55 protein-coding genes (2 of these 55 running past the window's edge) are annotated in these 55316 nt (G+C 72.4%); 28 read left to right on the top strand and 27 right to left on the bottom strand.

The window, feature by feature from the left end:
* Positions 1-1322, bottom strand: the 5' portion of a protein-coding gene (locus tag ACZ3X1_RS09075; protein ID WP_467278099.1) for a protein kinase domain-containing protein. It extends 340 nt beyond the left edge of the window; only the first 1322 of its 1662 coding nucleotides appear in the window; the start codon lies at positions 1320-1322; the stop codon falls past the left edge of the window.
* Positions 1323-1552: 230 nt separating this feature from the next.
* Here ACZ3X1_RS09075 and ACZ3X1_RS09070 point away from each other — a divergent pair, with 230 nt between their 5' ends.
* Positions 1553-3142: a protein kinase domain-containing protein gene (locus ACZ3X1_RS09070; RefSeq protein WP_467278096.1), complete on the top strand. Its 1590-nt coding sequence runs from the start codon at positions 1553-1555 to the stop codon at positions 3140-3142.
* 379 nt (positions 3143-3521) lie between these two features.
* Here ACZ3X1_RS09070 and ACZ3X1_RS09065 read toward each other — a convergent pair whose 3' ends face one another.
* Positions 3522-4181: a response regulator gene (locus ACZ3X1_RS09065; protein WP_467278093.1), complete on the bottom strand. Its 660-nt coding sequence runs from the start codon at positions 4179-4181 to the stop codon at positions 3522-3524.
* A 325-nt stretch (positions 4182-4506) separates the two neighbouring features.
* Here ACZ3X1_RS09065 and pdhA point away from each other — a divergent pair, with 325 nt between their 5' ends.
* The 9 genes from pdhA to ACZ3X1_RS09020 all read left to right on the top strand — a co-directional run bounded on the left by pdhA (position 4507) and on the right by ACZ3X1_RS09020 (position 11938).
* Positions 4507-5715, top strand: coding sequence for a pyruvate dehydrogenase (acetyl-transferring) E1 component subunit alpha (gene pdhA / locus ACZ3X1_RS09060; protein WP_356813603.1), 1209 nt, complete (start codon positions 4507-4509; stop codon positions 5713-5715).
* Complete coding sequence (locus ACZ3X1_RS09055) at positions 5715-6695, top strand: alpha-ketoacid dehydrogenase subunit beta (protein ID WP_356813602.1); 981 nt, start codon at positions 5715-5717, stop codon at positions 6693-6695. Before pdhA ends, ACZ3X1_RS09055 begins: the two co-directional genes overlap by 1 nt.
* A gap of 13 nt (positions 6696-6708) precedes the next feature.
* The gene (locus ACZ3X1_RS09050; RefSeq protein WP_467278088.1) at positions 6709-8142 is read left to right on the top strand and encodes a dihydrolipoamide acetyltransferase family protein; all 1434 of its coding nucleotides are present in this window, start codon (positions 6709-6711) and stop codon (positions 8140-8142) included.
* A 109-nt stretch (positions 8143-8251) separates the two neighbouring features.
* Positions 8252-8881 carry a hypothetical protein gene (locus ACZ3X1_RS09045; protein ID WP_467278086.1) on the top strand — a complete coding sequence of 210 codons (630 nt, stop codon included), beginning with the start codon at positions 8252-8254 and terminating at the stop codon, positions 8879-8881.
* 57 nt (positions 8882-8938) lie between these two features.
* The gene (locus tag ACZ3X1_RS09040; protein WP_467278083.1) at positions 8939-9877 is read left to right on the top strand and encodes a GNAT family N-acetyltransferase; all 939 of its coding nucleotides are present in this window, start codon (positions 8939-8941) and stop codon (positions 9875-9877) included.
* A 45-nt stretch (positions 9878-9922) separates the two neighbouring features.
* Positions 9923-10069 (top strand): RHS repeat domain-containing protein, encoded by a 147-nt coding sequence (locus tag ACZ3X1_RS09035; RefSeq protein ID WP_436840808.1) that lies wholly within the window; start codon positions 9923-9925, stop codon positions 10067-10069.
* Between the two features lie 156 nt (positions 10070-10225).
* Complete coding sequence (locus ACZ3X1_RS09030) at positions 10226-11005, top strand: hypothetical protein (protein WP_467278079.1); 780 nt, start codon at positions 10226-10228, stop codon at positions 11003-11005.
* Positions 11002-11148 (top strand): hypothetical protein, encoded by a 147-nt coding sequence (locus tag ACZ3X1_RS09025; protein WP_467278077.1) that lies wholly within the window; start codon positions 11002-11004, stop codon positions 11146-11148. Before ACZ3X1_RS09030 ends, ACZ3X1_RS09025 begins: the two co-directional genes overlap by 4 nt.
* A gap of 25 nt (positions 11149-11173) precedes the next feature.
* On the top strand, positions 11174-11938 hold the full coding sequence (locus ACZ3X1_RS09020; protein WP_467278075.1) for a hypothetical protein: 765 nt from the start codon (positions 11174-11176) through the stop codon (positions 11936-11938).
* Between the two features lie 214 nt (positions 11939-12152).
* On the opposite strand, the gene ACZ3X1_RS09015 is transcribed toward ACZ3X1_RS09020, so the two are convergent.
* A complete protein-coding gene (locus tag ACZ3X1_RS09015; protein ID WP_467278072.1) occupies positions 12153-12569 on the bottom strand; it encodes a PPOX class F420-dependent oxidoreductase in 417 nt (138 codons plus the stop codon).
* A 75-nt stretch (positions 12570-12644) separates the two neighbouring features.
* Entirely contained in the window at positions 12645-13850 is a 1206-nt protein-coding gene (locus tag ACZ3X1_RS09010) for a DUF1266 domain-containing protein (RefSeq protein ID WP_467278070.1), read from the bottom strand.
* A gap of 104 nt (positions 13851-13954) precedes the next feature.
* Here ACZ3X1_RS09010 and ACZ3X1_RS09005 point away from each other — a divergent pair, with 104 nt between their 5' ends.
* From ACZ3X1_RS09005 to ACZ3X1_RS08995, 3 genes are all read left to right on the top strand, one after another.
* Entirely contained in the window at positions 13955-14230 is a 276-nt protein-coding gene (locus ACZ3X1_RS09005) for a glutaredoxin domain-containing protein (protein WP_467278068.1), read from the top strand.
* Between the two features lie 182 nt (positions 14231-14412).
* Complete coding sequence (locus tag ACZ3X1_RS09000) at positions 14413-16284, top strand: C1 family peptidase (RefSeq protein ID WP_467278066.1); 1872 nt, start codon at positions 14413-14415, stop codon at positions 16282-16284.
* A gap of 13 nt (positions 16285-16297) precedes the next feature.
* The gene (locus ACZ3X1_RS08995; protein WP_356813593.1) at positions 16298-16630 is read left to right on the top strand and encodes a hypothetical protein; all 333 of its coding nucleotides are present in this window, start codon (positions 16298-16300) and stop codon (positions 16628-16630) included.
* Here ACZ3X1_RS08995 and ACZ3X1_RS08990 read toward each other — a convergent pair.
* Positions 16593-17792: a DUF418 domain-containing protein gene (locus ACZ3X1_RS08990; protein WP_467278063.1), complete on the bottom strand. Its 1200-nt coding sequence runs from the start codon at positions 17790-17792 to the stop codon at positions 16593-16595. The genes ACZ3X1_RS08995 and ACZ3X1_RS08990 overlap by 38 nt on opposite strands.
* 192 nt (positions 17793-17984) lie before the next feature.
* Here ACZ3X1_RS08990 and ACZ3X1_RS08985 point away from each other — a divergent pair, with 192 nt between their 5' ends.
* Positions 17985-18635, top strand: a complete 651-nt coding sequence (locus tag ACZ3X1_RS08985; RefSeq protein WP_467278060.1) for a GntR family transcriptional regulator — start codon at positions 17985-17987, stop codon at positions 18633-18635.
* Between the two features lie 71 nt (positions 18636-18706).
* Positions 18707-20122, top strand: a complete 1416-nt coding sequence (locus tag ACZ3X1_RS08980) for an MFS transporter (RefSeq protein WP_467278561.1) — start codon at positions 18707-18709, stop codon at positions 20120-20122.
* 144 nt (positions 20123-20266) lie between these two features.
* On the opposite strand, the gene ACZ3X1_RS08975 is transcribed toward ACZ3X1_RS08980, so the two are convergent.
* Positions 20267-21097 carry a maleylpyruvate isomerase family mycothiol-dependent enzyme gene (locus ACZ3X1_RS08975; RefSeq protein WP_356813589.1) on the bottom strand — a complete coding sequence of 277 codons (831 nt, stop codon included), beginning with the start codon at positions 21095-21097 and terminating at the stop codon, positions 20267-20269.
* Between the two features lie 163 nt (positions 21098-21260).
* On the opposite strand from ACZ3X1_RS08975, the gene ACZ3X1_RS08970 reads away from it, so the two are divergent.
* Positions 21261-22040, top strand: coding sequence for a carbon-nitrogen family hydrolase (locus ACZ3X1_RS08970; RefSeq protein ID WP_356813588.1), 780 nt, complete (start codon positions 21261-21263; stop codon positions 22038-22040).
* A 3-nt stretch (positions 22041-22043) separates the two neighbouring features.
* On the opposite strand, the gene ACZ3X1_RS08965 is transcribed toward ACZ3X1_RS08970, so the two are convergent.
* Positions 22044-22409 (bottom strand): hypothetical protein, encoded by a 366-nt coding sequence (locus ACZ3X1_RS08965; RefSeq protein ID WP_356813587.1) that lies wholly within the window; start codon positions 22407-22409, stop codon positions 22044-22046.
* A gap of 117 nt (positions 22410-22526) precedes the next feature.
* On the bottom strand, positions 22527-23030 hold the full coding sequence (locus ACZ3X1_RS08960; RefSeq protein WP_356813586.1) for an LURP-one-related/scramblase family protein: 504 nt from the start codon (positions 23028-23030) through the stop codon (positions 22527-22529).
* A 32-nt stretch (positions 23031-23062) separates the two neighbouring features.
* Here ACZ3X1_RS08960 and ACZ3X1_RS08955 point away from each other — a divergent pair, with 32 nt between their 5' ends.
* A complete protein-coding gene (locus tag ACZ3X1_RS08955; RefSeq protein ID WP_467278056.1) occupies positions 23063-23863 on the top strand; it encodes an ATP-grasp domain-containing protein in 801 nt (266 codons plus the stop codon).
* Positions 23864-23891: 28 nt separating this feature from the next.
* Entirely contained in the window at positions 23892-24431 is a 540-nt protein-coding gene (locus ACZ3X1_RS08950; RefSeq protein ID WP_356813584.1) for a DUF4240 domain-containing protein, read from the top strand.
* On the opposite strand, the gene ACZ3X1_RS08945 is transcribed toward ACZ3X1_RS08950, so the two are convergent.
* Complete coding sequence (locus tag ACZ3X1_RS08945) at positions 24422-25075, bottom strand: MSMEG_1061 family FMN-dependent PPOX-type flavoprotein (protein ID WP_467278559.1); 654 nt, start codon at positions 25073-25075, stop codon at positions 24422-24424. The genes ACZ3X1_RS08950 and ACZ3X1_RS08945 overlap by 10 nt on opposite strands.
* 33 nt (positions 25076-25108) lie before the next feature.
* Complete coding sequence (locus ACZ3X1_RS08940) at positions 25109-25663, bottom strand: Uma2 family endonuclease (RefSeq protein ID WP_467278053.1); 555 nt, start codon at positions 25661-25663, stop codon at positions 25109-25111.
* Between the two features lie 140 nt (positions 25664-25803).
* On the opposite strand from ACZ3X1_RS08940, the gene ACZ3X1_RS08935 reads away from it, so the two are divergent.
* Positions 25804-27648, top strand: a complete 1845-nt coding sequence (locus ACZ3X1_RS08935) for an NHL domain-containing thioredoxin family protein (protein ID WP_467278051.1) — start codon at positions 25804-25806, stop codon at positions 27646-27648.
* 40 nt (positions 27649-27688) lie between these two features.
* Here ACZ3X1_RS08935 and ACZ3X1_RS08930 read toward each other — a convergent pair whose 3' ends face one another.
* The 3 genes from ACZ3X1_RS08930 to ACZ3X1_RS08920 all read right to left on the bottom strand — a co-directional run bounded on the left by ACZ3X1_RS08930 (position 27689) and on the right by ACZ3X1_RS08920 (position 32275).
* Positions 27689-28981, bottom strand: coding sequence for a M18 family aminopeptidase (locus ACZ3X1_RS08930; protein WP_030647744.1), 1293 nt, complete (start codon positions 28979-28981; stop codon positions 27689-27691).
* 564 nt (positions 28982-29545) lie between these two features.
* A complete protein-coding gene (locus tag ACZ3X1_RS08925) occupies positions 29546-30274 on the bottom strand; it encodes a hypothetical protein (protein WP_356813581.1) in 729 nt (242 codons plus the stop codon).
* Between the two features lie 174 nt (positions 30275-30448).
* On the bottom strand, positions 30449-32275 hold the full coding sequence (locus ACZ3X1_RS08920; RefSeq protein ID WP_356813617.1) for an acyl-CoA dehydrogenase: 1827 nt from the start codon (positions 32273-32275) through the stop codon (positions 30449-30451).
* A gap of 230 nt (positions 32276-32505) precedes the next feature.
* Here ACZ3X1_RS08920 and ACZ3X1_RS08915 point away from each other — a divergent pair, with 230 nt between their 5' ends.
* The 3 genes from ACZ3X1_RS08915 (at position 32506) to ACZ3X1_RS08905 (ending at position 35220) form a co-directional block, all read left to right on the top strand.
* Positions 32506-32964 (top strand): SseB family protein, encoded by a 459-nt coding sequence (locus tag ACZ3X1_RS08915; RefSeq protein WP_467278045.1) that lies wholly within the window; start codon positions 32506-32508, stop codon positions 32962-32964.
* 73 nt (positions 32965-33037) lie between these two features.
* A complete protein-coding gene (locus ACZ3X1_RS08910; RefSeq protein WP_467278043.1) occupies positions 33038-33988 on the top strand; it encodes an ArsR/SmtB family transcription factor in 951 nt (316 codons plus the stop codon).
* Positions 33989-34224: 236 nt separating this feature from the next.
* Complete coding sequence (locus tag ACZ3X1_RS08905) at positions 34225-35220, top strand: pirin family protein (protein ID WP_467278040.1); 996 nt, start codon at positions 34225-34227, stop codon at positions 35218-35220.
* A gap of 133 nt (positions 35221-35353) precedes the next feature.
* On the opposite strand, the gene ACZ3X1_RS08900 is transcribed toward ACZ3X1_RS08905, so the two are convergent.
* Positions 35354-37525, bottom strand: a complete 2172-nt coding sequence (locus ACZ3X1_RS08900; RefSeq protein ID WP_467278037.1) for an ATP-binding SpoIIE family protein phosphatase — start codon at positions 37523-37525, stop codon at positions 35354-35356.
* Positions 37526-37682: 157 nt separating this feature from the next.
* Between ACZ3X1_RS08900 and aspS the strand changes: the two genes are divergently transcribed.
* Positions 37683-39500: an aspartate--tRNA ligase gene (gene aspS / locus ACZ3X1_RS08895; protein WP_356815527.1), complete on the top strand. Its 1818-nt coding sequence runs from the start codon at positions 37683-37685 to the stop codon at positions 39498-39500.
* Between the two features lie 70 nt (positions 39501-39570).
* Here aspS and ACZ3X1_RS08890 read toward each other — a convergent pair whose 3' ends face one another.
* Complete coding sequence (locus tag ACZ3X1_RS08890) at positions 39571-41223, bottom strand: VWA domain-containing protein (RefSeq protein WP_467278034.1); 1653 nt, start codon at positions 41221-41223, stop codon at positions 39571-39573.
* Between the two features lie 378 nt (positions 41224-41601).
* On the opposite strand from ACZ3X1_RS08890, the gene ACZ3X1_RS08885 reads away from it, so the two are divergent.
* Positions 41602-43683 (top strand): PhoX family protein, encoded by a 2082-nt coding sequence (locus ACZ3X1_RS08885; RefSeq protein WP_467278032.1) that lies wholly within the window; start codon positions 41602-41604, stop codon positions 43681-43683.
* A gap of 61 nt (positions 43684-43744) precedes the next feature.
* On the opposite strand, the gene ACZ3X1_RS08880 is transcribed toward ACZ3X1_RS08885, so the two are convergent.
* The 4 genes from ACZ3X1_RS08880 to ACZ3X1_RS08865 form a co-directional block, all read right to left on the bottom strand.
* Positions 43745-45028 (bottom strand): sensor histidine kinase, encoded by a 1284-nt coding sequence (locus tag ACZ3X1_RS08880; RefSeq protein ID WP_467278030.1) that lies wholly within the window; start codon positions 45026-45028, stop codon positions 43745-43747.
* Positions 45016-45717 carry a hypothetical protein gene (locus ACZ3X1_RS08875; RefSeq protein WP_467278028.1) on the bottom strand — a complete coding sequence of 234 codons (702 nt, stop codon included), beginning with the start codon at positions 45715-45717 and terminating at the stop codon, positions 45016-45018. Before ACZ3X1_RS08875 ends, ACZ3X1_RS08880 begins: the two co-directional genes overlap by 13 nt.
* Positions 45718-45754: 37 nt before the next feature.
* Positions 45755-47749 carry an FUSC family protein gene (locus ACZ3X1_RS08870; protein WP_467278026.1) on the bottom strand — a complete coding sequence of 665 codons (1995 nt, stop codon included), beginning with the start codon at positions 47747-47749 and terminating at the stop codon, positions 45755-45757.
* An 80-nt stretch (positions 47750-47829) separates the two neighbouring features.
* A complete protein-coding gene (locus ACZ3X1_RS08865; RefSeq protein ID WP_467278024.1) occupies positions 47830-48657 on the bottom strand; it encodes a hypothetical protein in 828 nt (275 codons plus the stop codon).
* Positions 48658-48782: 125 nt separating this feature from the next.
* Here ACZ3X1_RS08865 and ACZ3X1_RS08860 point away from each other — a divergent pair, with 125 nt between their 5' ends.
* The 3 genes from ACZ3X1_RS08860 (at position 48783) to ACZ3X1_RS08850 (ending at position 50252) form a co-directional block, all read left to right on the top strand.
* On the top strand, positions 48783-49265 hold the full coding sequence (locus tag ACZ3X1_RS08860; protein ID WP_390075581.1) for an RrF2 family transcriptional regulator: 483 nt from the start codon (positions 48783-48785) through the stop codon (positions 49263-49265).
* A gap of 117 nt (positions 49266-49382) precedes the next feature.
* The gene (locus ACZ3X1_RS08855) at positions 49383-49781 is read left to right on the top strand and encodes a RidA family protein (protein ID WP_356815519.1); all 399 of its coding nucleotides are present in this window, start codon (positions 49383-49385) and stop codon (positions 49779-49781) included.
* A 66-nt stretch (positions 49782-49847) separates the two neighbouring features.
* Positions 49848-50252, top strand: coding sequence for a hypothetical protein (locus ACZ3X1_RS08850; RefSeq protein WP_356815517.1), 405 nt, complete (start codon positions 49848-49850; stop codon positions 50250-50252).
* A 94-nt stretch (positions 50253-50346) separates the two neighbouring features.
* Here the strand turns inward: ACZ3X1_RS08850 and ACZ3X1_RS08845 are convergent, their stop codons facing one another.
* From ACZ3X1_RS08845 to ACZ3X1_RS08820, 6 genes are all read right to left on the bottom strand, one after another.
* A complete protein-coding gene (locus ACZ3X1_RS08845; RefSeq protein ID WP_362633298.1) occupies positions 50347-50553 on the bottom strand; it encodes a hypothetical protein in 207 nt (68 codons plus the stop codon).
* Between the two features lie 57 nt (positions 50554-50610).
* Positions 50611-50991, bottom strand: coding sequence for a hypothetical protein (locus ACZ3X1_RS08840; RefSeq protein WP_390075450.1), 381 nt, complete (start codon positions 50989-50991; stop codon positions 50611-50613).
* A gap of 103 nt (positions 50992-51094) precedes the next feature.
* Complete coding sequence (locus ACZ3X1_RS08835) at positions 51095-51691, bottom strand: class F sortase (RefSeq protein ID WP_467278019.1); 597 nt, start codon at positions 51689-51691, stop codon at positions 51095-51097.
* A gap of 234 nt (positions 51692-51925) precedes the next feature.
* Positions 51926-52168, bottom strand: coding sequence for a hypothetical protein (locus ACZ3X1_RS08830; protein ID WP_030030486.1), 243 nt, complete (start codon positions 52166-52168; stop codon positions 51926-51928).
* A 21-nt stretch (positions 52169-52189) separates the two neighbouring features.
* A complete protein-coding gene (locus tag ACZ3X1_RS08825; protein ID WP_467278016.1) occupies positions 52190-52939 on the bottom strand; it encodes a CbtA family protein in 750 nt (249 codons plus the stop codon).
* 48 nt (positions 52940-52987) lie between these two features.
* The gene (locus ACZ3X1_RS08820) at positions 52988-53203 is read right to left on the bottom strand and encodes a CbtB domain-containing protein (RefSeq protein ID WP_356815891.1); all 216 of its coding nucleotides are present in this window, start codon (positions 53201-53203) and stop codon (positions 52988-52990) included.
* 185 nt (positions 53204-53388) lie between these two features.
* On the opposite strand from ACZ3X1_RS08820, the gene ACZ3X1_RS08815 reads away from it, so the two are divergent.
* Positions 53389-53853: a histidine phosphatase family protein gene (locus tag ACZ3X1_RS08815; RefSeq protein WP_356815890.1), complete on the top strand. Its 465-nt coding sequence runs from the start codon at positions 53389-53391 to the stop codon at positions 53851-53853.
* Between the two features lie 78 nt (positions 53854-53931).
* Here the strand turns inward: ACZ3X1_RS08815 and pucL are convergent, their stop codons facing one another.
* Positions 53932-54849, bottom strand: coding sequence for a factor-independent urate hydroxylase (gene pucL, locus ACZ3X1_RS08810; protein ID WP_362633278.1), 918 nt, complete (start codon positions 54847-54849; stop codon positions 53932-53934).
* Positions 54850-55113: 264 nt separating this feature from the next.
* Positions 55114-55316: the end of an aspartate aminotransferase family protein gene (locus tag ACZ3X1_RS08805; protein WP_356815889.1), read on the bottom strand. Its footprint extends 1147 nt past the window's final position; only the last 203 of its 1350 coding nucleotides appear in the window; the start codon falls outside the window, past its right edge — the gene reads right to left on this strand; it ends in the stop codon at positions 55114-55116.

The raw sequence follows: 55316 nt of genomic DNA, 5'->3' as shown, positions 1-55316 counted from the left end.
CCCTTGTCCTTGTCGTCGCCGTTCATCGAGATCGCCGCGATCAGACCGCCGACGGCCAGCAGCGCCACCGCGATCGCGCCCACGACCACCGGCATGTTCCGCTTGCCGTCACCGCCGGAGCCCGACGGGCTCGCCGTGCCCGTCGGGGAGATCGTGTACGGGGGCGGGGTCTGCGGCGCGTACTGCGCCTGCGGCGGGGGCGTGTGCGGGTAGGCGTAGCCGCCCTGCGCGTGCGGCTGCGGGGCGGGCGTCGGCGCGTACGGGGCCGGCGTCGGGGTGTGCGGCGCCTGGTAGGGCTGCTGCACCGACTGCGGCGGTGCCTGGAAGCCGGAGTCCACCGGCGGGAACACGGCCGAGGACACGCCCGCGCCGCTGCTCAGGGGCCCGTTGCCCTGCACGATGACCGGCGCCCCGGTCTGCCCGGAGCCCAGCACCCGCGCGACCTCGTCGCCCATGGCCGCGGCCGTCGGGAAACGCTCGTTCGGGTTCTTCTTCAGCGCACGGGCCACCAGCGCGTCCATCGCCGGGGTCACCGACCGGTTGATGGAGGACGGGGCGACCGGCTCCTCCTGCACGTGGGCGTACGCGATGGCCAGCGGCGAGTCCGCGTCGAAGGGGATCCGCCCCGTCAGCAGCTGGAACAGCATGATGCCGACCGAGTACAGGTCGGACCGGGCGTCGACGCCGCGCCCCAGGGCCTGTTCGGGCGAGAGGTACTGCGGGGTGCCGACGACCATGCCGGTCTGCGTCATCGAGGTGACCCCCGACTGCATGGCGCGGGCGATGCCGAAGTCCATCACCTTGACCACGCCGCGCTTGTTGACCATCACGTTGCCGGGCTTGATGTCGCGGTGGACGAGCCCCATCTCGTGGCTGGTCTCCAGGGCGGCCAGCACGTCGGCCGTCACCTTCAGCGCCTTGTCCGCCGGCATGGCCCCGTACTGCCGGATGTCCGCTTCGAGCACCGAGCCGAGCGGCTTGCCCTCCACGTACTCCATGACGATGTACGGCATCACCGCGCCGTCGCCGGAGCGGCCGCCGCCGAACGTCACTTCGCCTTCACCGGTGTCGAAGACCGAGACGATGTTCGTGTGCGACAGTTTCGCTACAGCCTGGGCCTCGCGGCGGAACCGCTCGCGGAAGGACTGCTCCCGGCCGAGGTCGCTGTGCAGGGTCTTGATGGCGACCTGCCGGTCGAGCGCCGAGTCGTACGCCAGGTACACGGAGGCCATGCCGCCGGCCCCCAGCAAGTCCCTTAGCTGGTAACGGCCACCGGCCAGAGAGCCGCCCGCGTACTGGCCCTGAGTGCCGTCCTGGCTCATGACTGTTGCTTCCCCTCGGCGTGTGTCCCCGCGCCCCTGGCATGGCGCACGTGGCGCCCAGTCTGCCCCAGGGCAAGCACACGTCAAGCCAGGTGCCCGTTCCGTGACCACACCTGCACAGGGTGGCCTTGTCCGAACGGTGACCGGTTCGGAGGCTGTAGCGTTCACCGGAGCACCAATAAAGAGGACTACCGCTGAGCGGCGGCCGAGAGATACGACGGCGAGGACTGATGGCACCCGAACCCGAGGGAAACGGCGCCGGGATGACCGATGGTCCTGAGCACTGGGGCGACGGTGGCGTGGTGGGCGACGGCCGTTACCGGCTGACGCACCGGCTGGGCCGCGGCGGCATGGCGGAGGTGTTCGCGGCCGAGGACGTACGCCTGGGCCGCACCGTCGCCGTGAAGCTGCTGCGCGCCGACCTGGCCGAGGACCCGGTGTCCAAGGCCCGCTTCACCCGCGAGGCCCAGTCCGTCGCCGGGCTCAACCACCACGCCGTCGTCGCCGTGTACGACTCGGGCGAGGACCGGGTCGGCCCGAACACCGTCCCGTACATCGTGATGGAGCTGGTCGAGGGCCGCACCATCCGCGACCTGCTCCTCAGCGCCGAGGCGCCGGGCCCGGAGCAGGCGCTCATCATCGTCTCGGGCGTGCTCGAAGCCCTCGCGTACTCGCACCAGCACGGCATCGTCCACCGCGACATCAAGCCGGCGAACGTCATCATCACCGACGCCGGCGCGGTCAAGGTGATGGACTTCGGCATCGCCCGCGCCCTGCACGGCGGGCAGGCGACGATGACCCAGACCGGCATGGTCATGGGCACCCCGCAGTACCTGTCGCCCGAACAGGCCCTCGGCAAGGCCGTGGACCACCGCTCCGACCTGTACGCGACCGGCTGCCTGCTGTACGAACTCCTCGCGCTGCGACCCCCGTTCACCGGCGAAACCCCGCTCTCCGTGGTCTACCAGCACGTCCAGGACGCGCCCGTACCCCCTTCGCAGCTGCCGGAGGGCCACCACATCCCGCAGGAGCTCGACGGCCTCGTCATGCGCTCCCTCGCCAAGGACCCGGACGACCGGTTCCAGAGCGCCGAGGAGATGCGCGGCCTGGTCCAGTACGCGCTCCAGATGCTGCACGACCAGGGGCCGAACACCGGTACCTGGAACACCGGTCCGGTCACCATGGCGCTGCCGCACGGACGCGGCGGCGCCGCCGCCACCACGGCCATGCCCGTGGGCGGAGGCGGCGGCGGGCACGGGTACGCCTCGAACGCCTCGACCTCGCAGTTCCAGCAGCCGATGGTGCCGCCGCTGAACCCGGACGACGGCACGGCCTTCCCCGGCCGTCCCGGCGGCGGCCAGGGCGGTCACAGCGGCGGATACGAGGTCTACGACGGCGGCGGCAACGGCAGCCGCTGGAAGATGTGGCTGTTCGCGGTGCTCGCGATCGTGGCGATCGCGGGCGGCGTGGCCTACGCCGTCAACAACTTCGGCGGCGGCAAGGGCGGCCAGAAGCAGGACCCGGGGACCAGCCAGACCACGCCCAGCGCGAAGCCGAGCGCTTCCGACTCGCCGGACCCCACGCAGTCGCGTCAGACGACGGACAACACGCCGTCGAACAACGACACCCCGCCTCCGGCGACCCGCACCCGGACGCAGACCGCCAGCCAGTCGCCCACGGCGTCGGTGTCGCAGTCGCCGACCGCGACGGCGACGAAGAGCGCCACGGCGACGGCGACCGCCACGGCGACCAAGACCGCCCCGGTCACCACGCCGCCGACCAAATCCCAGCCGCCGCCGGGACCCGAGAGCGCGGAGTGAGCACGGGACGGGCCCGGCGGAATCAATTCCGCCGGGCCCGCTCCCGTACGACGCCCGGTCAGCCGGCGGCTTGGTACAGCCGGTCGGGATTGCCGTTCCCGGCGGGCGAGTGCACGGTGATGAACCGCAGTTCGAACCGTATGCGGACCGGGTCGAACACATCGCCGTCCACGAAATGCGGACCCGGACCGAAGAGTTCCAGTCTTCCGCGGTCGGCTCGACGACCTGCGCCGTTCCGGTGAACCGCACCGACCGGAGCCGAGGGTCCGGGGAATAGGAATTGTGGGCCCCGTACGAACCACGCCTGGGTTGCACACCTGGCGCCCCTCCCGTTACCAACACCCCCGCCCGTGGAGCCGGATCGCGGCCGGACCGGGTGCTACCGCCTCTCCGCCTGCAGCCGGGCCACGTAGGCGGCGGCCTGGGAGCGGCGCTCCATGCCCAGCTTGGACAGCAGGCTGGAGACGTAGTTCTTGATCGTCTTCTCGGCCAGGTGCAGGCGCTCGCCGATGACGCGGTTGGTCAGGCCCTCGCCGATCAGGTCGAGGATCTTCCGCTCCTGCTCGGTGAGGTTGGCGAGGCGGTCGTCGCCCTTGCCGCCCTTGCCGTCGCGCAGCCGCTCCAGTACGCGTGCGGTGGCGACCGGGTCCAGCAGCGACTTGCCGGCGGCGACGTCACGCACGGCGCTGAGCAGCTCGTTCCCGCGGATCGCCTTGAGCACGTAGCCCGAGGCGCCGGCCATGATCGCGTCGAAGAGGGCCTCGTCGTCGGCGAACGAGGTCAGCATCAGGCACTTGACGTCCTCGCTCCGGGAGCGCACCTCGCGGCACACCTCCACACCGCTGCCGTCCGGCAGGCGGACGTCGAGGACGGCCACGTCGGGGCGGGTGGCGGGGATGCGGACCATGGCGTCGGCGGCCGTACCGGCCTCGCCGACGATCTCGATGTCCGCTTCGACCGACAGCAGCTCGTGGACGCCGCGACGGACCACTTCGTGGTCGTCCAGGAGGAATACCTTGATTTTTCCGTCTTCGCGCACGAAGTCAGTTTCACACACTCACCCCTTCCCTGCCGGAGTTACCCGGGATAACGTGCCGTTGTTCCCGGCCCCTGCAAGGCTGTGACCAGTGGTTGTTCCCGTCGCTGCGCATTTACTTGGAAATCCAAGCAAAAACGCAGGTCAGCGGGGTTTCGCAGTTATGCGGCGCACTGGGTAACGTGCATTGCGCAGGGCACTCGCCGGGACGCCTGTCACGCCTGAATCCCGTACGCGACGCGCACCCACCCCGTGCGCTCGTTACGGATGCAGGTGAGCCGCACTGGACCCCGGAGAACCCGGGTGCCGGACCGACGGAGGAGCACAAGTGACCGTGGAGAGCACTGCCGCGCGCAAGCCGCGACGCAGCAGCGGCACCAAGCGGGCGGCAGGTGCGGCAAGCGCCGCCAAGCCCGCCGCTGCCACCGCGCAGACGCAGGACGCTGAACCTCAGCTCGTACAGCTGCTGACGCCCCAAGGGGACCGGGTCGACCACGCTGAGAACGCGGAGTTCGCATCCTTCGTCGCAGACATCACCACCGAGGACCTGCGCGGCCTGTACCGCGACATGGTCATGACCCGCCGCTTCGACGGTGAGGCGACCGCCCTGCAGCGCCAGGGCGAGCTGGGCCTGTGGGCCTCGCTGCTGGGCCAGGAGGCCGCGCAGATCGGCTCCGGCCGGGCGCTGAACGACGCGGACTACGTCTTCCCGACCTACCGCGAGCACGGTGTGGCCTGGTGCCGCGGGGTCGACCCGACCAACCTGCTCGGGATGTTCCGCGGCGTGAACCACGGCGGCTGGGACCCGAACCTCAACAACTTCCACCTCTACACGATCGTCATCGGCTCGCAGACGCTCCACGCGACCGGTTACGCGATGGGCGTGGCCAAGGACGGCGCCGACGCGGCCGTGATCGCCTACTTCGGCGACGGCGCGTCCAGCCAGGGCGACGTGATGGAGGCCTTCAACTTCTCCGCGGTCTACAACTCCCCCGTGGTGTTCTTCTGCCAGAACAACCAGTGGGCGATCTCCGAGCCGACCGAGCGCCAGATGCGCGTGCCGCTCTACCAGCGCGCGCAGGGCTTCGGCTTCCCCGGCGTCCGCGTCGACGGCAACGACGTCCTGGCCTGCCTGGCCGTGACCCGCTGGGCCCTGGACCGGGCGCGCCGCGGCGAGGGCCCGACCCTGGTCGAGGCGTTCACGTACCGCATGGGCGCCCACACCACCTCCGACGATCCGACGAAGTACCGGCGGGACGAGGAGACGGCGGCCTGGGAGTCCAAGGACCCCATCCAGCGCCTGAAGGCCCACCTGCTGGCCACCGGAGGCGCCGACGAGGCGTTCTTCGCCGAGCTGGAGGCCGAGAGCGAGGCGATGGGCAAGCGCGTGCGCGAGGCCGTGCGCGCCATGCCCGACCCGGACACCATGGCGATCTTCGAGAACGTCTACGCGGACGGGCACGCGCTCGTCGACGAGGAGCGCGCCCAGTTCGCCGCCTACCTCGCGTCCTTCGAGTCGGCCGAGGAGGGTCACTGATGGCTGCCCAGAAGATGTCGATCGCGAAGGCGCTCAACGAGTCGCTGCGCAAGGCCCTGGAGCAGGACCCGAAGGTCCTGATCATGGGCGAGGACGTCGGCAAGCTGGGCGGTGTCTTCCGGATCACCGACGGCCTGCAGAAGGACTTCGGCGAGGAGCGGGTCATCGACACCCCGCTCGCCGAGTCGGGCATCGTCGGCACCGCCATCGGCCTGGCCCTGCGCGGCTACCGGCCGGTCGTGGAGATCCAGTTCGACGGCTTCGTCTTCCCGGCGTACGACCAGATCGTCACGCAGCTCGCGAAGATGCACGCGCGGGCCCTGGGCAAGATCAAGCTGCCGGTCGTCGTGCGCATCCCGTACGGCGGCGCGATCGGCGCGGTCGAGCACCACTCGGAGTCCCCCGAGACGCTGTTCGCGCACGTCGCGGGCCTGAAGGTGGTCTCCCCGTCGAACCCGAGCGACGCCTACTGGATGCTCCAGCAGGCGATCCTCAGCGACGACCCGGTGATCTTCTTCGAGCCGAAGCGCCGCTACTGGGACAAGGGCGAGGTCGACACCGAGGCCATCCCGGGCGAGCTGCACAAGTCGCGCGTGGTGCGCGAGGGCTCCGACCTCACCCTGGCCGCCTACGGCCCGATGGTGAAGGTCTGCCTGGAGGCCGCGGCCGCGGCCGCCGAGGAGGGCAAGTCGGTGGAGGTCCTGGACCTGCGCTCGATGTCCCCGGTCGACTTCGACGGGATCCAGGCGTCGGTGGAGCGGACCCGCCGGCTCGTGGTCGTCCACGAGGCGCCGGTCTTCCTCGGCGTGGGCTCGGAGATCGCCGCCCGCATCACGGAGCGGTGCTTCTACCACCTGGAGGCCCCGGTGCTGCGCGTGGGCGGTTTCCACGCCCCCTACCCGCCGGCCCGCCTGGAGGACGAGTACCTGCCGGGCCTGGACCGGGTGCTCGACGCCGTCGACCGCTCGCTGGCGTACTGAGGAGCCACGTTCCATGACCATCCGCGAATTCAAGATGCCCGATGTGGGCGAGGGCCTCACCGAGGCCGAGATCCTCAAGTGGTACGTCCAGCCGGGTGACACGGTCACCGACGGCCAGGTCGTCTGCGAGGTCGAGACGGCCAAGGCCGCCGTCGAGCTGCCGATCCCGTTCGACGGCGTCGTGCACGCGCTCCTGTTCGAGGAGGGCACCACGGTCGACGTCGGCCAGGTGATCATCTCGGTGCAGACCGGTGAAGCCGGCGCCGAGGCCCCGGTCCAGACGGCGGCCGCGCCCGTCGCCGAGGCCCGCCAGCCCGTCCTGGTCGGCTACGGCGTCTCCACCGCCTCCACCAAGCGCCGCCCGCGCAAGGCCACGGCGGCCCCGGCCGCGCAGAACGGCACGGCCGCTCCGGCCGCGCCCGCGGCTCCGGCCGCCCCCGCGGCCCCGGCCGCGCCGGTGCTCCCCGCGGTCCCGGCGCAGCCCATCGGCGAGCGTCCGCTGGCCAAGCCGCCGGTGCGCAAGCTCGCCAAGGACCTGGGCATCGACCTGGCCTCGGTGGTGCCGACCGGTGACGGCGGTGTCGTGACCCGGGAGGACGTCCACGCGGCGGCCGCCGCGGCGATCGCCCCGCAGGCCGGGCCCGCCGCCGCGGCTCCCGTCGCGGCTCCCGTCGCGGCGCAGGCCCAGGCCCAGGCCCAGACCCCGGCCCCGGTGGCCGAGGCCGCGCCGGCCGCCGAGACGTCGGCCCGGGAGACCCGCATCCCGGTCAAGGGCGTCCGCAAGGTGACCGCCCAGGCCATGGTCGGCTCGGCCTTCACCGCGCCGCACGTCACCGAGTTCATCACCCTCGACGTGACCCGCACGATGAAGCTGGTGCAGGAGCTCAAGGACGACCCGGACCTCGCCGGTCTGCGGATCAACCCGCTGCTCCTGATCGCGAAGGCCGTCCTGGTGGCCATCCGCCGCAACCCGGACGTCAACGCGTCCTGGGACGAGGCGGCCCAGGAGATCGTGCTCAAGCACTACGTCAACCTGGGCATCGCGGCGGCCACGCCGCGCGGGCTGATCGTCCCCAACATCAAGGACGCCCACGCCAAGACCCTGGGCGAGCTGTCGGAGTCCCTGTCCTCGCTGGTCGCCACGGCCCGCGACGGCAAGACCTCCCCGGCCGACATGCAGAACGGCACGATCACCATCACCAATGTCGGCGTCTTCGGCGTCGACACCGGTACGCCCATCCTGAACCCCGGCGAGTCCGCGATCCTCGCGGTCGGCGCGATCAAGCTCCAGCCGTGGGTCCACAAGGGCAAGGTCAAGCCGCGCCAGGTCACCACCCTGGCCCTGTCGTTCGACCACCGTCTCATCGACGGCGAGCTCGGCTCCAAGTTCCTCGCCGACATCGCGGCGGTCCTGGAACACCCCCGCCGGCTGATCACCTGGTCGTAGCGGCACGCACCGCGCCCCACCCGATGGCCGGCCCCCCTCCGCGGAGGGCCGGCCATCGGCCGTGGCGCAGCCGTACGAACGTCCGCGGGCCTCTGGAAGGAGCTGTGCGATGAACGACCGGACGGCCGGGGGGTCGGCGGCAGCGGAGACGACCCTCGTACGCGAGGTCTTCGGCCCGCTCGGCGCGCTCGTCGAGTGCGGCGCGGCGCTGGAATCGGTGTCGGTGGGCGCGTTCGTCGCGCGTCACCGCGGCGAGCTGGACCGGGTGCTGGACGTGGTGCGGCGGCTGGGCGGCTTTCATGCCGAGTCGATGGACGTCATGGACGGGCTCGGCTACCTGCGGGAGCACGACGTCCCGCCGGTCACCCTGCTGATGTGGTCGGGATGCATCGAGGAGTACACCCCGGACCTCGGCGCACCGGAAACGGTTCGCCGCATGGCCCGGATGGGTGTCGACCTCCAGCTGGCGCATCTCCTCCAGGCGCTGGTGGGGGTGGCGGCCCTGCGCGGCGACGACGACGTGGAGTCCCCGGCCCGGGAGATCGCGGAGGTGATCGGCGCGGTGTGCGTGTGGGGCGGGGCCGGAGGCGGGCGGTCGCTGCACGAGGTGGTCCTTGTGTGGCGGGTCGCGTTCCTTCCCGGGCTCCTGATGCCCTCGTCGGGCTCGCCGGAGCCCTTCAAGCGGCGCCTGCGGGCGTACGCGCACGCCCTGGAACGGATCGTGGAACAGGGCGAGTGACCGGGCCGCGGGGGAAACCCCTGGTCGGCGTGGTGGACCCCGTGTGATCATCACCGGATGATTTTCCGCGCTGCCACCGCAGACCCCGCAGACCTCGACCGGACCGTCGCCTACCCGGCCGACGGCCCCGTCCCCGCCCTCACCGCCGAGAAGGTCCGTGAGGAGCTCGCCGAGAACCGGATCCGCCCCGAGTGGATCTGGATCGCCGAGGACGAGGAAGGCGAGATCCTGGCCCGTGCGCTGTGGTGGGGCCGCGGCGACAGCGAGCGGCCCATCGCGCTCGACTGCCTGCAGGTACGGGCCTCCGTGGCCGACCCGGCCGCGGTCGCCGCCGGGCTGCTGGAGGCCGGCCACGCCGCCTTCGGCAAGAGGCCCGGCTGCAACGTCTCCCTGCCCCGCGGCTGGCGGGCCGACCCGGAGCTGGCCGCGGCGGTCGCCTGGCGCCAGGAGGCCGCGTACAGGACCGGTCTGACGCGCGAGATCGAGCGGCTGCGCTACGAGTGGACCCCGGCCGCCGGGACGGCCGGGCCCACCGGACGGCTCGTCTTCCGCGACGGCACCGACGAGGAGTTCCTGGACGCCTTCATCCGGCTGTCCGCCGGCAGCCTCGACCTGCACACGCAGACCGAGCTCCAGTCGATGGAGGCGGAACAACTGGCCCGCGAGGACATCGAGTTCTACCTCGACTGCCCCGGCGAGCGCTCCTGGTGGCGGCTCGCCCACCTCCCGGACGGCACCCTCGCGGGCATGGCCATCCCGTCGGCGACCCCGTACCACCGCAACGTCGGCTACCTGGGCGTCGTGCCCGAACAGCGCGGCCAGGGCCTGATCGACGAGATCCTGGGCGAGATCACCCGCTTCCACGCGGGCGAGGGAGCGCAGCGCATCACCGCGACCACGGACACCGTCAACATCCCGATGGCCGCCGCCTTCGACCGGGCCGGCTACGAGGTCACCGAGATCCGGCTGGTGTGGGAGGAACCGTCCGGGGTCTGAGGAACGGCGGGCCGGCTCGTCCGGGAGACCGACTTCGACGGCCGTGTGCTCGACTACGCCTATGACCCGGCGGGCCGGCTCGTCGCCCGCACCGACGCCCTCGGGCAGCGGATCACGTACGAGCGCGACGCCTTGGGGCACACCGTCCGCAAGGACGCGGGCGGCACGGTGACGGGCGCGGATCATCATTGACAAGAGCCTGGACCCGTCCAGGCCGGTGGCCATCATCCGCCAGGACAATATTGATCCATGCGTACCACATCGAGCCGGAGGACCTCTCCAACTACATCACTCCGCGGGACGGCAAGGACACGGCGAAGTGGCGGACCCCGAAGGGGGACGAAGTGAATGAGTAGCCGCAGCGGTACCCCCCGCGATCCGGCACCCGGCTGGCCCGGCTACCGCGCCGAGCCCTCCTACGACCCCGGCCGGAGCCGGGTCTTCCCGGCCCCGCTGCCGGCGGAGCTGCGGGCGCTCGGCAACGACGTCCGGGCGGCCGACTGGCCGGTGCGGCTCGCCTTCCGCAGCTCCCGGACCACGCTGCTCGACACGCTCTGCCGCTGGCAGACCCTGCGCGCGCTGGCGTACGTGCACCTGCTGGCCGCCCGCACGGGGAACGAGCGGCTGCCGGCCGACCTGAGGGTGGTTCCCGACCCGGAGGCGGCGGGCGATCCGGGCCTGCCCGCGCTGCTGGCGAGGCTGGAGCGGGCCGCCGCCGGCCTTCCGGCGGACCTGCTGGACGCGGTCGTCTGCGACAGCGGCGGGCTGCTCGCCGACAATCGGTTCGCGGCATCGGTACTGGCCGCCGGGCTCACCGCCGATTCCCGGCCGGGGGACCCGGACGAGGCGGTCTCCCGCGCGGTGGTGCTCACCAGCTACTGGTACGAGGTCCCCGGGCTGCGCGGCGCGCTGGCCCTGACGTGGAGCGCGAACCTGTTCGTCCGCTCCTGGCTGGGGTGGTCCCAGCGGTTCGTGTACGGCGACCCGGCGGGAGGCATCGGCATCACCTCCGACCCCCGCCCGCCCCGCCTGGCGGCGTCCGCTCTCCCGAAGTGGGCGGCGCCCCTGCTGGACCGCATCGAGCAGGGCCCGGGGGCAGCCTCCTGTCCCGGGCCGGCTCCGTCGTGAACGACAAGCCTTACGCGCCGTACTGCGACGAGGTGCCCGAGCCGGGCGTCCTGCTGCCCTCCTCCGGCTCCCCGCAAGGGATCCGGCGCGGATTCCGGGCCTGCGCGCACGCCCTGGAAGGGCAGGGGCCCCCCGGCCGGTAATCTCCCGCCCGGGGAAGGGGGTCGGGTGTCCATCGCCGAATTGCAGGTGTACTCCGTCGAGGAGGCCGACGTCACGGGCGGCGTGTGCGTGGTCCGCTGCGTCGGCGGGGTGGCCCGGGCCGGGCAGGTCTACGCCGTCGGCGAGTCGCGGATTGGCCTGCGCCACATCGAGCGGTACGGGCGGCCCGTCGGCTCCCTCGGCGCCGGACACAGTGCGAAGGCCCACTTCAGGGGGGCCATGGTCGCGCTGCTCTCCCGCGGGCAGGTGCTGACCTCGGTGCCGCCCGACGGGCACTCGCTGGAGGACCTGGAGGCCTGGCTGGCCACCGACCCGCCCTTGCGTGACGAGCCCCACCCGCGGACGCTGCGCGTCCTGGCCGGCGTGCGGATGCGCGACGACCGCCTTCCGGACGGGGTCCGGCTGCGCTGGGGCCGGGTGGCACTGGCCGCCACCCACCGCTGCGCGGCGGCCGAGCGCACGCCCGAACTGGCCGGTGCGCCCGAACTTGCCTGTGTACGCGCTTACTTGATCGAGCAGTTCGGCCCGGACCGCGGCGGGGACCCGGCGGCCCTGTGCCGGGAACTGCTCGCGCTGATCGATCTGACCCCGGCCCAGGCGGCGGCCCAGAGCCGCGTCTGGCGCGACCTCCCCCACCACCGCATCCGCCACCTGCGCCGCATCAAATCCCTGATCCCCTGGCTGACGGCGCTGCGACCCCACCTGGCTGACGGCGATCCACCGGCGACGTCGGTCGACGCGTGGGCGCAGGTCAGACCCCTGCTGCCGTGAGGGCACCGGCCGGTGGTGCCAGGTGCACCGCGACGGCGACGGCGCCGGCCGGGATGCAGTGCCCGCCCTCGGCCTCGGCGGTACGCGTCCTGCCGACGGCGCCCGCGCCGACCTCGGTGCGGGTGTCGCCGAGCGCGTCACACCACCGGCCCGGGGACCGGGAGCCCCGGCCCCCGCACGCGGCGGGACAGAGGCTCCGGGTGTTCGCGGCGGGTCAGCCCTGGCGCGCGGCGTTGCCGAGGACCTTGGTCGGGGTGATGCGGACGACCACGCGGACGTCCTCCGCCGGGGCGTCGCGGTACTCCTTGCCGGCGCCCGGTCCGAGGTACTCCTCGGCGATGCGGACGGCCACCGCGCGGCCGACGTCCTCGGTGACGGTGGCCGTGCCGCGGATCTCGGCGTAGAGGAAGGGGTTGGCCAGGTCGAAGACGGTGACGCCGACCCGCCCGTCCCGGAGGATGTTGCGCTCCTTGCGGCGTCCCCGCTCGGTGGAGATCAGCAGGTCGCCCCCGTCGCGGCTCACCCAGATCACGGAACTCTGCGGACTGCCGTCGGGGTTGATGGTCGACAGGACGGCGGGGTGCGGGGAGTCGAGCAGCCCGCGCACGGTCTCATTCAGCTCAACAGTCATGGCGGCGAGGCTAGTCGGGGCGCCGGCGGAGCGCCGCCGGTTTCCGGACCCCCTGCGGTGACTCACCGAAGTCGGTCAGTTCCACGGGATGTTGAGCCACGGGCTGGCCGGGTCTGTGGTCAGTGCGACGTGGGCGGCGAGGGCCGTCGTGTACCAGGTGCCGAACTCCTCCTCGTCGAAGTGGAGGCACCGGCCGAGGACGTACCCGGCGGAGAACTCCTCCCACGAGCGGTACGTCTGGCGGGCCGACTCTCCGGCGCGCAGTACGGCCTTCTCCGCCTCGTGCAGGGTGCCGTAGCGGCAGCCGATGCCCCAGCGGGCCATCTGGGAGGCGCGGCCGAGGTCCCAGGCCTCGACGGAGCGGACCCAGCCGTCCTCGGGGAGCAGCCCGTCGGCCCGGAAGCGCTGTTCGTAGCGGGCTATGCGGCCTATGAGGCGCTTGACGCCGGCTATCTCCCCCTCCACCTCGGCGGCAGGGCGCGGCCGGGCGACGGTGACCCCCTCGGGCGTGAGCTGCGGCTCGGCGGCCCGTTCGGCGTTGCGGCGCATGCTCGCCTCGGCGGCGTGCCGCCAGTGCTCCACGTCCACGGGCCCCGCGAAGTCGGAGGCGAGGACGCGGCGGACGCGCAGCGCGAACTCCCACACCGGGCTGACCACCGAGGTGTTCAGGAGCTCTTCGAGGGTGGCGAGCCAGTCGGCCCGGTCGGTGATGCCCCAGCTCTTCGCGACGCGGCGGCGCTCGTGCCGGTATCCGCTGCCGTGGTAGGCCAGGGCGTTCCAGAACTCGCCGTTGGTGACGGCGAGATGGCTGCCGACGGCGAGGCCGTGCGCGATGTCCCCGTGCAGGGGCCCGCCGGTGAAGAGGGCGTGGACCTTGCCCTCGGGCAGGCCGTAGCAGGGCGCGGCGTCGGCGTGCGCCCGCCAACGGGCCAGGTCGGCGGGGGTGGTGGTGAGGTACGCCTCGGCGGGTGAGCCCGGGTTCACGGCGAGGAAGGCGGGGTCGTCGGCGGCCCACACCTTGGAGAACCAGCCCAGACTCCGGGCCTCGAAGACGGTCTCGGGAGTGGGCGCGGGCAGCATGCCGGCGGTGCGGACGACGAGCATGCGGTCCGGGGTGGGGTGGAAGAAGACCGAGTCGGGGTGCGCGTCGGCCTGCACGCGGGGCTGCACGAGGTAGAGCTGGGCGCGTGCGAGCACGTCGAAGTACGCGGCCCAGTCGCCCGCCGCCTTGGCCTCGTACAGCTCTCTCTCGATGACGCTCGGCGCGATCCAGGTGCCCATACGGGGACCTTATACGGACCCCTTCCGGGCCGAGCCGGCCCGTTCCGCCTTCCCGCGGGCAATGTCGGCCGGGCAGGTGGGAGCTGGCTCAAGGGGGTTGCGGCATGGGGCCGTTCGGCTTCACGGCGTCCGGCAGCGGTGCGGTCGTCACCCTGTACTGGCGGCCGGGACGCGACTTGTGCATCAAGCTCCGTACGCAGCTGCGGGCGGCCCGGATCCCTTACCGGAAGGTCGACATCCGGCGGGACCCCGACGCGGCGGCCTTCGTCCGCGGGGTGGCCGACGGCAACGAGACCGTCCCGACGGTGGTGGTCGCCGGCCACCCGCCCATGGTGAACCCGTCGTTGACCCGGGTCCGACGAGCACTCGGCGCCGGGTGACCTGGCCCCGTACGCCGGGCGCGACCTCAGATCGACCGGGCCCGTCGGCACGCCCCCCGCGTGCCACCGCGCGACCGTGCGGACCCCCTTGACGGTCCCCGGCGGGGGAGGGACGCTCCCCGGTCTCGGATCCGAACGGTTGCAGCTGGGGGGCCGCCATGCCGCAGGAGTCTGTTCAATCGGTGGGGGAGCTGCGCGCGCAGCTGAGCGCGCGAGGGGCGCGGTGGTCGGTGCTGGAGCACCTGGCCGACGAGGAGCCGGTGCCGCGGCCCTCGCTCGGTCTGGAGCCCGGTGCGAACCTGACAACCGCCGCGGAGGCGGGCACGATCGATCTGCGGGGCCTCATCGGGCACGCGAGCGGCAATCCGCACCTGACCCGGCGCCGCGCCGCCCACGGGCTGCTCGCCGGGGCGGGGGAGCCGGTCCTCGGAGCCCGGCCCGCCGCCGTGGACTGGCGCGACCGCTGGGGCTGGCCCTGGATCACCAAGGTGAAGGACCAGAACCCGTGCGGTTCCTGCTGGGCCTTCGGCGCCGCCGGCCTGGTGGAGTCCATGGCCCGCATCGAGCACGACGTATGGGCGGAGCGCTCCGAGGGCGACGTCCACGACGGTCTGCGCTTCAGCTGCGGGCAGGGCAGCAACCCGGAGACCGCCCTCGACTGGATCACGGAGAACGGCGGCCTCGCCGACCCGGACTGCTGGCCGTACAGCATCCCTCCGGCCGGGCTCCCGGCCGCCCGCCGCGACGCCTGGCGCGCCGAGTACACGCCGAGCTGGGACCGGTCCGGCCGTACCGTGCGGGTCACCGACTACGTCCGGCTCGGCGATGTCGAGCAGCAGAAGGTGTGGCTGGACACGGTCGGCCCGCTGACCGCCTGCTTCGACGTCTACGACGACTTCTTCGGTCTCGGCTCCGGGGTCTACCACCGCACCAGCGACCGCCTCGCGGGCGGCCACTGCGTGCTGGTCGTCGGCTACGACGACGCGGCGGGCTGCTGGCTGTTCAAGAACTCCTGGGGCACGGGCTACCACGTCGGCGGCTACGGCCGGATCGCCTACGGCGAGGTCAGGATCGACCACTGGGCCAAGTGCGGGCTGCGCGGCACCAACCCGGACCCGTGGACCAAGCGCCGCCTGCACACCGGCAACGTCTACGAGAGCGGCAACGGCCGCGCCCACCGCAACTTCGAACTCCTCGCCACCACCACGGGCGCCCGGCTCCAGCACTGGTGGCGCGAGGGCGACGCGCCCTTCGCCTGGGCCCGCGCGGGCGTGTTCGCCAACGACGCCTCCGGTCAGCCCGCCTTCACCGGGACCACCTACAACCGCAACATGGAGTCCCTGCACGTGACCACGGGCGGCCGGCTGCGCCACTGGTACTACGAGCAGTCCGCCGGCGTGTGGCGCGACGGGGGCGTCTTCGGCCCGGGGGACGCGGCCGTCGGCTCCACCCCGGCGTTCATCCAGAGCGACTACGGCAAGCCCGGCAACTTCGAGGTGGTCGTCCGTACATCCGACGGCCGGCTCAACCACTGGTGGCGGATCAACGGCGCACCTTGGACCTGGAACGACGGCGGCCGCTTCGCCTCCGGCATCGCCCACTACGGCCCCGCCCTCGTCCAGACCCGCTCGCGCCACCTCGACCTGGTCGCCGCCCGCACCGACGGCCTCATGCAGCTGTGGTGGCGCGACGACCCCGACGGCTTCGCCTGGCGCGCCGGGGAGGTCTTCGGCAGCGGCACGCCCGCCACCTCCGCGCCCTGCCTGATCGAGGGCCAGTACGGGGCCGCCGACGAGGACACCGCCGGGAACTACGAGCTGTGCGTGGCGGTGGCCGGCGGCCGGGTCGAGCACTGGTGGCGCGGCAACGCGGGTGGCTCGCCCTGGTGGTGCGGTGCCGTCTTCGGCCACGACGTCGCCTCGGTCACCGGGATGCTCCAGGGCAGCTTCGGGTTCAACCTGGAAGTCGTCGTCCTGCGCACCGACCGCCGCCTGCAGCACTACTGGCGCGACGGCGCGGGCTGGCACGAAGGGCCGGTGATCGGCCCCGTCTGAGAGGACCGGCGGCGTGGAGGTGCGCAGTGTCGTGCTGAGCCCCGGTGAGCCGTACGAGCTGCGGCTCACCGGGCGCGGGGCGCGCGGGTACGTGTGGACCTGGCAGGTCACGGGCGACGCGGAGGTGGTGTCGGTGGCGCAGGCCGCGGGTGCGGCGGGCGGAGCGCCGCCCGGGGCCGCGGTGGAGCTGAGCTACGTCGTACGGGCCCGGCCCCCGGGCGGGGGCCGGGCCAGGATCCGTTTCGCGCAGGTCCGGCCGCCGTACCCGGACGAGGCGCCCTACGACGAGTTCGTGCTGGACGTGGAGGTCAGACCGGCGGCCGGCGGCGCGGACGGCGCGGGCTGAGGACCGCGTGCTGCAGGGCTTCCAGGGGGCCGCGGTCGAAGCGGCGCAGCCACAGCGACGACCCGGCCGCCAGGGTCAGGCTCACGCCCGCCCACAGGCCCATCACCCACCAGGGGCCGCTGCCGGCCGGCCGGTCGGCCAGGCCCAGCCCGATGCCGTAGCAGAGCAGCATGCAGAGCAGGTTCTGGGCGACGTAGCAGGACAGCGCGGTGCGGCCGACGGAGCCGAGGGCGCGGGTCGCGGAGCCGGGGATCCACAGCCGGTCCAGCGCGATGCCGATCAGGCCGATGTAGCCCAGGGCGAGCAGCGGCGCCGCACCGTAGCGGCCCAGGAGGTAGAAGTCGCCGCCGCCGAAGGTGGTCGCGGCGTTCAGCGGCAGGCCGAGGCCCAGGCCCCAGGCGGCCAGCCGGGTCCGGACGCGGCGGCCGTCGGCGGTCGCGGCGAAGGTGCCGGCGCGGTGGAGGCGTACGCCGAGGAGGAAGAGGAAGACCAGCAGCCCGAAGGAGATGACGGGCTCGATGCGCAGGGCGAGGAAGTGGTCCAGGCGGAAGGCGATCTGCGCCGGCCAGCTCCCGTGGGCGTAGAGGTCGACGGCGGCCGCGGCCGGGGCCTTCGGTGCGCCGTCCGGCCGGGCCATCGCGTCGAGGGTCAGCAGGCCCGTCACTGCCAGGTGCACCCCGCCGGCCGTCCACATGGCCGCGCGCCGCACCTTCTCCGAGCGGGCCAGCAGCCAGGCGACGAGCAGGGCGGTCACGGCGTACCCCATCAGCACGTCCCAGGCGAAGACGAGGACGAAGTGGACGGTGCCCTCGACGAACAGGAAGGCGGCGCGCTGGGGATAGCGGCCAGGCCACGGTTCGCCGCGCCGGGCGGCGGAGTCGTACTGGATGGCCAGGCCGACACCGAACAGGACCGTGAGCAGGGCCAGGAACTTGCCGTCCGCGAGGAAGCGGAAGACGGACTCCGCGATGGTGGCGGCGGAGGGGTCGGCGAGTGCGTCGGGCGCCTTCAGGCCCCCTTGCAGCACGCTCCACTCCGAGCCGGGCGAGGTGAAGATCCAGACGTTGGTCATGAGCGTGCCGAGGATCGCGGCGCCGCGCAGGACGTCCAGGAGCGGGAGCCGGGCGGTCGTGCGGACCGCCGGGGCGAGGGTGTCGGCCATGACTCCAGGCTCCCGGCGCGCGGAGCCGGGTACGTCCTGCGCGCGGACGAAGGCGTAGTACATCCTTCGGTGCAGGCGGGCCCGGCCGGGGAAGGAGACGCCCCGGCCGGCCCCACGGGCCCGCGGCCCCACCCCGGGTCCACATCCCGGACCGGCCACGGCTTGCACCCCTGTTGTATCTATGCTGTGCGCATGCCCGCCGCCACCAGCACCGCGACCGCCGCCGACCGCGTCTACCAGCACGTCAAGCACGGTGTGCTCGACCGGCGCTACGAAGGCGGCACCCTCCTCACCGAGGGCGAACTCGCCGAGGCGGTGGGGGTGTCCCGCACCCCGGTCCGCGAGGCGCTGCTGCGCCTGGAGACCGAGGGGCTGCTGAGGCTGTACCCGAAGAAGGGTGCCCTGGTCCTGCCGGTCTCCGCGCAGGAGATCAACGACGTCCTCGAAACCCGGCTGCTGGTCGAGGAGTTCACCGTGCGCAAGGCCGTGCCGGCGCCACCCGGCCTGCTGGACCGGCTGGAAGCGCTGCTCGACGAGCAGCGCCGGCTCGCCGCCGCGGGGGACCTCGCCGCGATGACGGCGGCGGACCGGGGCTTCCACGCCGAGATCGTGCGCAGCGCAGGGAACCAGATCCTGTGCCGGCTCTACGACCAACTCCGCGACCGGCAGCTGCGGATGGGCGTGGCCCTGCTGCACGCGCACCCCGACCGGCTGCAGCGGACGCTGGCCGAGCACGCCGAGATCCTGGACGCGCTGCGCGCCGGGGACGCCGGGGCGGCCGCCGCCGCGGTGCGCGGGCACATCGGCCGGGTCGAGTCGCTCGTGCGGGGACCGGGCCTGTGAGCGCCGGGCCGGGGGGCGCCGGGCCGGTGGGCGCCGGGCCGGGGGGCGCCGGGCCGGTGGGCGCCGGGCAGATGAAGGACCCGCCGGGCGGTGGGAAGGCCGTCGCCGTCTGGTGCATCGGCGTCGCCGTCTACTTCGTCGCGGTGATCTTCCGCACCAGCCTGGGCGTGGCCGGTCTCGAAGCGGCGGACCGCTTCCGCGTCAGCGCCTCCGCCCTGTCCACCTTCTCCCTGCTCCAGCTCCTCGTCTACGCGGGCATGCAGGTCCCCGTCGGCCTGATGGTGGACCGGCTCGGCACCAAGAAGGTACTGACGCTGGGCGCGGTGCTCTTCACCGCCGGGCAGCTCGGCTTCGCGCTCTCCCCCTCGTACGAGATGGCCCTCGCCGCCCGCGCCCTGCTGGGCTGCGGCGACGCGATGACCTTCATCTCCGTGCTGCGGCTCGGCACCCGCTGGTTCCCGGCCCGGCGCGGGCCGCTGATGGCGCAGCTGGCCGGGCTGGTCGGCATGGCGGGCAACCTCGTGTCCACCCTCGTCCTCGCGCCCGTCCTGCACGGGGTCGGCTGGACCGCGGCCTTCGCCGGCAGCGCGGTGGCCGGGCTGGTGGTGCTGGTGCCGCTGGTGCTGTTCCTGCGCGACCATCCGGAGGGCCACGACCCGGCGCCGGCGGAGCGGACCGGCGGGGCGGGCTTCGTGCGGCGCCAGATCAGGGAGTCCTGGAGCGAACCCGGCACCCGGCTCGGGCTGTGGGTGCACTTCACCACGCAGTTCCCCGCGATGGTGTTCCTGCTGCTGTGGGGGATGCCCTTCCTGATCGAGGCGCAGGGCCTGACGCGGACCACCGCCGGCGCGCTGCTGACGCTGGTCGTCGCCTCGAACATGGCGCTCGGGCTGGTCTACGGCCAGATCATCGGCCGCCGCCAGTCCACCCGGATACCGCTCGCGCTGGGAACGGTCGGCCTCACGGCCCTGCTCTGGGGGGCGGTCCTCGCCCACCCGGGGGGCCACGCGCCGATGTGGCTGCTGGTCACCCTGTGCCTGGTGCTGGGCGGCTGCGGCCCGGCGTCGATGATCGGCTTCGACTTCGCCCGCCCCGCCAACCCGGCCGAACGCCAGGGCACCGCCTCCGGGATCACCAACATGGGCGGCTTCATCGCCTCGATGACGACCCTGCTGACGGTGGGCGTCCTGCTCGACGCCACCGGCGACGACTACCGCATCGCCTTCTCGACGGTCTTCGTGCTCGAAGCGCTCGGCGTCACCCAGATCCTGCGCCTGCGCCGCGGGGCACTGGCCCGCGAGGCGGCCCGCGGCCGCGTCACCATCCCCGCGCAGACACCCGCGCAGACACCCGAACCGGCGCTCGTACCGGCGCCCGTATCGGCGCCTGCGCAGACTTCCGGACAGGCGTCCGGTCCGGAGGCGGAGCCGCGGCCGCGGCCCACCGCGTGTCCCCTGCCGGAAACAGCAGGGCGCGAGACGCCCTAGGCCGCGCCGCCCACCGGGGAGCGGTGCCCCCGCCTTCAGCCGCGCCTTCCGCACGGCCTACGCGATCAACCCGACCGGATTCCGCCGCGCGGCCGCCACGGCCGTACGGTTCAGCACCACCGCCTGAGCGGGCTCACGGCGGCGTCAGGGGGTCACGGAGAACTGCGTCAGGATGGCCTCCGCCAGCTGTGCGTCGCCCTCCACCTTCACCCGGTCGGCGACCGTGCGCGCCCGTACCCGGCCCGCCGCGAGCCGGACGTACGTCTCCCAGTCCATGGTCAGCGTCACCGCCGGGCCCAGCGACGGGGACTTGTCCACCGTGCCGCGGCCGTCCGCGTCCACCCGTACCGTCCGCATGAACTCCAGCTGCCCGTGCACGTCGATCACCACCGCCGAGTTCGCCGGGGCGCCCGCCCGCTTCGCCACCACCTTCGGCAGCCCGGACAGGAGGATGTCCCGCGCCACGTACGCACCCGGCGAGTCCCAGTTCCCCGGCGCGCCCAGCGCCCACCGCAGGTCCTGCTCGTGGATCCACACATCGAACGCCCGCAGCCGCAGCGCGTGTTCCAGGGTCACCTGGTCGCCGAGCGGCCCCCGCACCATCGTGTCCGGATCCCGCTTCTCGTTGCGCAGCTGCCGCGCGCGGCGGATGACGGTGTACTCCAGCTCCGAGGTCATCTCCGGCGCGGTGTGGTGGCGCCGCACGTCGACCTGCACCTCCATGTACCGGCTGAACTCGTCCACCACGTGCCGCAGGTCCCGCGCCACCGTGTGGATCGGCCGGGGGTCCCCGAGCTGCTCGCACTCGATGCCGATGATGTGGGAGACGACGTCACGGACCGACCAGCCGGGGCACGGCGTCGCCCGGTTCCACTCGCCCTCCGTCAGGGGGAGGACCAACTCGGATATCGCCTCGATCGAGTGCGTCCACGCGTCGGCATAGGGCTGAAGGCTGGGATGCGGATGGACGGTCAACGGGACCCCTCGCGGTGCTGTTCAGTGGCGTCGTTCAGTGGCGCGTTTCGGAAGCAGTGGACTCAGTTTCCAAAACTACGCTGCCTGTGAGCACCCCGGCAGTGCTTTCGTGTGACGATTCGTAGGCCCGAGTTGACGGCTTGAACGCCAGGACGGTGGTAATGTGCGCGCCTCGTTGATCCAAATCGCAGTGAACGAGGGCGAGTCGGTGTCTTCCCGGCGCGCCCGTGCGGCCGATCTCGTGCGGGAGCAGGACGAGTCCGATCTCGTCGTGCTGCCCGAGCTGTGGACGGTCGGGGCGTTCGCCTACGAGCAGTTCGAGACCGAGGCCGAGCCTCTGGACGGACCGACCTACGAGGCCATGTCCAAGGCGGCCCGCGACGCCGGGGTCTGGCTGCACGCGGGCTCGGTCGTGGAGCGCGCGGGCGACGGCTCCCTCTACAACACCGCCCTGGTCATCTCCCCGGCCGGCGAGCTGGCCGCCACCTACCGCAAGATCCACCGCTTCGGCTTCGACCAGGGCGAGGCGGTCCTGATGTCCGCCGGCGACTCCCTGACCACGGTGGAGCTGCCGGAACAGACCCTCGGCATCGCCACCTGCTACGACCTGCGCTTCCCCGAACTGTTCCGGGGCCTGGTCGACGCCGGCGCGACCACGATGATCGTCGCCGCCGGCTGGCCCGCGCGCCGCCGCTCGCACTGGACGCTGCTGAGCCGGGCGCGCGCCGTCGAGGACCAGTCGTACGTCCTGGCGTGCGGGCTGGCCGGCACCCACGCGGGCGTGGAGCAGGCCGGGCACAGCCTGGTCGTCGACCCGTGGGGCGAGGTCCTCGCGGAGGCGGGCCCCGGCGAGGAGGTCCTCACGGTGGACCTGGACCCGGCCAGGGTCGCCGACACCCGCTCGCAGTTCCCGGCCCTCAAGGACCGCCGCCTGGGCCGCTGACCGTCAACCGGTGCGGATCCAGAGCACGACCGCCAGGACGGCGGGCACGGGGCACGCCAGCGCGCCGAGCAGGAGCAGCCGCGTGGACGCCGCCAGCCTGCGGACACCGGGAGCACGGGCCAGGGCGGTGAGCCCGGCGGCGGCGGCCGCCGGGACCAGCACAAGCAGCAGCAACAGGCCGCCGACCGGCTGCCCGGCCGCCGCACCCCACACCAGCGCGACGGTGAACAGGCCGCCCACCCAGCACACCGACAGCAGGGTGAGCGCCCACAGCAGGCCCGCGAGCGCGACGACGACGGGGCGGTCCTTGCGGACCGGCTGCGAGGGCTGCCACGGACCGTAGAGGGCCGCGTGGGTGCTGGGATTCACCGTGGGGTTCCTTCCGTGCTCGGCGGGACGACCACGATCCTCGCCGCCGCCCGCCGCCACCGCATGAGCGCGGATGCTCACCTCCGCGTGGGGTCCGTACTCAGCCCGGGGCCCCGCTCAGTCCTGGAGTGCGTCCTCCCGCTCCTTCTCGGCCATCCGGATCACGCACACCGCGACCGCCACCAGCAGCGCCGCGTCGGCGTCCTCCCGCACCACGTCGACCGCGTACGTCTCCCGCACCCGGTACCACTGCCGGGAGACCAGGGCGAGCAGCTCCCCGTCGTACTCGACCTTGAACTCCCGGTCCAGGATCCGCCCGCTGACGTCGAGCTCCGTGCCCTCCAGCAGCGTCACGCGGAAGTGGTTGCGCAGCAGCGAGAAGCGCTTGCGGCGGATCACCGCGAGCCGCCGCTCGTCCCGCTCCAGGGTCATCGCGTCGCGGAAGGCGAAGAGCTTCTCCCGCAGGGTGATCAGGATCCGGCCGTCGGGATCCTTCAGCTCCAGCGTGTCCCGCAACCGCAGCGCCTTGCCGTCGACGAGGAAGGCGTGCCGCCCCTCCTCGTCCTCGATCCAGCAGTCGTCCCCGATGGCCAGCATTTTGTCCCGAACGAGGTATTTCATGCGCTGATCAGTGCCCGCGATAGGTTTCCCCCATGCCACTGCTCTACGTGACCGACCTGGCGTACCCCGCACGCGGCCGCCGATATTGCGACGAGGACATATTCCTCACCTCGCGCCTGCGCGAGCACTTCGCGCTGGCCCTGTGCCACCCCGCTGACGCACGCGCCCTGATGCCCGGCTTCGACGCCGTGATCGTCCGCAACAGCGGCCCGGTCCTGCACTACCAGGAGGAGTACGACGCCTTCCGCGCGGCGGCCCTCGCCGCCGGCACGCCCGTGTACAACCCCCTCACCGGCCGCGCCGACATGGCCGGCAAGCAGTACCTCCTCGACCTGACGGCCGCCGGCTACCCGGTCATCCCGACCGTCGACGACCCGGCCCGGCTGGCCGAACTGCCGCAGGTGCCCGAGTACGTCGTCAAGCCCAAGCAGGGCGCCGACTCCATCGGCCTCACCTTCACCGCGACACCGGTCGGCCCGGCGGGGGCCGTCCTGATCCAGCCGCGCATCGACTTCACGTACGAGGTGTCCTTCTACTTCGTCGACGACGCCTTCCAGTACGCCCTCCACGCCCCCGATCCGGCCCGCCGCTGGGAGCTGCGCCCCTACCGACCGACCGGCGAGGACCTGGCCTTCGCCCGCTCCTTCGTCGAGTGGAACACCCTCGGGCACGGCATCCAGCGGGTGGACGCCTGCCGGGCGCCCTCCGGAGAACTGCTCCTCGTCGAGCTGGAGGACCTCAACCCCTACCTGTCCCTGGACCTCGTGCCGGCAGAGGTGCAGGACGCCTTCGTCACGGCCCTCACGAGATCTCTCCACTCCTTCCTCGGCTGATGTCAGTGCCGGGTGCCAGGCTCCTCCCATGGACAAGACGACGTTCTGGCAGCTGATCGAGACGGCCCGCGCGGACACGGCGGCGGACACAGGTGAGGACGCGGTGGCGCAGCGGGCGGGGGAGCTGCTCGCGGCCCGTCCTCAGGCGGAGATAGCCGCGGCCCAGCAGGTGCTGTGGGACCTGCTCGCGGAGTCCTACCGCAGCCCGCTCTGGGCCGCGGCCTACATGATCAACGGCGGCTGCTCGGACGACGGCTTCGACTACTTCCGCGGCTGGCTGCTCACCCAGGGCCGCGCGGTCTTCGACGCCGCCCTGGCCGACCCGGACTCCCTCGCGGACCACCCGGCGGTCCGCGATGCGGCCGCGGAGGGCCTGGAGCTGTGGGGCGAGGACGCCCTCTCGATCGCGTGGACCGCCTACGAGAGCGCCACCGGCCGCGAACTCCCCGCGGACTCCTTCACGATCAGCTATCCGCCCCTGGACCCGTCCTGGGACTTCGACTTCGACGACGCGGCCGAACTGGCGACCCGGCTGCCGCGCCTGAGCGCCCTCTTCGACTATTCGTAGCGGTACAGCAGGGATTCGCGCTCCTGCCGCCGGATGTCCTCGATCGTCAGACCGGGCATGTCCAGGTGGGCGAGGGTGACCTCGGCGGAACTGGGGGCGGCGTCCTCGGCGAGCCACTGCTCGGGCTTCCACGCGCCGCTGCGCAGGAACGCCTTCGGGCAGTGCTGGTAGGCCTCCTCGACCTGCACGACGATCGCGCTGCGCGGCGGCTTGCCGACGGCGGTCAGCTGCTCCAGCAGCCGGGGATCGGCGGAGACGCAGGCCCGCCCGTTCACGCGCAGCGTGGTGGCCCGGCCCGGGATGACGAAGATCAACCCGGCCCGGCCCGTCTCGACGATGTTGTGGGCGGTGTCGAGCCGCTTGTTGCCGGTGGCGTCGGGGACGGCGAGGGTGAACTCGTCGAGGACCGCGACGAATCCGGGCGGCCCGCCCCGGGGCGTCACGTCGCAGTGCCCGCCCGCCCCGGCGCTCGCGACGAACACCAGCGACGACCGCCCGATGACCGCTCGGGCGGCCTCGTGGATCCGGTCGACGGCCTTGCGCCGCGCCATCTCCCCCGGCTCCTCGTACAGCTCCCGCAACTGCGCGGCATCACGCACGGCGCCGGCGCTCAAGGCCTCGAATACCCGCCCCCCAGGCGGCATGCTCCCCGTCACCCCCCGCACGCTACCGGCTCCCTAGAGCCCGTTGGTGTCCAGGTCGATCCCGAACGGCTCCGGCAGCCGCACGGACGTCCCGAACGGATGCGGCCCGTCGACCTTGGTGTACCCCAGGCTCCCGGGCTCCGCGAACAGGGTGAGGGACCGCTCCAGCCGGTCGACGAGCAGATAGAGCGGCGCCCCGTACTCGGCGTACCGCTTGCGCTTGACCACGCGGTCGGTCTCGGCATCGGAATCCGAGGTCACCTCGACGACGAGCAGCACCTGGTCGGGCAGCAGGGCGCTCCCGCCCTTCGCCAGCGCCTTGGGGACGACGGCCAGGTCCGGGACGTACCAGTTCGACGAACCCGGAAGGTCGAGGTTCCCCGACCCCGTGGCGCAGTCCAGTTCCTTGACCCGAGGCCGGATCTGGTCGCGGATCTCCTCCGCCGCGTTCTCGTGGTCCCAACTCGGCGTCACGTTGGTGATGACCCCTTCGACGATCTCCGTCCGGTCTCCGCTGTGGTGCTGGATGGCGTACTTCAGCGCGCTCTCGGGGTCGATGCCTTCGCCGTAGTCGTGCGCGGTGGTCATTGCGGACGCCTCCCTTGCTTCCCGTGACCAGGCTCCCGCGGGCTCTCGCTCCCTGTCGTCACCCCTGCGGGTGCCCCGCCCCGCAGGGAACGTCGTACTGGCGTGACGGGGCGTTCACGGGCGGATGGCAAGCTTGAAGGATGAACGATGCTGCCCCGGCGCCCACCCCCGCGCCCGCGCCCCGCAAGCGTGCCCGTGTCCGTGCCCCCGAGCTGATCGGCAAAGGCGGCTGGCTGAACACCGGCGGCAAGGAGCTCACCCTCGCCGACCTGCGGGGACGCATCACGATCCTCGATTTCTGGACCTTCTGCTGCATCAATTGCCTGCACGTCCTCGACGAGCTGCGCGAGCTGGAGGAGAAGCACCGCGACACCGTCGTGATCATCGGCGTGCACTCGCCGAAGTTCGTGCACGAGGCCGAGCACGCGGCCGTCGTCGACGCCGTCGAGCGCTACGAGGTCCACCACCCCGTCCTCGACGATCCCGAGCTCGCCACCTGGAAGCAGTACGCCGTCCGCGCGTGGCCCACGCTCGTCGTGATCGACCCCGAGGGCTACGTCGTCGCCCAGCACGCCGGCGAGGGGCACGCCCACGCCATCGCGAAGCTGGTCGAGGAGCTGGAGGCCGAGCACGAGGCCAAGGGCACCCTGCGGCGCGGCGACGGCCCGTACGTGGCGCCCGAGCCCGTCGCGAGCGACCTGCGCTTCCCGGGCAAGGCGCTGCTCCTGCCCAGCGGGAACTTCCTCGTCTCGGACTCCACGCGGCACCAACTGGTGGAGCTGGCCGCCGACGGGGAAAGCGTCGTACGCCGCATCGGCAGCGGCGAGCGCGGTTTCGCCGGCGACAGCTTCAGCGAGCCGCAGGGGCTGGCGCTGCTGCCCGACGGCCGGGTGGTCGTCGCCGACACCGTCAACCACGCGCTGCGCGTCCTCGACCTCGACAGCGGAGCCGTCGAGACGGTCGCCGGCACCGGGCGGCAGTGGTGGCAGGGCTCGCCGACCTCCGGGCCGGCCCTCGAAGTGGACCTGTCCTCGCCGTGGGACGTGGCCTGGTGGCAGGGCAAGGTGTGGATCGCCATGGCCGGTGTCCACCAGCTGTGGACCTGGGACCCGGCGGAGGGAACCGTCGGGGTCGCCGCCGGCACCACCAACGAGGGGCTGCACGACGGGCCGGCCGCCGAGGCCTGGTTCGCCCAGCCGTCCGGGCTCGCCGCCGCCGGGGACCGGCTGTGGATCGCCGACTCCGAGACCAGCGCCCTGCGGTACGTCCACCCCACCGACACCGGCTACGCCGTCACGTCCGCCGTCGGCACCGGCCTGTTCGACTTCGGGCACCGGGACGGGGACGCCACCCAGGCCCTGCTCCAGCACCCGCTCGGGGTGACGGCCCTGCCCGACGGCTCGGTCGCGGTGTGCGACACGTACAACCACGCGCTGCGCCGCTACGACCCCGCCACCGGGCAGGTCTCGACCCTCGCGACCGACCTGCGCGAGCCCAGCGACGCCGTGCTCGTCGGCGAGGACATCGTGGTCGTCGAGTCCGCCCGGCACCGCCTGACGCGGCTGCGGCTCCCGGAGGAGGCGGTACGGGTGGACGCGGTCGCCCACCGAACCCAGCGGGCCGCCACCGAGGTGGCGCCCGGCACGCTGCGCCTCGACGTGGTCTTCCAGGCCCCCAGCGGGCAGAAGCTCGACACCCGCTACGGGCCCTCCACCCGCCTGCTCGTCTCCTCGACCCCGCCCGAGCTGCTGGCGGGCGGCGAGGGCGCCGGCAGCGACCTGTTCCGGGAGCTGGCGCTGAACCCGGACGTCACCGAGGGCGTGCTGCACGTCTCGGCGATGGCGGCGTCCTGCGACGACGACCCGGCCAACGAGTACCCGGCCTGCCACGTCCACCAGCAGGACTGGGGGGTGCCCGTCCGCGTCACCGCCGCCGGCGCCTCCCGGCTGCCCCTCGTCCTGGCGGGCATGGACGACGAGGGATAGCGGGGGCGCAACCGGCCTTCCCTGCGGGCTTCCTGGGGGGTCAGCCCTCCAGGAAGGCCACCAGGGCGTTGGCGAGGAGGTACGGGTCGTCCGCGCCGCACAGTTCGCGGGCGCTGTGCATCGAGAGGATCGCGACGCCGATGTCCACGGTCTGGATGCCGTGGCGGGCGGCCGTGATCGGGCCGATCGTCGTGCCGCACGGCATCGAGTTGTTGGAGACGAACGTCTGCCACGGGACGCCGGCCCGCTCGCACGCGGCGGCGAACACCGCGCGCCCGCTGCCGTCGGTGGCGTAGCGCTGGTTGACGTTGACCTTCAGGATCGGGCCGGCGTTGGCCCTCGGGTGGTGCGTGGGGTCGTGGCGCTCACCGTAGTTGGGGTGCACGGCGTGCCCGGTGTCGGAGGACAGGCAGATGGTGCCGGCGAAGGCCCGCGCGCGGTCCTCGTACGTGCCCCCGCGCGCGAAGACTGAACGTTCCAGCACGTTGCCCAGCAGCGGGCCGTCGGCGCCGGTGTCCGACTGGGAGCCGTTCTCCTCGTGGTCGAAGGCGGCCAGCACCGGGATGTGGTCGAGCTTCTCGGCCCCGGAGACGGCGGCCAGCGCCGCGACGCCCGCGTGCACGGACAGCAGGTTGTCCATCCGGGGGCCGGCCACCAGCTCGCGGTCGCGGCCCAGGTAGGCGGGCGGCTCGATCGAGTGGACCATCAGGTCCCAGCCGGCCACCGAGCCGTGCTCCAGGCCCTCTTCCTCCTCCAGGAACGCGATGAGGTCGCCCTCGTGCGCTTCGCCGAGGCCCCAGATCGGCTGCATGTGCCGCTGCTTGTCGAGCTTGAGGCCGTCGCTGTTCACCGACCGGTCCAGGTGCACGGCGAGTTGCGGCACGCGCAGCAGCGCCCGGTCGATGTTCACGAGGCGCTCGGTGCCGTCGCGCAGGGTCAGCCGGCCGGCCAGGCCCAGGTCCCGGTCCAGCCAGGTGTTGAGCAGGGTCCCGCCGTAGATCTCGACCGCGATCTGTCGCCAGCCCTGCGAGCCGGTGTCGGGCAGCGGCTTGACCCGCAGGTTCGGCGAGTCGGTGTGGGCGCCGATGATGCGGAACGGGGTGTGTGCCGCGGCGCCTTCGGGGACGTACCAGGCGATGAGCGCGCCGCCGCGGAGCACGAACTTGCCCCCGGTGCCCGAATCCCAGGCGTCCGTTTCCGACAACTGCCTGAAGCCTGCCTTCTCCAGCCGCTCCGCCGCGTTGGCCACGGCGTGGTACGGCGACGGACTGGCCGTCAGGAAGGTCATCAGATCGTCGGTGTGGCCGCGGTCGAAGCGGGCGGGAGAGCTCATCGTATTTCCCTTGTGTGGAAGCCCCCGGCTTCAGCCGGGTGAGGAAACGCAGTTCCGGCTCGGAGCCTCGCCGCGGCGGAGTGCCGAAGCGTGAGGCTGTGACCTGTGCTTGTGTTCGGATCGTGACCGACCGTAGCGTCGGGCGGGTGGGTGTTCCATCCGCGCAGCGGTCGTGCAAGTACCGTTTCTATCGGACGGATGCGCAGGCCGTGGAACTGTCGCGGACGTTCGTGCAGCTGTGGTCGATGCGCCCGGTTTGCGGGACCCCTCACGACCGGGACGGGAACGCCGCGACCGGTCTTCCGGCCGCCGGGGCGGCCGTTGCCGACAGCGGAGCGGTTGTCGGGCCTCATCGTGAGTCCTCCTCTCGGTCGGGCGGTCCGTGACGGAACGGACCCTCACGCGTGAGTGTGGGAATCCCCTCCGCCTGGGAGGGGAGGAAGCCGAGTGGTTCACCTTAACGAGGGCCGGGTTCCCCTTTGTCACGGCCGGACCGGGCGTGTTGCCGGGAGGACCGGCTCCGCGCCGCGCACGTCACGCGAGGGGGGCGGTCCCGCTTGGTTCTCAGCCCGGCGGACGGTCGAATCTGCGCTGCAGTTGCCTGCGCTCACCCCGGCGGACGCGCGGGAGCATCTCCGGGGTCTGCGGGGAGCGCTGCGCGCGTCTTCTGCGCCCGGCGCAGAAGATACAGGCCTCGCCGGGGGGTGCGTCGGGGTCGATGGGGGCGCCGGGGTGCTCGGAGCAGCCCGAGGCGTTGCGCGGGCGGGACAGTTCGCGGGCCACGATGAAGGCGCGGTGGAGGTCGTCGGCGATGCGGACGAAGTCCTCGGCGGGGGAGGACAGGCCCAGGTGGAACCGCTGGTCCTCGACGGTGCGCAGGTGGGCGCGCAGCGCCTGGAGCGTGTACGGGCCGTCCGGTACGGGGTAGCCCAGGCGGCGCTGCTCGCCGGCGGGGGCGGGGCCGGGGCCGCCGTGCCGGCGCTGTCCGAGGCGTCGGCGGTCGTTGCAGATGAGGCAGCGGCCCCAGCCTTCGGGGGCCTCGGGGTCGAGGGCGCCGTTGGGGTGTTCGGGGCAGCCGGTGTAGCTCTTGGCGGGGGCCAGTCCGGCGGCCGTCTGGAAGGCCACGTACAGCGCGTCGGCGATGGTGTCGTACTCGGCGGGGTGGGCGCCGTCGTAGAGCTCGCGCAGGTGGTCGCCGAGGCTGCCCAGGCTCGCCTGCAGCTCCTTGAGGGCGTACGGCCGCCCGGTGGGGACGGAGTACCCCCTGCTGCCGTGCTGATCCTGTGGACTCATGCCTACGAGCGTCCCATGAACGACTGACATCGGGGAAAGCCGCAGTACAGGGCGCCGGTCGGGGCCCGTGCACGCGGCAGCGGCCGGGTCCCTGTGCGGGGGACCCGGCCGCTGTGCGTGTGCGGCGTGCCGGTGCCGGGGTGCCGGCGGTGCCACGGGTGGGGGCGGTGCCTCCTAGAAGGCGGCCTCGTCGAGCTCCATGAGGGAGTTGTCGACGGACTCGGCCAGCCGGCGCTGGACCGAGACGCCCGGGAGGACCTCCGCGGCGAAGAACTTCGCGGCGGCGATCTTGCCGGTGTAGAACGGGACGTCCTTCGCGGAGGCCGTCGCCAGCTTCTCGGCGGCCACGGCGGCGCCCTTGAGCAGCAGGTATCCGACGACCACGTCGCCGGAGGCCATCAGCAGGCGGGTGGTGTTCTGGCCGACCTTGTAGATGTTCTTGACGTCCTCGCCGGTGGCGGTGAGGTCGACGATCATCTGGCCGACGATGCCCTCGAGGTCCACGGCGGCCTTGGCGAGCGCGTCGCGGGCGCCGGCCAGCTCCTCGCCGCCGACGGCCTCGGCCAGGAACTTCTTGATCGTCTCGGAGACGATGTTCAGCGAGGCGCCCTGGTCGCGGACGATCTTCCGGAAGAAGAAGTCCTGGCCCTGGATGGCCGTGGTGCCCTCGTAGAGGGTGTCGATCTTGGCGTCGCGGATGTACTGCTCGATCGGGTACTCCTGCAGGTAGCCGGAGCCGCCGAAGGTCTGCAGGGACTGGGCGAGCTGCTCGTAGGACTTCTCCGAGCCGTAGCCCTTCACGATCGGCAGGAGCAGGTCGTTCAGGCCGATGAGGGAGGAGGCGTCCTCGCCTGCGGCCTGCTTGACCTGGATCTCGTCCTGGACGGTCGCGGTGTAGAGGACGAGGGCGCGCATGCCCTCGGCGTACGCCTTCTGCGTCATCAGCGAGCGGCGCACGTCCGGGTGGTGCGTGATGGTGACCTTGGGCGCGGTCTTGTCCATGAAGTTCGCCAGGTCCGGGCCCTGCACGCGCTCCTTGGCGTACTCCAGCGCGTTCAGGTAGCCGGTGGAGAGGGTGGCGATGGCCTTCGTGCCGACCATCATGCGGGCGAACTCGATGATCATGAACATCTGGCGGATGCCGTCGTGCTTGTCGCCGATCAGCCAGCCCTTGGCGGGGTGCCGGTCGCCGAAGGTCATCTCGCACGTGTTGGAGGCCTTGAGGCCCATCTTGTGCTCGACGTTCGTGGCGTAGACGCCGTTGCGCTCGCCCAGCTCGCCGGTCTCCCAGTCGAAGTGGAACTTCGGGACGAGGAAGAGGGACAGGCCCTTGGTGCCCGGGCCGTGGCCCTCGGGGCGGGCGAGGACGTAGTGGAGGATGTTCTCCTCCATGTCGTGCTCACCGGAGGTGATGAAGCGCTTCACGCCCTCGATGTGCCAGGAGCCGTCCTCCTGCTGGACGGCCTTGGTGCGGCCGGCGCCCACGTCCGAGCCGGCGTCCGGCTCGGTGAGGACCATGGTGGAGCCCCAGCGCTTCTCGACGGCGATCTGCGCGATCTTCTTCTGCGCCTCGTTGCCCTCCTCGTGGAGGACGCCGGCGAAGGCCGGGCCGGAGGAGTACATCCAGACGGCGGGGTTGGAGCCGAGCAGCAGTTCCGCGTAGGCCCAGACGAGGGAGCGCGGGGAGACGGTGCCGCCGATCTCCTCCGGGATGCCCAGACGCCAGTACTCGGAGTCCATGAAGGCCTTGTAGCTCTTCTTGAACGAGGCCGGAACCGGCGCGGTGTTGGTCTCCGGGTCGAAGACGGGCGGGTTGCGGTCGGCGTCCGCGAAGGACTCGGCCAGCTCGTTCTCGGCGAGGCGGGCTATCTCGGACAGGACGCTCTTGGCGGTCTCGGTGTCCATCTCCTCGAACGGACCGGTGCCGTAGTGCTGGTCGCGGCCGAGCACCTCGAAGAGGTTGAACTCGATGTCGCGGAGATTCGACTTGTAGTGCCCCATGGCGACGGCTCCGTTAAGGCTCGGGGAGACAGGTTCCTCGTACATACCAATCGGTAACGTCATGATGCTACCCGCCGGTAATAACGGCAACCCTCACGTCCGGAGTGTGACCAGGGTCAAGCTCGCGCCGGGCCGCCGAAGGGGCGGGACTCGTCCCGCCGAGGCCCCCGCGGGGCGGCGGTGGCCGGTACCGGCCGGTACGGGCGCGGCCGCTCGGTAGGGTGGGCCGCATGTACGGCTACGACCAGAACCCGGGTGCCCAGCAGCAGTACGCGCAGCAGCCCCCGCAGGGCTACGCGCAGCAGGCGCCGCCGCTGTACCCGGAGCCGTCCCCGCCCTCCCTCGCGGACGCCGTACGGGCCTTCACCACGGGGTCCATGTCCGCCGAGGACTTCCAGCAGGTCTTCGTCACCTCGAAGGTCTACTGCCCGCGCGGGGAGACCCCCGGGTTCCTGGCGCTGCACAACACGCAGCAGCCGGTCATCCCCATGTTCACCACGCTCAAGGAGCTGCGCCGGTACGCCGGCAAGGAGTCCAAGTACTTCGTCATCACCGGCGCCGAGGTGATCGACCTGCTGCCGACCGGGTACGGCTTCGTCCTCGACATGGAGGGCGACCACCGGATGGTCTTCGACGCCAAGGCGGTCGAGCAGATGGTCGACTTCGCCATGCGCCGCATGTACGGCTAGACGCCAACGCTGCGCAGACGGCCGCTGGAGGCCGTTCCGGCTGACGTCCACGGGGGTGGGGATCGTGCTGAGGGTGCACTTCACGACCGAGGACCTGCTGAACGTCACCTTCGCGAGCGAGCCGCTGCCGCTGGTCGAGCTGGCCATGGCACTCGTCGCCTGGCAGCGCAGGGACGAGCAGGCCGTTTTCGGCCGCTGGCGCGGCCGCGTCGGCAGGGAGCTGCCGGACCGGGCGCTGCCGCTCCTGGACCTGTTGCGGCCCGACGGAGACAACCCCCCGTTCGTGGAGCCGTACGCGCGCACCCTGGAGGAGGGGCTGGCCGCCGTACGGGACGCCGCCCCGGGGCTCACGGCCGGGCAGCTCGCCCGCGCCGCCGCCCGGGCCCCCGGGCCGGACTCCTGGCTCCGCGCCCTGTGGCGCCGGGACCGTGGCGCCTGGGACCAGCTCGACGGGGCCATCCGGTCCGCGTACGAGGTGCTGGTGGCCCCGCACCGGGCCCGGATCCGGCAGTCCTTCCGGGCGGACGTCGCCTGGCGCACTCGGCTGCTGGCCACCCAGGGCATCAAGGCGTGCCTGGCCAGTACGCACCCGGCGGCCGGCTGGTCGGGGGCCGCCTTCGAGGTGGACCGCCCGCCGCACTACGAGGTACGCCTCGGCGGGCGCGGGCTGATGCTGATGCCCTCGCCGTTCTGGACGGGCCGCCCGCTGGTGGCCGAGCACCCCGAGGGTCCGTACGTCCTGCTCCACCCGGCACTGACCCCGCTGCCGCTGACCTCCCCAGGCCCGGTGGGAAGTCCGCTGGACGCGCTGCTGGGCCGGACCCGGGCTGCGGTGCTGCAGCTGCTGGTGGAGCGGCGCACGACCAGTGAGCTGGCCCGGGAGCTCGACATCAGCCTGCCGTCGGTGTCCGAACACACCCGCACCCTGCGCGCGGCGGGCCTCATCACCTCGGAGCGGGACGGCAAGGCGGTCCTGCACTCGGTGACGGGCCTCGGCGTGGACCTCCTGCACAGCGGCGCCTGACGGACGCTTCGGCCCTGCCCGAAAGGATCGCCGCCCTGTCCCCCGCCCGGAAGTATCGGTGCCGCGGCGGATCGGGCGGCGCCGGGTACGGGGGTCCCGGCGCCGCCGCCGGCCGGGACACGCAGGTCGGCGGGGCGGCGGCCCCCGGGGAATGCCCCCGGGGGCCACTCTGTTCTGTGGGGTGTGGCAGAAAGTTCGAGTTTCAACTAAACTCGGATGACAAGGAGGTCCTGACCATGCCCGCAGTGACTGTTGAGAACCCGTTGACGCTTCCGCGCGTGGCCGAGCCGCAGGCGGCCGTCCCGCGCAAGGTGGTGGCCGTCGTCTCCGCTCCGAGTGGTTTCGAGGGTGAGGGATTCCCGGTGCGGCGCGCGTTCGCCGGGATCAACTACCAGTACCTCGACCCGTTCATCATGATGGATCAGATGGGCGAGGTGGAGTACGCGCCGGGCGAGCCGAAGGGCACCCCCTGGCACCCGCACCGCGGCTTCGAGACCGTCACGTACCTGATCGACGGGACCTTCGTCCACCAGGACAGCAACGGCGGCGGCGGCATCATCAACGGCGGCGACACCCAGTGGATGACCGCCGGTTCCGGCCTGCTGCACATCGAGGCCCCGCCGGAGTCCCTCGTCGTCAGCGGCGGGCTCTTCCACGGCCTCCAGCTGTGGGTGAACCTGCCGGCCTCCGACAAGATGATGCCCCCGCGCTACCAGGACATCGGCGGCGGCAGGGTCACCCTGCTGTCCACCCCGGACGGCGGCTCGCTGATCCGCGTCATCGCGGGTGAGCTCGACGGCCACGAGGGACCGGGCATCACCCACACGCCCATCACGATGATCCACGCGACCGTCGCGCCCGGAGCGCAGATCACCCTGCCGTGGCGCGAGGACTTCAACGCCCTCGCGTACGTGATGGCCGGGCGCGGGACGGTCGGCGAGGACCGCCGCCCCCTCCGCACCGGGCAGACGGCCGTCTTCGGCGAGGGCGGGTCGCTCACGGTGCGGGCGGACGAGTCCCAGGACTCCAACGCCCCGGACCTGGAGATCGTCCTCCTCGGCGGGCGCCCGATCCGGGAGCCGATGGCGCACTACGGGCCCTTCGTCATGAACAGCCGGCACGAGCTCCAGCAGGCCTTCGACGACTTCCAGGCGGGCCGCCTGGGCCGTATCCCCACCACGGCCCGTACGGGCCTCGGCCACCGCGGCACGGGCGAGGCGGCGGAGGCCTGACGCCACCGCGACGCCACCGCGACGCCACCGCACGGGCCGCGCCCCCTCGGAACGGGGGCGCGGCCCGTGCGGCTGTCGCGTCCCCGTCAGCGGGTCCAACAGGGTGCCGCGGGCGGCGCCGGGCCCTGTCGCACTACAGGTCCGGCCGCTTGGACTGCTCGTACAGCTCGAACCAGATCGACTTGCCCTCACCGCGCGGGTCCACGCCCCACGCGTCGGCCAGCATCTCCGTCAGCAGCACCCCGCGGCCGCTGGAGGCCATCTCGCCCGGGTGCCGCTTGTGCGGGAGCTCGTCGCTGGAGTCGGCCACCTCCACGCGCAGCCGGCGCTCGCCCAGCTCGCCCACCGCCTCCGCGACCAGCAGGGCGTCGCCGTCCGTGTGCGTGAGGACGTTGGTGACCATCTCGGACACCATCAGCACCGCCGAGTCGACCTGCTCCTCGTCGGCCCAGTCGTGCAGCAGCTCCCGGACCTGCCGGCGCGCGCCGGCGATGCGTTCCGGTTCCGCCTGGGCCACGGTCAGCATCGTGCGGCGGGTCGGGCGGACCGGGTGCGCCGACGGGGTGCCGCAGCCGCAGCCCGCGCCCTCGCGCCACAGCAGGACCACGGCTATGTCGTCCTCGCGGCGGTCGGCCAGCGGGCCGGTGGTGTGGTGCGAGGACGGCCCGTGCACGGTCTGGACCAGCAGGTCCGCCAGCGTTTCCAGGTGCCCGGGCTCATGGCCGCCGACCTCGTGCGCGTCGCCCTCCAGGACGGCGCGCAGCCGGGCCCAGCCGGTGTCCAGGTCGTGCCCGCCGGTCTCGATGAGCCCGTCGGTGCAGAGCATCATCGTCTCGCCGGGCTCCAGCGTGAACCTGGTCGTCGGGTAGTCGGTGTCGGGGACGATCCCGAGGGGGAGCCCGCCGGCGGTGGGCCGCATCAGCACCGTGCCGTCGGTCATCCGCACCGCGGGGTCGGGGTGGCCGGCACGGGCCACCTCCAGCGTTCCGGTCTCCGGGTCGCACTCGACGTACAGGCAGGTCGCGAACCGCGGGCTCTGCGCGTCCGGGTCCTCCTCCGGCCGCCGGCAGCCGGGCTCCCTGGAGGCGCACAGCCCGGCGAGGAAGCGGGAGGCCCGCGAGAGCACCGCGTCCGGCCGGTGCCCCTCGGACGCGTATGCCCGTACGGCGATCCGCAGCTGGCCCATCAGGCCGGCCGCCCGGACGTCGTGGCCCTGCACGTCGCCGATCACCAGCGCGAACCGGCCCGACGGCAGCGGGATCATGTCGTACCAGTCGCCGCCGACCTGGAGCCCGCCGCCCGTGGGGACGTAGCGTGCGGCGATCCGCATGCCGGGGATCTCCGGGCCGAGCTGCGGCATCATCGACCGTTGCAGGCCCGTGGTGAGTTCCCGCTCGGATTCGGCCACCCCGGCCCGCTGGAGCGCCTGGGCCAGCATCCGGGCCACGGTCGTCAGGACGGACCGCTCGTCGGGCGAGAAGGACGCCGGCTGTTTGAAGGCGGCCATCCAAGCGCCCATGGTCCGTCCGGCCACGATCAGCGGCAGGAAGGCCCAGGACACCCGGTCGAAGCGCTGCGCGAGCGGCCAGGTGGCCGGAAAGCGCCGTTTGTAGTCGTCAGGGGTGGGGAGGTAGATCGCCCGCCCGGTACGGACCACCTCCGCGGCCGGGTAGTCCGTCTCCAGCAGCATGTCCGTGAAGGGGCCCTCGTCCCCGGCGTCGTGCCCGTGGTGCCCGATGACGGACAGCCGGTCCCCGGCCACGCCGAAGACGGCGAGCCCGTCGGGGTTGAACCCCGGCATCGACAGCGAGGCCGCGACCCGCAGCACCTCCGCCGTGGACCGGGCCTCCGCCAGCGCACGGCCCGCGTCCAGTAGGAAGGCCTCGCGGGAGCGCCGCCAGTCGCCCGTGATGGGCGTGTGGGCGGCGGTGGTGCCCGGCTGGGGTTCGGCGATCTCCTGGATGGTGCCGATCAGCTCGTAGTCCAGGTTTCCGTCGGCCGACCACCTCTCCAGGGGCTTGGAGCGGCTGCGTACGGTCCGCAGGACCCGGCCGTCCTCGTCCATGATCCGCAGTCGGGCCTCGGCGAGGGTGTCCTCGGCGACGGCCAGGTTCACGATCCCGTTGATCTCGTTCCAGTCCACCGGGTGGAAACGGGACCGTACGGCGACCTCCGGCAGGGCCACCGGTTCGGCGGGCAGCCCGAGGAGCCGGGCGGCCTCCGCGTCCAGCGAGACCGTCCCGGAGGCGTTGTCCCATCTCCACAGGCCCGTCGCGACAGCGGCCAGGACATCCTCGGTGCGCACCCGGTCATCTTTACAGGTCGCATCCGGTACGTGCCTGTTCGCGCGTTGTCGGCCGTATTTGCGCAGGCGCCAGGACAGTGCCCGACCCGTCATCGTCCCGGACGGTAACCTTGGGACGGTTGAATCCACCCTGGTATCGCGTAGAACTGGATGACTGATGCATCGGTACAGGTCCCACACCTGCGGCGAGCTCCGCGCCTCTGACGTCGCCGCCGACGTCCGACTGAGCGGCTGGCTGCACAACCGTCGAGACCTGGGCGGCATCCTCTTCATCGATCTGCGCGACCACTACGGCATCACACAGCTCGTGGCCCGCCCCGGCACCGCCGCGAACGAGGCCCTCAGCAGCGTCTCCAAGGAGACCGTCGTCCGCATCGACGGCAAGGTCGTCTCCCGCGGCGCGGACAACGTCAACCCGGACCTGCCGACCGGTGAGATCGAGATCGAGGTCTCCGAGGTCGAGGTGCTCGGCGCCGCCGCCCCGCTCCCCTTCACGATCAACACCGACGACGGTGTGAACGAGGAGCGCCGTCTGGAGTACCGCTTCCTCGACCTGCGCCGCGAGCGCATGCACCGCAACATCATGCTGCGGTCGGCGGTCATCGCCTCGATCCGCTCGAAGATGGTGGCCCTCGGCTTCAACGAGATGGCGACCCCGATCCTCACCGCGACCTCCCCCGAGGGCGCCCGTGACTTCGTGGTGCCGTCCCGCCTGAACCCGGGCAAGTTCTACGCCCTGCCGCAGGCCCCGCAGCAGTTCAAGCAGCTGCTGATGATCTCCGGTTTCGACCGGTACTTCCAGATCGCGCCCTGCTTCCGCGACGAGGACGCCCGCGCCGACCGCTCGCCGGGCGAGTTCTACCAGCTCGACGTCGAGATGTCCTTCGTCGAGCAGGAGGACGTCTTCCAGCCGATCGAGCGCCTGATGACCGAGCTCTTCACCGAGTTCGGCAACGGCCGCGAGGTCACCTCGCCGTTCCCGCGGATCCCGTTCCGCGAGTCGATGCTGAAGTACGGCAACGACAAGCCCGACCTGCGCGCCAAGCTGGAGCTCGTCGACATCACCGACGTCTTCGCGGGCTCGGAGTTCAAGGCGTTCGCCGGGAAGCACGTGCGCGCCCTGGCCGTCCCGGACACCGCCGCCCAGCCGCGCAAGTTCTTCGACGGCCTCGGCGAGTACGCGATCTCGCTCGGCGCGAAGGGCCTGGCCTGGGTCCGCGTCGGCGAGGACGGCAGCCTGACCGGCCCGATCGCGAAGTTCCTCACCGAGGAGAACGTCAAGGTCCTCACCGAGCGCCTGGGCCTGGTCCCCGGCCACGCCGTGTTCTTCGGCGCGGGCGATTTCGACGAGGTCTCCAAGATCATGGGCCCGGTCCGGGTCGAGGCCGCCAAGCGCGCCGGCCACTTCGAGGAGAACGTCTTCCGTTTCTGCTGGATCGTCGACTTCCCGATGTACGAGAAGGACGAGGAGACCGGCAAGATCGACTTCTCCCACAACCCGTTCTCCATGCCGCAGGGCGGCATGAAGGACCTGGAGGAGAAGGACCCGCTCGACATCCTGGCCTGGCAGTACGACATCGTCTGCAACGGCATCGAGCTGTCCTCCGGCGCCATCCGCAACCACGAGCCCGAGGTCATGCTGAAGGCTTTCGCAATCGCGGGCTACGAGGCCGAGACCGTCGAGCGCGAGTTCGCGGGCATGCTGCGCGCGTTCCGCCTCGGCGCCCCGCCGCACGGTGGCATCGCCCCGGGCGTGGACCGCATCGTGATGCTGCTGGCCGACGAGCCGAACATCCGCGAGACCATCGCCTTCCCGCTCAACGGCAACGCGCAGGACCTGATGATGGGCGCGCCGACGGTGCTGGAGGAGGCCCGCCTGCGCGAGCTGAACATCGCGCTGCGCAAGCCGGTCGAGACGAAGGCGGCCGACGCCAAGCCGGTCACCGAGTCCGTCCACCCGGACGCCGCGCGCTGAGCGGTGGCCGTGTAGCCGTGTAGCTGTGCGGAAGGGCCCGGGGTCGTCGACCCCGGGCCCTTCGTCGTGTCTAGAACTTCTCCAGGACGCCCTTGAGGAGGGCCGCGGAGGTCAGTTCCGTGGGGGCGGGCCCGGCGTGGAAGAAGCCGGCGTTCTCGGCGTCCAGCTTGCGCAGGAAGTCGAAGGCCTTGGAGTCGTGGTCACCGAAGGCGACGAACTGCCAGTGGATGCCGGGGGCCGTGGCGGCGGCCTCGGTCAGCGCCTGCCGCGCGGGCTGGCGGTTGTCGGGGGCGCCGTCCGTCTGGAAGACGACCAGGGCCGGGCCCTCGCCGCCGTCCTCGCGGTAGTGCTCGACGACGGCCTCGACGGCCACGTGGTAGCTGGTGCGGCCCATCCGGCCGAGCTCGGCGTGGCGGCCCTCGACCCAGGACGCGTAGTGGCTGTCGAGGGTCAGGTCGGCGGTGCCGTCCACCTCCGTGGAGAAGAACACGGTGTGCACGGTCGCCTCGTCGTCGAGGTGCGCGGCGAGGGCGAGGGCGTGGTCGGCGAGGTACTGGGCGCTGCCGTCCTTGTAGAACCCGCGCATCGACCCGGAGCGGTCGAGGACGAGGTAGACCTTGGCGCGGGCGCCGGCCTTCCCCTTGCCGCGGAGCACCTGGCCGGCGGCCTTGTACGCGGCGGCCACCTCGGGCGCCCGCCGCCGCACGGCGGCAGCCGCGTGAGCCGGCCCCTCCCCCTGCGCCTCAGCCTGCGGCGCATCGGCGGCGATCTGCTCCGCGGGAGCGGGGGTCTCGTCCTGAGCCTCCGGCTCGGTGGTCTCCGTCTGCTCCGCAGGAGCGGCGGCTTCCGCCTCCGGCGATGCCGGCTCCGCAGCGGCGGGGGCTTCCGCTGCGGCGGTGTCGGTCGGCTTCGCCGCCTTCGCGGTGTCGGGCTCTTCCACAGCGGCGGCCGGGGCCTCGTTCTCCGCCCGCGGCGCACCCGCTTCCGGAGCCTGCGGCTCCTCCACCGCGGTGGCTTCCGCCTGCTGCGCAGGAGCGGCGACATCGGCCTGAGTCTCCGGCTCGGCGGCTTCCGCCTGCGGCGCATCGGCAGCGCCCTGCTCCGCGGGAGCGGGGGTCTCCGCCTCGACGGTGTCGGCCTGCGGCGCGTCCGCTTCGGCGGCGTCAGCCTGAGCCTCGGGCTCCGTAACGGTGGCGGTGTCCGCCTCCGGCGCGACCTGCTCCGCGGCGGCGGCCTCGGCGGGCTGCGCCTCCGCCGCGACGGCGGCGTCGGCCTGCTCCGCAGGAGCGGGGGTCTCGTCCTGAGCCTCCGGCTCGGCGGCTTCGGGCTCCGCGGGAGCAGCGGCCTCCGGCTGGGCTTCAGCCTGCTCCGCAGCGGCGGCCGGGGCCTCGTTCTCCGCCCGCGGCGCGCCCGCTTCCGCAGGAGCAGCGGCCTCCGGCTCGGTGGTCTCCGCCTGCTCCGCGGGAGCCGCGGCTTCCGCCTGCGGCGATGCCGGCTCCGCAGGAGCGGAAGGTGCCGGGTCGGGCTTCGCCGCAGGCGAGCCCGCAGGGGAGGGGCGGCGGGCCTCCGGGACCGTGGGGTCCGCGGCCGGGGCGGGGGCCGTCAGGACCGTACCCGCCTCGCGGTCCCGCGCGGTCTGCGGGGGAACCGTCGGATTGTCGAAGGACGCCGCCACGAGTTCGGCGGCGGCATCCAGGGGGTTGCGTTCCGCCTGGTTCGGCACAGCCGCGGAAGTGGCGTCCGAATTTTCCGGAACCGGTTCCGCAGACCGTCCGAACACCTTGCGCAACAAGCTCCGAATACCCATGGGCCAGGCCTTTCGCATGAGTGCGTGCGTCATTTGTCCGTGCTGCGCGGTTGATCCCTGCCCAGAGTGGACACGTAAGGTTATCGGCCGCCCGGCTGGATCTTCGGCAGGGGCGCCTTTCGTGGCGCCCGGCTCCCCATGGCGACCACACCGGTCTCGAACTGCCGCTCCGACGTGCCCGGTTCACCCATCGTTCATCCCTGCGCCGCCGCTTCGGCGCAACCCGGGCCTACCGTCGCGGCTGGATTGTTCCGACACGTTGTCGGCGGCCACGCAGCTACTCGGAGGACACTCGTGCGCAAGCTTCTGCCGTTCATCGGCAACCCGCATGGGAGCGGCCGTTCCGCTCTCACCTGTCGTTACCGCTGTGGCGACGCCTGCTTCCACGAGGTGCCGAACACAAGCGACAACGAGTACGCGGGCGATGTCATAGCCCGTGCCTACTCCCGCCGCTCGATGCTGCGCTCCGCCGCCGTCGTGACGGTAGCCACCGCCGCCGGCTCCGCCGTCGCGCTCAGCGGTCCCGGGCAGGCCGCCAACGCGGCCCCCGCCGCCGACGCCTCCGGTGCCGGCAAGGGCGGCGAGGCCGCCCGCGGCCTGCGCTTCAAGGCCGTCGCGCCGAACACCGACGACAAGGTCACCATCCCCGAGGGCCACGAGCAGAACATTGTCATCCGCTGGGGAGACCCGATCGTCAAGGGCGCCCCGGGCTTCAACGCCGACCAGCAGACCGCCGCCGCGCAGGCCGGTCAGTTCGGCTACAACAACGACTTCCTGAGCCTCCTCCCGCTCGGCGGAGACTACGAGCGCCAGCAGCTGCTCGTGGCCAACCACGAGTACACGGACGAGAACCTCATGTTCAAGGCCTACGACCCGGCCAACCCGACCCGCGAACAGGTCGAGATCGCCTGGGCCGCGCACGGACTGTCCGTGGTCGTCGTCCAGGAGGACCACCGCAGCGGCAAGCTCACCGCGGTCTCCCGCCACCAGCTCAACCGCCGCCTGACGGCCACCAGCGAGTTCCGGATGACCGGCCCGGCCGCGGGCAGCGCCCTGCTGAAGACCTCCGTCGACCCCACCGGCACGAAGGTCCTCGGCACCCTCAACAACTGCGCCGGCGGCACCACCCCGTGGGGCACCACCCTCCACGGCGAGGAGAACTTCAACCAGTACTTCGGCAACGCCGGCCAGGTCACCGACCCCGCCCAGGCCGCCCGCCTGAAGCGCTACGGCGTGACCGCCGGTGCCACCGAGCGCAAGTGGGAGCGCTTCGACAAGCGCTTCGACGTGGCCCAGGAGCCCAACGAGTCGCACCGCTTCGGGTGGGTCGTCGAGCTGGATCCGTACGACCCGAACTCCGTTCCGCGCAAGCGCACCGCCCTGGGCCGCTTCAAGCACGAGGCCGCGCAGCCCCGCCTGACCGAGGACGGCCGTCCGGTCGTCTACATGGGCGACGACGAGCGCTTCGACTACTTCTACAAGTTCGTCTCGTCGAAACAGATGAAGAAGGGCAACTCCCGCGCGGCGAAGGAGCACAACCTCACGCTGCTCGACGAGGGCACCCTCTACGTCGCCAAGCTCACCGGTGACACCCCGGCCGCCGAGCTCGACGGCACCGGCAAGCTTCCCTCCGACGGCGAGTTCGACGGCTCCGGCGTCTGGATCAAGCTGGCCACCGGCAACGTCTCGCACGTCGAGGGCATGACCGCCGAGGAGGTGTACGTCTTCACGCGCCAGGCCGCCGACAAGGTGGGCGCCACCAAGATGGACCGCCCCGAGGACGTCGAGCCCTCCCCGCGCACCGGCCGCGTCTATGTCGCGCTGACCAACAACACGGACCGCGGCAAGCCCGGCAAGGAAGGCGCCACCGAGGCCAATCCGCGCAACCTGAACAAGCACGGCCAGATCCTGGAGCTCGCCGAGAACTTCGACGACCCAGCCGGCGACGGCTTCGCCTGGCGGCTCTTCCTGGTCGCCGGTGACCCCAACGACCCGGCGACGTACTTCGCGGGCTTCCCCAAGGACAGGGTCAGCCCGATCTCCTGCCCGGACAACGTGGCCTTCGACCCGTACGGCAACCTGTGGATCTCCACCGACGGCAACCAGCTCGGGTCCCACGACGGCCTGTTCGGCGTCGCGACCAGCGGTGAGCGCCGCGGCGAGCTGAAGCAGTTCCTGACCGTGCCGCGCGGCGCCGAGACCTGCGGCCCGCTGATCCAGGACAAGCGCGTCCTGGTGGCCGTCCAGCACCCGGGCGAGATCGACGGCGCGTCCGTCGAGAAGCCGCAGTCGGTGTGGCCCGACGGCCCCGGCAAGATCGTCCGCCCGGCCGTCGTCTCGGTCTGGCGCAAGGACGGCAAGAACATCGGCGTCTGATCCCCTGCGCCGGGCAGGTGTTTCACGTGAAACACAGCGCGCGGAAGGCCTGCCCGGCGCGTCAGTTTCCGTCCGGCAGCCGCCCGTCCGGCAGCCGCCCGACGGGAAGCCTGAGCGTCGTCAGCGCACCCCCGTCCGGGGCGTTGGCGAAGCTCAGCGCGATCTCCAGTACCGCCGCCTGTCCCACCACGATCGTCAGCCCCAGTCCGTGGCCCCGCCCGCGTCCGGGGTCTCCGGTGCGGAAGCGCTGCGGCCCCTGTTCGATCAGTTCGGGCGGGTAGCCGGGCCCGTGGTCGCGAACCGTCACCACCGGGCCCTCCACGGTCACCTCGATCGGCGGCCTGCCGTGTTTGTGGGCGTTGGCCAGCAGGTTCGTCAGGATCCGGTCGAGGCGCCGCCGGTCGGTGAGCACCGCCGCGTCACGGATCACCCGTACCGAGACGGCGGGCCCGGCTCCGGCGACGGCCCGTTGCACCGCCCGGCCCAGTTCCACCAGGGCGAGGTCGGCCCGCTCCACGCCCGATTCCAACCGGGAGATCTCCAGCAGGTCCTCGGTGAGCAGGTGCAGGGCCTTCAGCCGGTCGTTGATCATCTCCTTGGGGCGGCCCTCCGGCAGCAGCGCTGCCGCGGCCAGTGACCCGGTGAGCGGCGTGCGCAGCTCGTGCGCCACGTCCGCCGTGAAGCGCTTCTCTGCCTCCAGCCGTTCCTGGAGCGACCCGGCCATCAGGTCCAGTGCCTGCGCCACGTCCCGTACCTCGTCCCGGTCCCGGGAGCGGCGGCCCTGTCGCCGCTCGTCCGCGCGGGAGGGGAAGCCCACCCGCGCGTCGAGGTCCCCGGCGCTGATCCGGCGGGCCACGGCGGCTGTGGTCGCGAGGCGCCGGCTGATCCGGTCGGCGAGGAAGAGGCCGGCCAGCGCCACCACACCGGCGGCCAGCGCGGCGGAGGCGAGGATCGCGGTGTCGATGTCCCTCAGCCGGTTGCGGGTGCCCTCGAACGGGATCCAGACGGCGAGGGCCTGCTGGTCGGCGGGGGCGGCGGCCCACATGACGGGCTTGCCGTCGAAGGCGCCGACCATGCTGCCGGTGTCTCCGCGGGCGACCAGGTCGCGCAGCGGGCGGGGCAGCTGGGGCGGGGCGAGGACGATGTTCACGTCGCCGTGCGTGGTGCCGTACTCGTAGTGGCTGAGGGCGTGTTCCAGGGCCGAGTCCGCCTCCTTGCGGACCTCGCCGACGATCTGCCGGGCGACGACGTTGTGCACCAGGATCCCGAGTGCGGCGGCGACCATGCAGCACACCGCCGTGGTGGTCAGCGCGATCTTCCAGCGCAGGCTGCTCAGCGCGTGCATCGCCGCGCGTCCGGGCTGAGCGGGACGCTGGTGAGGGACGCGCAGTCGTCGAGCGTGAGCTGGCTGAGGTTCATGATCCCGGCCTTGGGGTCCCACACGTAGTCCGAGACGGCGAAGTAGGCGGGGTTCGACGTCGGTTCGCGGACGGCCAGGTGTTCCGCGGCCACCTCCACGCCCTCCAGCACCGCCCGCCGGGACAGGATCCGGGCGATCCGCCCGTCGTCCTGGACGGTGTAGACGCGCAGCTCGCTGAGGCGGCCGTCGAGGTCCAGGGCGGTGATCAACTCCTCGCGGCCGTTGCCCGTCAGGTCGTGGTAGACCGCGGAGCGCGCCGGGCAGTCGGGACCGCCGTCCACAGCCTGTGTGCAGAGCGCGAGGCGCTGGACGGCCCGGGGGTCGACGAGCCGGCCCGTACCGCCGTCCTGTTCCGTGGCGGAGGTGACGTCGGCGCGCACGACGCTCACCGGGTTCACGCCGCGCAGGCGCAGGTCGGGCACCTTGGGCAGGCCCGGGACGACGGAGGCCGTGCCCGGCTTCTGGGCCACGTCGGGCGGGTCGGGACGGAGGTCCTTCCACAGGCTCTGCGGGGCGTGCACCGTGCCCAGGTCGCCCTCGCTCTGGAGCCCTTCCACATCGGCGCACCCCGCCAGGGCCAGGGCGAGGACCAGGACGGCCGGGGCGCGGTACATGCTCCGATGCTCCCCCGTACGGTCCGGTCCGGCCCGGTCAGCGCTCCGGCTGGGTGATGGCGCGGGCCGCCGCGAGTTCCTGGTGGACGGGTGCCAGGACGCCCGACTCCTCGCCCTCCGGTTCGCCCTCGACCCGTACCGGGGTGGTGCTGCTGCGTACGCGGACGGCCAGGTCCCGCAGCTGCCGGGCGATCCCCGCCACCTCGTCGGCGGCCGGGGGCGGGGCGCCGTGGTTGACGCGGACCCGGGCGGCGGTGACCGCGTCCACGATCCGTTCGACGGCGACGACCAGCGGCCACCAGGCGGCGGCCCGGGTGCCGGTCGGCGGCGGCTCGGTCAGCGCCCGCTGGAACTCACTGCGGACGCCCGACAGGTCGCGGTAGAGCCGCCGCCGGGCCTGGAGGCGGCCGGTTCGCGCTGCCGCGAGCGCCGCGTCGTCCGCGGCCGGCGCGAAGGCCCGTTCCACGTAGCGGGCGGCGTCGTCCACGGTGTCGGCGAGCCGGTCCCCGATCCGGGTGTGCCAGCTCTCGGGCCACAGCAGGTAGCCGGCGATCAGGGTGATGGCGCAGCCGATCAGGCTGTCGAGCAGCCGGGGGCGGATCAGGTCGAAGCCCTGGTGGTTGAGCAGGTCCGAGAGCAGCAGGATCACCGGGGTGATCGCGGCGGTCTGGAAGGCGTACCCCTTGGCGGAGAAGACGGGGATCAGCGCGCCGAGAACCATCATCACCGGCACGTCCCACCAGCCGCGGGGTACCTCGGCGAGCACGGCGGCGGCGACGACCAGCCCGACCGCGGTGCCGAGCGCGCGCAGCAGGGCCCGGGAGAACACCGAGCCGAAGTCCGGTTTGAGGACGAAGGTGACGGTCAGCGCGACCCAGTAGGACCGCTCGATCTCGACCACCGACACGAGGGACTGCGCGAGGCCCACGCACAGCGCGAGCCGCAGCCCGTAGCGCCAGGAAGTCCCGGACATCATCATGTCGCGCACCGCCCGGCGGGCGCGCACGCGCAGCGCGGCGGGCCGGCCGAGGCGGTCGTCCACGTTGTACGTGTCCGGTTCGGCGAGGTGCACGACGGTCGCGGCGTGCCGCAGAGCCGCGTCGAGGGCCCGTTCGGCGGGGGTGCGGGCGGGAGGCAGGTCCAGTACGGGCGCCTCGGTGCGGCCCTCCTCGACGGCCGTCGCGAGCTCCCGTACGGCCGCGGGGATCTCGGGGGGCAGCGGCCGGCCGCGCAGGTGGGCCGCCGGCGCGGCCTCCACCAGCGGGATCACCACGTTGAGCTGGGCGAGCATGCGGACGAGCGACTGGCTGCGGCCGTGCACCCGGGCCCGGCGGCCCAGGATCAGGTCATAGGCCTGGTTGAGTTCCTGGGTGACCCGGCGGCGCTGTTCGTCGTAGAGGTCGCCGGGGCCGCCGGCGGCTTCCAGGGTGTCCGCCAGGGCCCGGTAGGTGGCGGCGACCGCCGCCCGTTCGGGTCGGCGGCCGCGCAGCGGCCATCCCAGCAGGGTCAGGGCGAGGACGAAGAGTCCGCCCGCGACCAGCAGCAGCGGGGCCGTCCACCAGGGTCGCGGCATCGGGAGCCCGGCGCCGACCACGGCGTTGAGCAGGAGCAGCAGTCCGGACACGGAGGCGACCGTGCCGATGGAGGAGATCATCCCGGAAACCAGGGCGATGAGGGTGAGCGCGCCGACGGCCACCCAGCCGTGGCCGTAGACGAGGGTGCCGAGGGCCACGCCGACGGCGCCGAAGAACTGCGGGACGGCGATGTTGAGGACGCGCATCCGGTAGGCGTCGGCGGTGTCGCCGATGACCCCGGAGAGGGCTCCCATGGAGGCGAGCGCGCCGTACTCGGGCTCGTTGAGTGCGAAGCCGACGGCGAGCGGGACCGACAGCGCGACCGCCGCTCGTGCTGCGGCGGCCCAGGGGACGGGAGCGGTGGTCGGCTTCAACCCTTCGAGCAGCCAGGCGGGCGGGGCCAGCGGGTGGTGCCGGGGGCGCCGCGACGATATGTGTTCGGTGCGTTCGGTGCTCATTCCCGCTTTCGTGCCGCCGCTCGCGAATCGGTTCTTCTGGGCTCTTCTGCGCCGTTCTGCGCGTGTTGTACCTTCCGAGCTTATGGGGTGTGGCGCAGCCGTCCCGTCACCCATGCCGCGAGAGCCGCCGCGAGCCCGATCAGCAGCACGACCCAGGCGGTGGTGCGCAGGAACGCGGTGAGGGCGTCGTACACCGCGCCGGCCGCGGCACGGTCGATGTCGGCGGGCAGATCGTCCAGCGTGAGGCGGCGGCACGCCTCGACCGCGAGCCAGAGCAGTACGGCCCCCACCGCCAGTCCCAGGCCGGTGGCGATCACGGCGCGCCGCCGGCGGACGGCGACCGCGACGGCCGACACGGCCAGGAGCAGGGTCAGTACGGGCAGCCAGACGCCGGCGATCTGGAGCATGCGGAACCCCTTCCGGAGAGCGCCGAGGTTGTCGTACTCCATGACCTCCACGGACAGCCGGGTCACCGGGATGCGGTCCGCGAAGGGCACCTCGTCGGCGACCAGTTCGCTCTTGATCTGGGCGACGACGGGCGCGAGGTCGATGGTGACGGCGTTGCCGTGGCCGGTGGTGAGCGCGTCGCGGAAGGCGGCGTGGGCGGCGCGGTTGGCCGCGTCCCAGGCCGTCCGGTAGGCGGGGGTGCCGGCGAAGGAGTGCAGCGCCTCGCCGAGCAGGGCGTCCACTCCTTCCTGGAACGGGCCCGCGTCGATCTGCCCGGTGAGGGCGCGGGCGGTGTGGGTGACGACGACCTCCTGCACGGCAGGGTTCTCGGCGAGCGGCGACATGGCAGCGGTGTAGCGGTCGGCGTCGCCCAGATCGCGGTCGGCCCAGTACGCGACGGCGCTCGCGGGCACGAGGAGGGCCACGAGCACGATGAGTACCGCCGACAGGATGGTGCGCACGTCACCAGGGAAAGCGGGGACGGGCCGGGGCGCGAGCGGTGTTGCTGCGGGCGGGTGGTGGGCCCGGCGACGGCGTGGGATGCTTGCCTTCCTAATCCTGGATATCTAATATCCAGGTTATGAAGATGAGCGAGGGCGTCGAGTGGGCGCTGCACAGCTGCGTCAACCTGGCCTGGAGCGGACCGGACCGGGCGGTCTCGGCGGCCCGGCTCGCCGCGTGGCACGACCTGCCCGCGGCCTACCTCAACAAGCAGCTCCAGGCGCTGGCCCGGGCGGGCATCCTCACCTCCAGCCCGGGTCCGCGCGGCGGCTTCCGGCTGGCCCGCCCGCTCGCCGCCGTCTCGCTCATGGACGTGGTCGCCGCCGTCGAGGGGCCCGAAGAGGCCTTCCGCTGCGCGGAGATCCGCAGGCGGGGACCCGGCGCGGGCGACCCGGCCTCCGAGGGCCCGAACGCCGCCGACTGCGCCATCGCGCACGCCATGACCCGGGCCGAAGTGGCCTGGCGCAAGGCACTCGCGGCCCAGAACCTCGACGAAATCCGGCAGCAGGCCGAACGGCAGGCCCCCGAGGCCCCGCAGCGGCTGCGCGCCTGGCTCGCCGCGCAGTAGCGCACGGCCACGTACAGAACGTACAGAACGCACGGAACGCGGAAAACCGCACGCACACATCCGCACGCAGACATCGCACGCAGGAACCCGCACGGACACGGAAGCAGGGAGCTCGGCATGACGCGCAGCATCATCAACCCGGCAGGACTCCACACCCCGACCGACTACGGCTACAGCCACATCGTCTCCGCCCCCGGCGAACAGGTCTTCATAGCCGGGCAGTACGGCTCCGACGAGAGCGGCCACGTCGTCTCCGACGACTTCGCCGACCAGGTGGAGCGCGCCTTCTCCAACCTCCGCACCGCCCTCGCCGCCGTCGGCCTCGGCCCCGCCGACGTGGTCCGGATCGGCACCTACGTCGTCGGTCACGACCAGCGGAAGCTGGAGGTTCTCCTGGGGCACCTGCGCGCCACCTGGGGCACCGAGCTTCCCGCGCAGACCCTCATCGGGGTGGCCGCCCTGGCCCTGCCCGGCATGCTCTTCGAGATCGACGCCGTCGCGGTGCGCACGCCCTGACCGCTGATCCACTTGCCGGCGGGTGGCGGCGGGTGTGCCCTGGATGATGGGAGAGAGGAGCCCGTCATGGCACATGCGGCACCCGCTGCCCCCCGGCAGCACCGGCAGATGGCGGACATGACCCACCTGGACAAGGGCGCCTACGTCAGGCCACTGCTCCTCGGACTCGTCTACGGCGTCTGGTGCGCCTTCATCGACCGCCAGGAAGGCCCGGTGACCGTGGCCAACGTCTTCTACGGGATCCTGTGCGGCGTGGTCTTCGCCGGGATCATGTTCGCCCTGGCCAGGATCGGCCCGCGGATGATGCGCGAGGTCCACGCCGCCGCCTACGGGGCCTTCGGCGGCATCGCGGTGGGCTACCTGCACAGCCTGACCGACGAGTCGATCCTGACGTCCGCCGTGATCGGCCTGGCGGTCGCCGTGGGCGTCGGCGCCATCGCCTTCTACCGCTACTACACGCACGAGGACTGAGCGGGTCCGCACGGCCGGACGCTCAGGGGCGCCGGCTCCTCCGCCCGTGGTCGGGGCGGGGGAGCCGGCGCCCCTCCATGTCTGCCGACGGGGCCTACGCGGCCGACTCGCCGGCAGTGCTCCGCGCGCCGAGCGGCGACGCGGCCGCGGCCGCGGTCTGCTGCGGATCACCCTCGTCGTCGACCGCCGGTGCCGGGGTCTTCGGCGGAGCGATCGGCTCGGTCTGGCGCACGGGTGGCGCGAAGCGTGAGACCTCGGCGCGGAGCATGGCGTTCAGTGCGGCGTACGGGTCGATGGGCATGGCGGAACCTCACGGTGCTCAGGGGGTGTGGGGGGATGCGCTGGGGACTCGGTCCGCTCAGCAGCGCAGGACCACACTCCGCACCGTCCGCAGGGACAGGGCCGGTTCGGCCGCCGCTCCCGCGCGGGGCCCGCACCCCGGGGCATCGCCCTGTTTCACGTGAAACATCCCGAGCGGCGTCCGCTGTACGCCGGTGAGCCCGCGCGCGGCTGTCCGTACGGCCGCGCGTGCCTCGGGGTCGGCGGCCGGGTCGGAGGAGCCCTCCGTGGGCTCGGTGGGCTCGGCGGGAGCCGCGGGCTCCACGGGGGCCGAGGAGGCCGGGCGGTGCTCCGCGGCGGCCGCACCGGCCGGACCGGCACCGAACACGCACAGCAGCACGACGCAGGTCGCGGTGAGCGCCCTCGTCAGGACCGCGCGTGCGTGTCGCCTCCAGGTCATGCGAGGGGTCTGCCCCGCCACGCCGGACGACTCCCGGACGGACCTCCAGAAGCCCCCGACCGGGGTACGAAGACACACCACACGGCTGACAGGCCGCCAGGCGTCAACTGCTGCTGCGGTGGCCGGTCAGCCGGGCCAGCACGGCGGTCTCGCCGCCGATCACTCGCAGTTGGGGCCGGCCGAGCAGCTCCTCGGACGCCCTGCCGGGTGAGACCTCCACGACGGTGAACACGGCCGTACGGTGGTCCGCGCGCGGGATCTCGATGGTCCGGCCCCGGCGCAACTCCCCCAGCCCCAGCCCGGTTCCGGTGACCACGGCGGTTCCTGCCGCGCCGGGCGCCGGACCTCCGGAGTCCCAGGAGGCCGCCTCACCCTCGCCGCCGAACGGCACGTCGACGCCCAGGCTCGGGATGCGCAACCGCAGCGGCCGGGCGGCCCGCAGCGGTCCTGAGACCGTCCTCAATGGACCGGCTGCGATCCGGCGCGGCCGCGTCACCTCGTCGGGGTCGTTCTCGCCGGACTGCTCCAGCTCCCGTACGAGGCGGCGGTGGCCCGACAGCCCCAGCGCCCGTGAGGGCAGCGCGTCGTCGGTGGTCGCGGCTGCGGGCGGGGCGGCACCCTCGGTCCGCTGCAACACCACGACGGTGGTGGACAGCAGAGCCACCGTCCCAGCGGTGACGACCCACTTGGCGCGGGGCATGGAATTCCCTCCTGTCCGGCTCGTGCGGCCGGGTCATGTGAGCAGTGGACACTTCCTCTGCCCATCGGCACACCGTGAAACACGAGGGACTGACATGGAGTCACGGGCGTGTCCTCGCACGATCGGGGAGTCTTCGCAGCTGGCGCCGGTCCGGGGCGCCGGCCGCCAGGTCCGGCGCGGATACGCCCGAACGGGTGAGGGGCCTGCGGCGCTCCGCGGCCCCGGCCCGCGGGGTCACATGACGACGGCCGCCGTGCCCGCCCCCATGGCCACGGCGGCCAGGTGTACGGCCGGGTGGCCGTAGTCGCCGTACCAGAGGTGGCGGGCCAGTCCGCCGAGCGCGGCCAGGGCGGCGATGATGCCGATCTGGCCGAACAGCGTGACGGCGCAACAGGGGGCCAGGAGCAGCAGGAAGGAATTCAGCCAGAAGGGTGCGGCACCCGTCCAGCCCCGCCATTCCCTGATCGCCGTCGCCATGGACTATCGGCCCTTTCATCGTCAACTCGTCGGCTGCACAGCCTCCTTGGGTGTGCGGATCGGCACAAGGGCCCGGTCGGCTAGAAAACCGAAGACCAGGCCGAAAGTCGTCCACAGCGTGGTCTGGGTGGCCAGGGACGCCAGGCGGAAGTCCCAGATGAGCGCGGCCGGGAAGTCCGCCGGCACCTCGTTGACGCCGGGCAGGACGGCGTAGGAGATCCCGATGGCCGCGACGAAGCCGCCCCCGGCGGCCGCCGACGCGTTCCAGTTGCCGAGCTTCGGTGCGAGCCGGTGCCCGAGGATCACCGCGCCCGCCGCCATCAGCGCGCTCAGGACGATCATCAGGAGGTAGAGGGCGGTCCGCCGGGCGGCCGTGTCGGGATCGCCGACGGCCGGGGGATTGGCGGGGTACTTGAAGAAGGGCACCAGGGTCAGGGTGACCCACAGTCCCGCGGTGACCAGTGCCGCCGTGGCCCGCGGGCCGAAGCGGCCGATGCGGCCGAGCGCGAAGCAGTGGGCGAGCGCGGCGATGCCGCCGAGCGCGACCCCGTAGAGGACGACGCCGGTCCCGAGACCGGCCGTGGCCTGGAGGGCCCGGCTGACCGGGGCCTCCCCGCCGTGGTGGTGTCCGGCTCCGGCCTCTTCGATGGCGATGGCCGCGTCCACCTCGGACTCACCGAGGAGGTACGCGACGAGGAAGGCTGCCAGGCCGGCCAGCAGGCCGGCGAGCATGCCCCGGACGAGCAGGGTGCGGGGGGATGCGGAGTTCATGGTTCGGTTCCCTTGCCGAGACGGAGGTCGGTGAGCAGGGGAAGCGGATCAGTGGCAGGGGAACCCGAGCAGGTGGCGCCCGTCGTGCAGCCACTCGTGGACGGTCTCGCCCTCGAAGACGGCGGTGGCGCCCTGCTCGGCGCCGACGAAGTAGAGCAGGACCAGCATCAGGATGCCGACGAACACCGCCCAGGGGGCGAGCTCGGAGAGCGAGATGGGGGCGATGGCGGGGGCGTTCGTCGTGGGCATGGTGGAGTTGGCCATTGCAGAACCTCCAGAGGGAACACGCGTCCCGGTCAGTGGTGCGCTCGACGACGGTGGCGGGTCTGACTTGCCTCCCCCTCCGGGAGGTTTCACAGTGGCGCGACCGTGCCGGATTCTCACCGGTGCTTCCGCGTCCCGTCGTCATGGAGTCTCGTTCGTGACGGTACCGCGCTTAGGCTCCCCTTATGAAGAGTCAGTCGGTGCGCGTCCACCTCGTGCGCCCCCCACTGGACACTGCCGCCCGCCAGGGCCGCTTCGGTCACGCGCGGCCGTGCCCCGGGTACGGGGGCCTGCGCGGTCTGGACACGGGAGAGTGGGCCGGGCGCACCCTGGACGAGGTGGCGGCCGAGGCCCCGGAGGCCCTGCACGCCTGGCTGACGGACCCCGGCTACGCCCCGCCGGGCGGGGAGTCCGTGGACGCGCTGATCGCCCGCGTCGGGGCGGAACTGGCCGGCATGGCCCCGGGCACGCACCGGGCCGAGGTCGAGCAGGCCGTCGTACGGGCGGCCGTGGTGCACGCCCTGGAACTCCCGGCGGCGACCTTCTGGCGCCTCGACGTACGGCCGGAGTCGGTGACCACCCTGACCGGGCGGGCCGGGCGCTGGAACCTCCTCCTGGGCCGGCCGCAGGACGCGCTGCCCGGGGCCTAGCGGGGAACGCCCGGCCACGAGTACGGGCCCGGACCCCGCGACGCGGTCCGGGCCCGGCTCACGGCCGGTGCGCGCCGGTCACGCCACGATCCAGTCGGACGTCGCGATCACGGGCTGTACGCCGTCACGGTGGACGGTGCCCTCGATCAAGCCGTACATGCGGTCCGCCGCGAAGTAGACCTCGTTGTCGTTCTTGAGGCCGAAGGGCTCCAGGTCGACGAGGAAGTGGTGCTTGTTGGGGAGGTTGAGCCGTACCTCGTTGACCTTGGGGCAGTTGTCGAGCACGCGCTCGGCCATCTGGTTCAGGGTCTGCTGGAGCGAGTACGAGTACGTCTCCGCGAAGGCCTCCAGCATGTGCTTGCGGACCTTCTTGTACGACTGGTCCCAGTCGTGGCCGGGGTCGTCGGCGGCCAGCGCCGAGTGCGCCCACCGCGCGGTGACCTTGGTCGCCAGGATGCGGTCGTACGCCTCCTTGAGCGTCGTGTACCTGTCCTTGATGTACCCGTGGAACTCGGAATTCGTCGAGTTCATCACCGTGAGGTCCTTCAGACCCGAGATGACCTGGAGGCCCGTCGTCTCGCTGTAGGTGACCTGCGCGGTGCGCACCTCCTGGCCCTTGAGGACGAAGGAGTGCTGCTCCTTGCGCGTGGGCACCGGGATGCGCTCCCAGGCGAATTCCTCGATGCGGATCTGGGCCTCGCGGATCGGCCGCTGCGAGGAGACGAAGTGCTTGGCGAGCAGGATGCCGAAGGCCTCCGGGGACTCGATGCCGTGCTCCTTGCCGAAGGCGTACACCGTGTTCTTGGTGGTGTCGGTCGGCAGGCAGTTGGCGTTGTCGCCGGTGAGGTGGACATCGCGGAACTCACCACGGAGCGCGACCGAGACGTTGAGGTCGCGGATCTCGTGCCAGGAGCCGTCGTTGCCCTTGCGGGTGACCTTCACGATGCGGTTCTCGGCCTTGCCGTACTGGTTCTGGGCCAGGACGTGCTTGCTCATGCTGTCTTCCTTCGGGTACTCGGGAACACGGAGTCCGTACTTCTGGATCCCGTACGCCCGGCGTCCAGCGGTCGTCCCCGCTCCCCGCCGTTCGGCCCCGAGGGGGGCCGCCCCGGGACTGACGTGCATCCCGGTCCGTAGGTGCTTGGCCTGTTTTGCGTTCGTGGCCTGCACGGATTGCAGCATGTGTACGGCGGGTTGACCACCGCACGGATCCTCCGAACACCAGCACCAGCGGATTGGGCGACCCCACAGATTCCCAGGTCAGACGGTGTGCGCGTCGGCCACCGCCAGGGCCTCGTCCAGGATCTGCAGCCCCTTCGCCACGTCCTGCGGCGCGATGTTGCACGCCGGGGCGATGTGGATCCGGTTGCCCGCGACGAGCGGCCAGAGCCCGCCCTTCTTGCAGGCGGCCGCGAACTCCGCCATCGGCGCGTTGTCCGCCCCGGCGGCGTTGTACGGGACCA

The organism is Streptomyces sp. NPDC023541 (assembly GCF_055559995.1).
This window is presented reverse-complemented; position numbering and strand designations above follow the sequence as displayed.

Excerpts from the sequence above, each read along its gene's own strand:
- ACZ3X1_RS09070 (WP_467278096.1), top strand. The coding sequence starts at position 1,553 with ATGGCACCCGAACCCGAGGGAAACGGCGCCGGGATGACCGATGGTCCT.
- ACZ3X1_RS09055 (WP_356813602.1), top strand. The coding sequence starts at position 5,715 with ATGGCTGCCCAGAAGATGTCGATCGCGAAGGCGCTCAACGAGTCGCTG.
- ACZ3X1_RS09050 (WP_467278088.1), top strand. The coding sequence starts at position 6,709 with ATGACCATCCGCGAATTCAAGATGCCCGATGTGGGCGAGGGCCTCACC.
- ACZ3X1_RS09045 (WP_467278086.1), top strand. The coding sequence starts at position 8,252 with ATGAACGACCGGACGGCCGGGGGGTCGGCGGCAGCGGAGACGACCCTC.
- ACZ3X1_RS09040 (WP_467278083.1), top strand. The coding sequence starts at position 8,939 with ATGATTTTCCGCGCTGCCACCGCAGACCCCGCAGACCTCGACCGGACC.
- ACZ3X1_RS09030 (WP_467278079.1), top strand. The coding sequence starts at position 10,226 with ATGAGTAGCCGCAGCGGTACCCCCCGCGATCCGGCACCCGGCTGGCCC.
- ACZ3X1_RS09015 (WP_467278072.1), bottom strand. The coding sequence starts at position 12,569 with ATGACTGTTGAGCTGAATGAGACCGTGCGCGGGCTGCTCGACTCCCCG.
- ACZ3X1_RS09010 (WP_467278070.1), bottom strand. The coding sequence starts at position 13,850 with ATGGGCACCTGGATCGCGCCGAGCGTCATCGAGAGAGAGCTGTACGAG.
- ACZ3X1_RS09005 (WP_467278068.1), top strand. The coding sequence starts at position 13,955 with ATGGGGCCGTTCGGCTTCACGGCGTCCGGCAGCGGTGCGGTCGTCACC.
- ACZ3X1_RS08990 (WP_467278063.1), bottom strand. The coding sequence starts at position 17,792 with ATGGCCGACACCCTCGCCCCGGCGGTCCGCACGACCGCCCGGCTCCCG.
- ACZ3X1_RS08985 (WP_467278060.1), top strand. The coding sequence starts at position 17,985 with ATGCCCGCCGCCACCAGCACCGCGACCGCCGCCGACCGCGTCTACCAG.
- ACZ3X1_RS08980 (WP_467278561.1), top strand. The coding sequence starts at position 18,707 with ATGAAGGACCCGCCGGGCGGTGGGAAGGCCGTCGCCGTCTGGTGCATC.
- ACZ3X1_RS08960 (WP_356813586.1), bottom strand. The coding sequence starts at position 23,030 with ATGAAATACCTCGTTCGGGACAAAATGCTGGCCATCGGGGACGACTGC.
- ACZ3X1_RS08955 (WP_467278056.1), top strand. The coding sequence starts at position 23,063 with ATGCCACTGCTCTACGTGACCGACCTGGCGTACCCCGCACGCGGCCGC.
- ACZ3X1_RS08950 (WP_356813584.1), top strand. The coding sequence starts at position 23,892 with ATGGACAAGACGACGTTCTGGCAGCTGATCGAGACGGCCCGCGCGGAC.
- ACZ3X1_RS08945 (WP_467278559.1), bottom strand. The coding sequence starts at position 25,075 with ATGCCGCCTGGGGGGCGGGTATTCGAGGCCTTGAGCGCCGGCGCCGTG.
- ACZ3X1_RS08940 (WP_467278053.1), bottom strand. The coding sequence starts at position 25,663 with ATGACCACCGCGCACGACTACGGCGAAGGCATCGACCCCGAGAGCGCG.
- ACZ3X1_RS08935 (WP_467278051.1), top strand. The coding sequence starts at position 25,804 with ATGAACGATGCTGCCCCGGCGCCCACCCCCGCGCCCGCGCCCCGCAAG.
- ACZ3X1_RS08930 (WP_030647744.1), bottom strand. The coding sequence starts at position 28,981 with ATGAGCTCTCCCGCCCGCTTCGACCGCGGCCACACCGACGATCTGATG.
- ACZ3X1_RS08925 (WP_356813581.1), bottom strand. The coding sequence starts at position 30,274 with ATGAGTCCACAGGATCAGCACGGCAGCAGGGGGTACTCCGTCCCCACC.
- ACZ3X1_RS08920 (WP_356813617.1), bottom strand. The coding sequence starts at position 32,275 with ATGGGGCACTACAAGTCGAATCTCCGCGACATCGAGTTCAACCTCTTC.
- ACZ3X1_RS08915 (WP_467278045.1), top strand. The coding sequence starts at position 32,506 with ATGTACGGCTACGACCAGAACCCGGGTGCCCAGCAGCAGTACGCGCAG.
- ACZ3X1_RS08905 (WP_467278040.1), top strand. The coding sequence starts at position 34,225 with ATGCCCGCAGTGACTGTTGAGAACCCGTTGACGCTTCCGCGCGTGGCC.
- aspS (WP_356815527.1), top strand. The coding sequence starts at position 37,683 with ATGCATCGGTACAGGTCCCACACCTGCGGCGAGCTCCGCGCCTCTGAC.
- ACZ3X1_RS08880 (WP_467278030.1), bottom strand. The coding sequence starts at position 45,028 with ATGCACGCGCTGAGCAGCCTGCGCTGGAAGATCGCGCTGACCACCACG.
- ACZ3X1_RS08875 (WP_467278028.1), bottom strand. The coding sequence starts at position 45,717 with ATGTACCGCGCCCCGGCCGTCCTGGTCCTCGCCCTGGCCCTGGCGGGG.
- ACZ3X1_RS08870 (WP_467278026.1), bottom strand. The coding sequence starts at position 47,749 with ATGAGCACCGAACGCACCGAACACATATCGTCGCGGCGCCCCCGGCAC.
- ACZ3X1_RS08860 (WP_390075581.1), top strand. The coding sequence starts at position 48,783 with ATGAGCGAGGGCGTCGAGTGGGCGCTGCACAGCTGCGTCAACCTGGCC.
- ACZ3X1_RS08855 (WP_356815519.1), top strand. The coding sequence starts at position 49,383 with ATGACGCGCAGCATCATCAACCCGGCAGGACTCCACACCCCGACCGAC.
- ACZ3X1_RS08850 (WP_356815517.1), top strand. The coding sequence starts at position 49,848 with ATGGCACATGCGGCACCCGCTGCCCCCCGGCAGCACCGGCAGATGGCG.
- ACZ3X1_RS08845 (WP_362633298.1), bottom strand. The coding sequence starts at position 50,553 with ATGCCCATCGACCCGTACGCCGCACTGAACGCCATGCTCCGCGCCGAG.
- ACZ3X1_RS08840 (WP_390075450.1), bottom strand. The coding sequence starts at position 50,991 with ATGACCTGGAGGCGACACGCACGCGCGGTCCTGACGAGGGCGCTCACC.
- ACZ3X1_RS08835 (WP_467278019.1), bottom strand. The coding sequence starts at position 51,691 with ATGCCCCGCGCCAAGTGGGTCGTCACCGCTGGGACGGTGGCTCTGCTG.
- ACZ3X1_RS08830 (WP_030030486.1), bottom strand. The coding sequence starts at position 52,168 with ATGGCGACGGCGATCAGGGAATGGCGGGGCTGGACGGGTGCCGCACCC.
- ACZ3X1_RS08825 (WP_467278016.1), bottom strand. The coding sequence starts at position 52,939 with ATGAACTCCGCATCCCCCCGCACCCTGCTCGTCCGGGGCATGCTCGCC.
- ACZ3X1_RS08820 (WP_356815891.1), bottom strand. The coding sequence starts at position 53,203 with ATGGCCAACTCCACCATGCCCACGACGAACGCCCCCGCCATCGCCCCC.
- ACZ3X1_RS08815 (WP_356815890.1), top strand. The coding sequence starts at position 53,389 with ATGAAGAGTCAGTCGGTGCGCGTCCACCTCGTGCGCCCCCCACTGGAC.
- pucL (WP_362633278.1), bottom strand. The coding sequence starts at position 54,849 with ATGAGCAAGCACGTCCTGGCCCAGAACCAGTACGGCAAGGCCGAGAAC.